The organism is Microbulbifer thermotolerans (assembly GCF_900112305.1).
Classification (GTDB): Bacteria; Pseudomonadota; Gammaproteobacteria; order Pseudomonadales; family Cellvibrionaceae; genus Microbulbifer; species Microbulbifer thermotolerans.
In genome coordinates this window covers 288,357-346,027 of sequence record NZ_FOKT01000002.1, presented here as the reverse complement: position 1 = coordinate 346,027, position 57,671 = coordinate 288,357, and the positions used below count along the sequence as shown (strand labels likewise).

45 protein-coding genes and 5 tRNA genes (2 of these 50 cut by a window edge) are annotated in these 57,671 nt (G+C 54.5%); 34 read left to right on the top strand and 16 right to left on the bottom strand.

Annotated features, from left to right (window positions below; translation table 11 throughout):
- The 3 genes from BM155_RS03985 to BM155_RS03975 all read right to left on the bottom strand — a co-directional run.
- Positions 1 to 572, bottom strand: partial view of a saccharopine dehydrogenase family protein gene (locus BM155_RS03985; RefSeq protein WP_067153558.1) — the 5' portion only. Its footprint begins 532 nt before the window's first position; only the first 572 of its 1,104 coding nucleotides appear in the window; it begins with the start codon at positions 570 to 572; the stop codon falls past the left edge of the window.
- 79 nt (positions 573 to 651) lie between these two features.
- Positions 652 to 1,377 carry a UDP-2,3-diacylglucosamine diphosphatase gene (locus BM155_RS03980; RefSeq protein WP_067153557.1) on the bottom strand — a complete coding sequence of 242 codons (726 nt, stop codon included), beginning with the start codon at positions 1,375 to 1,377 and terminating at the stop codon, positions 652 to 654.
- A 127-nt stretch (positions 1,378 to 1,504) separates the two neighbouring features.
- Positions 1,505 to 2,002 (bottom strand): peptidylprolyl isomerase, encoded by a 498-nt coding sequence (locus BM155_RS03975; RefSeq protein WP_067153555.1) that lies wholly within the window; start codon positions 2,000 to 2,002, stop codon positions 1,505 to 1,507.
- Positions 2,003 to 2,190: 188 nt separating this feature from the next.
- Here BM155_RS03975 and BM155_RS03970 point away from each other — a divergent pair, with 188 nt between their 5' ends.
- The 11 genes from BM155_RS03970 (at position 2,191) to BM155_RS03920 (ending at position 15,540) form a co-directional block, all read left to right on the top strand.
- Complete coding sequence (locus tag BM155_RS03970; protein WP_067153553.1) at positions 2,191 to 3,864, top strand: glutamine--tRNA ligase/YqeY domain fusion protein; 1,674 nt, start codon at positions 2,191 to 2,193, stop codon at positions 3,862 to 3,864.
- Positions 3,865 to 3,964: 100 nt separating this feature from the next.
- The gene (gene cysS / locus BM155_RS03965; RefSeq protein WP_067157742.1) at positions 3,965 to 5,338 is read left to right on the top strand and encodes a cysteine--tRNA ligase; all 1,374 of its coding nucleotides are present in this window, start codon (positions 3,965 to 3,967) and stop codon (positions 5,336 to 5,338) included.
- Positions 5,339 to 5,417: 79 nt separating this feature from the next.
- A complete protein-coding gene (locus BM155_RS03960; RefSeq protein ID WP_067153551.1) occupies positions 5,418 to 5,606 on the top strand; it encodes a DUF3012 domain-containing protein in 189 nt (62 codons plus the stop codon).
- Between the two features lie 14 nt (positions 5,607 to 5,620).
- A complete protein-coding gene (locus BM155_RS03955; RefSeq protein ID WP_067153549.1) occupies positions 5,621 to 7,045 on the top strand; it encodes a Wadjet anti-phage system protein JetA family protein in 1,425 nt (474 codons plus the stop codon).
- The gene (locus BM155_RS03950; RefSeq protein WP_067153547.1) at positions 7,038 to 7,754 is read left to right on the top strand and encodes a DUF4194 domain-containing protein; all 717 of its coding nucleotides are present in this window, start codon (positions 7,038 to 7,040) and stop codon (positions 7,752 to 7,754) included. Before BM155_RS03955 ends, BM155_RS03950 begins: the two co-directional genes overlap by 8 nt.
- A 160-nt stretch (positions 7,755 to 7,914) precedes the next feature.
- Positions 7,915 to 11,541, top strand: coding sequence for an ATP-binding protein (locus BM155_RS03945; protein ID WP_074901180.1), 3,627 nt, complete (start codon positions 7,915 to 7,917; stop codon positions 11,539 to 11,541).
- A 77-nt stretch (positions 11,542 to 11,618) separates the two neighbouring features.
- Positions 11,619 to 12,836, top strand: a complete 1,218-nt coding sequence (locus tag BM155_RS03940) for a Wadjet anti-phage system protein JetD domain-containing protein (protein ID WP_175487750.1) — start codon at positions 11,619 to 11,621, stop codon at positions 12,834 to 12,836.
- 372 nt (positions 12,837 to 13,208) lie between these two features.
- Complete coding sequence (locus BM155_RS03935) at positions 13,209 to 13,646, top strand: hypothetical protein (RefSeq protein WP_067153540.1); 438 nt, start codon at positions 13,209 to 13,211, stop codon at positions 13,644 to 13,646.
- 94 nt (positions 13,647 to 13,740) lie between these two features.
- Complete coding sequence (locus BM155_RS03930; protein WP_067153538.1) at positions 13,741 to 14,220, top strand: GAF domain-containing protein; 480 nt, start codon at positions 13,741 to 13,743, stop codon at positions 14,218 to 14,220.
- Between the two features lie 13 nt (positions 14,221 to 14,233).
- Positions 14,234 to 14,980: a spermine/spermidine synthase domain-containing protein gene (locus BM155_RS03925; RefSeq protein WP_074901178.1), complete on the top strand. Its 747-nt coding sequence runs from the start codon at positions 14,234 to 14,236 to the stop codon at positions 14,978 to 14,980.
- Between the two features lie 104 nt (positions 14,981 to 15,084).
- Positions 15,085 to 15,540 (top strand): hypothetical protein, encoded by a 456-nt coding sequence (locus BM155_RS03920; RefSeq protein WP_067153534.1) that lies wholly within the window; start codon positions 15,085 to 15,087, stop codon positions 15,538 to 15,540.
- 10 nt (positions 15,541 to 15,550) lie between these two features.
- Here BM155_RS03920 and BM155_RS03915 read toward each other — a convergent pair whose 3' ends face one another.
- The 3 genes from BM155_RS03915 to folD all read right to left on the bottom strand — a co-directional run bounded on the left by BM155_RS03915 (position 15,551) and on the right by folD (position 18,354).
- The gene (locus tag BM155_RS03915; protein ID WP_074901176.1) at positions 15,551 to 16,576 is read right to left on the bottom strand and encodes a class I SAM-dependent methyltransferase; all 1,026 of its coding nucleotides are present in this window, start codon (positions 16,574 to 16,576) and stop codon (positions 15,551 to 15,553) included.
- A 67-nt stretch (positions 16,577 to 16,643) separates the two neighbouring features.
- Entirely contained in the window at positions 16,644 to 17,336 is a 693-nt protein-coding gene (gene rsuA, locus BM155_RS03910; protein WP_067153530.1) for a 16S rRNA pseudouridine(516) synthase RsuA, read from the bottom strand.
- A gap of 169 nt (positions 17,337 to 17,505) precedes the next feature.
- Positions 17,506 to 18,354, bottom strand: a complete 849-nt coding sequence (gene folD / locus BM155_RS03905) for a bifunctional methylenetetrahydrofolate dehydrogenase/methenyltetrahydrofolate cyclohydrolase FolD (RefSeq protein WP_074901174.1) — start codon at positions 18,352 to 18,354, stop codon at positions 17,506 to 17,508.
- A 392-nt stretch (positions 18,355 to 18,746) separates the two neighbouring features.
- On the opposite strand from folD, the gene BM155_RS03900 reads away from it, so the two are divergent.
- From BM155_RS03900 to BM155_RS03815, 18 genes are all read left to right on the top strand, one after another.
- Positions 18,747 to 18,823: transfer RNA gene (locus tag BM155_RS03900), tRNA-Pro, on the top strand.
- A gap of 21 nt (positions 18,824 to 18,844) precedes the next feature.
- Positions 18,845 to 18,921: transfer RNA gene (locus BM155_RS03895), tRNA-Arg, on the top strand.
- Between the two features lie 294 nt (positions 18,922 to 19,215).
- Positions 19,216 to 19,291: transfer RNA gene (locus BM155_RS03890), tRNA-His, on the top strand.
- Positions 19,292 to 19,528: 237 nt separating this feature from the next.
- Positions 19,529 to 20,152, top strand: a complete 624-nt coding sequence (gene cysC / locus BM155_RS03885) for an adenylyl-sulfate kinase (RefSeq protein ID WP_074901172.1) — start codon at positions 19,529 to 19,531, stop codon at positions 20,150 to 20,152.
- Positions 20,153 to 20,294: 142 nt separating this feature from the next.
- Positions 20,295 to 22,670: a DUF6351 family protein gene (locus tag BM155_RS03880; protein WP_074901170.1), complete on the top strand. Its 2,376-nt coding sequence runs from the start codon at positions 20,295 to 20,297 to the stop codon at positions 22,668 to 22,670.
- 90 nt (positions 22,671 to 22,760) lie between these two features.
- Positions 22,761 to 22,836, top strand: a tRNA-Val gene (locus tag BM155_RS03875).
- A 27-nt stretch (positions 22,837 to 22,863) separates the two neighbouring features.
- A tRNA-Asp gene (locus BM155_RS03870) sits at positions 22,864 to 22,940 on the top strand.
- 172 nt (positions 22,941 to 23,112) lie between these two features.
- Positions 23,113 to 23,478, top strand: coding sequence for an antitoxin Xre/MbcA/ParS toxin-binding domain-containing protein (locus tag BM155_RS03865; protein ID WP_067153522.1), 366 nt, complete (start codon positions 23,113 to 23,115; stop codon positions 23,476 to 23,478).
- Positions 23,475 to 24,260, top strand: coding sequence for an RES family NAD+ phosphorylase (locus BM155_RS03860; protein ID WP_067153520.1), 786 nt, complete (start codon positions 23,475 to 23,477; stop codon positions 24,258 to 24,260). Before BM155_RS03865 ends, BM155_RS03860 begins: the two co-directional genes overlap by 4 nt.
- On the top strand, positions 24,257 to 25,273 hold the full coding sequence (locus BM155_RS03855; protein WP_083421074.1) for a 1-aminocyclopropane-1-carboxylate deaminase/D-cysteine desulfhydrase: 1,017 nt from the start codon (positions 24,257 to 24,259) through the stop codon (positions 25,271 to 25,273). The genes BM155_RS03860 and BM155_RS03855 overlap by 4 nt, the downstream gene beginning before the upstream one ends.
- A 174-nt stretch (positions 25,274 to 25,447) precedes the next feature.
- A complete protein-coding gene (locus BM155_RS03850) occupies positions 25,448 to 26,317 on the top strand; it encodes an NAD(+) kinase (RefSeq protein WP_074901414.1) in 870 nt (289 codons plus the stop codon).
- A gap of 16 nt (positions 26,318 to 26,333) precedes the next feature.
- A complete protein-coding gene (locus tag BM155_RS03845; RefSeq protein ID WP_083421073.1) occupies positions 26,334 to 27,110 on the top strand; it encodes an ABC transporter permease in 777 nt (258 codons plus the stop codon).
- Entirely contained in the window at positions 27,110 to 27,733 is a 624-nt protein-coding gene (locus BM155_RS03840) for an ABC transporter ATP-binding protein (RefSeq protein WP_074901166.1), read from the top strand. The genes BM155_RS03845 and BM155_RS03840 overlap by 1 nt, the downstream gene beginning before the upstream one ends.
- A gap of 31 nt (positions 27,734 to 27,764) precedes the next feature.
- The gene (locus BM155_RS03835) at positions 27,765 to 29,006 is read left to right on the top strand and encodes a polysaccharide pyruvyl transferase family protein (RefSeq protein ID WP_175487749.1); all 1,242 of its coding nucleotides are present in this window, start codon (positions 27,765 to 27,767) and stop codon (positions 29,004 to 29,006) included.
- A 43-nt stretch (positions 29,007 to 29,049) separates the two neighbouring features.
- Complete coding sequence (locus BM155_RS03830) at positions 29,050 to 30,966, top strand: DUF4422 domain-containing protein (protein WP_074901162.1); 1,917 nt, start codon at positions 29,050 to 29,052, stop codon at positions 30,964 to 30,966.
- 24 nt (positions 30,967 to 30,990) lie between these two features.
- A complete protein-coding gene (gene glf, locus BM155_RS03825; protein ID WP_074901161.1) occupies positions 30,991 to 32,139 on the top strand; it encodes a UDP-galactopyranose mutase in 1,149 nt (382 codons plus the stop codon).
- A complete protein-coding gene (locus BM155_RS03820; RefSeq protein WP_074901159.1) occupies positions 32,136 to 33,023 on the top strand; it encodes a glycosyltransferase in 888 nt (295 codons plus the stop codon). The genes glf and BM155_RS03820 overlap by 4 nt, the downstream gene beginning before the upstream one ends.
- Positions 33,024 to 33,043: 20 nt before the next feature.
- Entirely contained in the window at positions 33,044 to 34,225 is a 1,182-nt protein-coding gene (locus BM155_RS03815; protein WP_067153506.1) for a glycosyltransferase family 4 protein, read from the top strand.
- A gap of 91 nt (positions 34,226 to 34,316) precedes the next feature.
- On the opposite strand, the gene BM155_RS03810 is transcribed toward BM155_RS03815, so the two are convergent.
- The 6 genes from BM155_RS03810 to BM155_RS03785 all read right to left on the bottom strand — a co-directional run bounded on the left by BM155_RS03810 (position 34,317) and on the right by BM155_RS03785 (position 41,640).
- Positions 34,317 to 36,086 carry a BatD family protein gene (locus tag BM155_RS03810; RefSeq protein ID WP_074901158.1) on the bottom strand — a complete coding sequence of 590 codons (1,770 nt, stop codon included), beginning with the start codon at positions 36,084 to 36,086 and terminating at the stop codon, positions 34,317 to 34,319.
- The gene (locus BM155_RS03805) at positions 36,080 to 37,936 is read right to left on the bottom strand and encodes a vWA domain-containing protein (protein WP_074901156.1); all 1,857 of its coding nucleotides are present in this window, start codon (positions 37,934 to 37,936) and stop codon (positions 36,080 to 36,082) included. Before BM155_RS03805 ends, BM155_RS03810 begins: the two co-directional genes overlap by 7 nt.
- On the bottom strand, positions 37,936 to 38,967 hold the full coding sequence (locus tag BM155_RS03800; protein WP_074901155.1) for a vWA domain-containing protein: 1,032 nt from the start codon (positions 38,965 to 38,967) through the stop codon (positions 37,936 to 37,938). The genes BM155_RS03805 and BM155_RS03800 overlap by 1 nt, the downstream gene beginning before the upstream one ends.
- A complete protein-coding gene (locus BM155_RS03795; RefSeq protein ID WP_074901153.1) occupies positions 38,960 to 39,577 on the bottom strand; it encodes a DUF4381 domain-containing protein in 618 nt (205 codons plus the stop codon). Before BM155_RS03795 ends, BM155_RS03800 begins: the two co-directional genes overlap by 8 nt.
- Positions 39,574 to 40,530, bottom strand: a complete 957-nt coding sequence (locus BM155_RS03790; RefSeq protein ID WP_254773104.1) for a DUF58 domain-containing protein — start codon at positions 40,528 to 40,530, stop codon at positions 39,574 to 39,576. The genes BM155_RS03795 and BM155_RS03790 overlap by 4 nt, the downstream gene beginning before the upstream one ends.
- 141 nt (positions 40,531 to 40,671) lie before the next feature.
- Entirely contained in the window at positions 40,672 to 41,640 is a 969-nt protein-coding gene (locus tag BM155_RS03785) for an AAA family ATPase (protein WP_067153495.1), read from the bottom strand.
- A 328-nt stretch (positions 41,641 to 41,968) separates the two neighbouring features.
- Between BM155_RS03785 and BM155_RS03780 the strand changes: the two genes are divergently transcribed.
- Together BM155_RS03780 and BM155_RS03775 are read left to right on the top strand one after the other, a co-directional pair.
- The gene (locus BM155_RS03780) at positions 41,969 to 46,864 is read left to right on the top strand and encodes an NAD-glutamate dehydrogenase (RefSeq protein ID WP_074901150.1); all 4,896 of its coding nucleotides are present in this window, start codon (positions 41,969 to 41,971) and stop codon (positions 46,862 to 46,864) included.
- A 97-nt stretch (positions 46,865 to 46,961) separates the two neighbouring features.
- Positions 46,962 to 47,996: a quinone-dependent dihydroorotate dehydrogenase gene (locus tag BM155_RS03775; RefSeq protein ID WP_074901149.1), complete on the top strand. Its 1,035-nt coding sequence runs from the start codon at positions 46,962 to 46,964 to the stop codon at positions 47,994 to 47,996.
- A gap of 119 nt (positions 47,997 to 48,115) precedes the next feature.
- Here the strand turns inward: BM155_RS03775 and rmf are convergent, their stop codons facing one another.
- Positions 48,116 to 48,367 carry a ribosome modulation factor gene (gene rmf, locus BM155_RS03770; RefSeq protein WP_067153489.1) on the bottom strand — a complete coding sequence of 84 codons (252 nt, stop codon included), beginning with the start codon at positions 48,365 to 48,367 and terminating at the stop codon, positions 48,116 to 48,118.
- A gap of 669 nt (positions 48,368 to 49,036) precedes the next feature.
- Here rmf and rlmKL point away from each other — a divergent pair.
- The gene (gene rlmKL, locus BM155_RS03765) at positions 49,037 to 51,229 is read left to right on the top strand and encodes a bifunctional 23S rRNA (guanine(2069)-N(7))-methyltransferase RlmK/23S rRNA (guanine(2445)-N(2))-methyltransferase RlmL (RefSeq protein ID WP_074901147.1); all 2,193 of its coding nucleotides are present in this window, start codon (positions 49,037 to 49,039) and stop codon (positions 51,227 to 51,229) included.
- Positions 51,230 to 51,327: 98 nt separating this feature from the next.
- Here rlmKL and BM155_RS03760 read toward each other — a convergent pair whose 3' ends face one another.
- Together BM155_RS03760 and BM155_RS03755 are read right to left on the bottom strand one after the other, a co-directional pair.
- The gene (locus tag BM155_RS03760) at positions 51,328 to 53,730 is read right to left on the bottom strand and encodes a bifunctional serine/threonine-protein kinase/formylglycine-generating enzyme family protein (RefSeq protein WP_074901145.1); all 2,403 of its coding nucleotides are present in this window, start codon (positions 53,728 to 53,730) and stop codon (positions 51,328 to 51,330) included.
- Positions 53,731 to 53,747: 17 nt separating this feature from the next.
- Positions 53,748 to 54,671 (bottom strand): PP2C family protein-serine/threonine phosphatase, encoded by a 924-nt coding sequence (locus BM155_RS03755; RefSeq protein WP_074901144.1) that lies wholly within the window; start codon positions 54,669 to 54,671, stop codon positions 53,748 to 53,750.
- A 319-nt stretch (positions 54,672 to 54,990) separates the two neighbouring features.
- Here BM155_RS03755 and BM155_RS03750 point away from each other — a divergent pair, with 319 nt between their 5' ends.
- Both BM155_RS03750 and BM155_RS03745 read left to right on the top strand, forming a co-directional pair.
- Positions 54,991 to 55,848: an FHA domain-containing protein gene (locus tag BM155_RS03750; RefSeq protein WP_074901142.1), complete on the top strand. Its 858-nt coding sequence runs from the start codon at positions 54,991 to 54,993 to the stop codon at positions 55,846 to 55,848.
- The gene (locus tag BM155_RS03745) at positions 55,845 to 56,099 is read left to right on the top strand and encodes a glutaredoxin family protein (RefSeq protein ID WP_074901141.1); all 255 of its coding nucleotides are present in this window, start codon (positions 55,845 to 55,847) and stop codon (positions 56,097 to 56,099) included. The genes BM155_RS03750 and BM155_RS03745 overlap by 4 nt, the downstream gene beginning before the upstream one ends.
- A 228-nt stretch (positions 56,100 to 56,327) precedes the next feature.
- Here BM155_RS03745 and BM155_RS03740 read toward each other — a convergent pair whose 3' ends face one another.
- Positions 56,328 to 57,671, bottom strand: the 3' portion of a protein-coding gene (locus BM155_RS03740; protein WP_074901139.1) for a transglycosylase SLT domain-containing protein. 633 nt of this gene lie beyond the right edge of the window; 1,344 of the gene's 1,977 nt are visible here — the last part of the coding sequence; its start codon lies off the right edge, out of view; it ends in the stop codon at positions 56,328 to 56,330.

Sequence of the window (57,671 nt, the reverse complement as noted above, 5' to 3'; positions counted from 1 at the left end):
CACAGGCCGTCCTGCAACTGTGGGAATGGCTCGCCGATAGGCGCTGCCGGAGCCAATTCGTTGTCATTTGCCGGTGCCACCGCGATGTTCACAGTGTGAATGAGCGGCAGTTCCCGCCGGATTTCCTTTAGGACTGCGGAACTGAGTGCCGGGCAGAGGCCTGCGCCCGAAATCATGGGAATGTCAGCGGCGTTGGCCTCTGCAGACAGGCGGCGAAAGTCGCAAACAAAACGACGGGCATTGGCGATATCGAGATAGGGGGTTCGGGATTCGATACAGGCGCGCGCCACCTGGTAGTCCGGCTCGCTGCAAAAGGGGCCGGCGCAGTGAATCAGCAGGTCCGGACTCAGCGCTTTGAGTTGCGCGGGCAGGTCCGTGGCGTCCCAATCCAGATGCAGACTCTCAGCTGGGCCCGGCAGCTTGGAGGCGCAGAATTCCGCCCGGAGTTTGTCTCGCCCGGCAATGGTCAACTGTAGGTTTGGATCGGCGCTGAGCAGCCTGGCTATGTGTGTGCCGAGGACGCTGTAGCCACCGAGAATCAGTACGCGCTTCCTGTTGTTATTCTTGACCATCCCGGTAATGCGGACCTTCTCTTGCGTCTTCTATTGTCCCTTCTCCACCGAAGAAGGGTAACCTTGTCGGATTGCTCGATCATCCTATGGGCCAGTGCATCAATTCAAGGTGATGTTCGCTCACCTTGACGCACCAGCCGTGCTCACCCCAATCACCCAGTACGATACGTTCGCCCGGTTCGCCTTTGACGGACAGCGGGTGGCGGGCAGGTCTGTGGGTGTGGCCGTGAATCAACAACTGTACTCCATGTTCGCGCATCACTCTCTCGACTTCGTCCTCGGTGACGTCCATGATGTCTTCTGCCTTGCGACTGTTCATGGTTTTGGAGACGGCGCGGATCTGCGCGGCGATGGCGCGGCGTTCTTCAAGGGGCTTGGCCAGCAGGTTCTTTTGCCAGTTCGGATCTCTGGCCTGCTGCCGGAACGCTTGGTATTCGATATCGCGGGTGCACAGGGTGTCACCGTGCATTAACAGTACTTTTTGGCCATTGAATGTGACACAGCTGGGGTCGGGCAGAAGGGTGGCACCGGCCCGCTGGGCAAAATCATGACCCAGCAAGAAATCCCGGTTTCCGTGCATCAGGTAGACTTCCACTCCTGTACTACTGTATTCGCGTAGCGCCTGTGCCACTTGGTTGGCCAATGGGGCGTCGTCGTCATCGCCGATCCAGACTTCGAAAAAATCTCCCAGAATGTACAGCGCTTTTGCACCGGCGGCGCGGTTGCGCAGGAAATCGAAGAAGGCGGCGGTGATTTGCGGACGGGTTTCGTCCAGATGCAGATCGGAAATCAGGTAAGTGGTCACAGCGAGTGCCTCTTGGACGCCGGCATAGCAGTCTGGTGCTTTGGTAGGTGCGGTCCCCGGCTGCGGTGCCTTTGATCTATGGGGTGAATCGCAGCCTATTGGGGCTTCCGCACAGTGAAGGCCGAGGTCAGTCCTCGGCGATGGTTACACCGGTAATCTCAATGGTTTCCAGCGGTACGTCCTGGTGGAAGCCTCTGCTGCCGGTTTCCACGCTTTTGATTTTATTGACGACATCCATGCCCTCTACCACTTTGCCAAATACACAGTATCCCCAGCCCTGCGGGTCTTTGCTGCGGAAGTTCAGGAAGTCGTTGTCCTGCACATTGATAAAGAACTGAGAGCTGGCGGAGTGAGGGTCCATAGTGCGGGCCATGGCAACGGTGCCTGTGTCGTTCTTGAGGCCGTTGTCCGCTTCGTTCTCGATGGGATCGCGGGTCTCCTTCTGTTGCATGTCCGGTGTCATGCCGCCGCCCTGGATCATAAAGTTGTCGATCACCCGGTGAAAAATGGTGCCGGTATAGAATCCATCGCGGCAATACTGCAGGAAGTTGGCCGCCGTCTTGGGCGCCTTGTCGAAATTCAATTCTATTGCGATGTCGCCGTAAGTCGTGTGCAGGGTGATCATAAAGTGTCCTGTTGGATGAATTTGCGGCGGCATAATACCTTGTCGACCGGGGCAGTAAAATGGCAATGCCATCTCTGTGTAAAAAATGAACTGCTTTGATTCGAGTCCATGACTCAAAACCGGTATTCTGTGTCTCAACTAGGCTATAATCCGCCGTTTCAATTCGCACAGCTGTAGTAGAGAATCCTATGACTTCCGAGAGCAAGCCTGCTCACTTTCTGCAGAACATCATTCGCGAAGACCTGGCTGAGGGCCGGGTGTCTCAAGTGGTCACGCGTTTCCCTCCGGAGCCGAACGGCTACCTGCACATTGGCCACGCCAAGTCCATCTGCCTCAACTTCGGTCTCGCACAGGAATTCGGCGGTAGCTGTAACCTGCGGTTCGATGACACGAATCCGGCCAAGGAAGAGGAAGAGTACGTTGAGGCGATCAAGCGCGACGTATCCTGGCTCGGTTATCAGTGGAACGGTGAGGTCAAATACACGTCGGACTATTTCGACCAGTTGTACGAGTGGGCTCTGCATTTGATTCGGGAAGGCAAGGCCTACGTCTGCCATTTGACTCCTGAAGAGGCGCGTCAGTACCGGGGCACTTTGACTGAGCCGGGTACCAACAGTCCCTACCGGGACCGCTCCGTAGAGGAGAACCTGGCGCTGTTCGAGCAGATGAAAAATGGTGAATTTGCCGAGGGCGAGTGCAGCCTGCGCGCCAAAATCGATATGGCTGCGCCCAATATCAATCTGCGCGACCCGGTCATCTACCGTATCAAAAAGATGGCCCACCACCAGACCGGGGACAAGTGGTGCATCTATCCCAGTTACGACTTTGCCCACGGCCAGTCCGATGCCATCGAGGGGATCAGCCACTCCATCTGCACCCTGGAGTTTGAGGACCACAAACCGCTCTACGATTGGTTCCTGGACAATCTGCCAGTGCCGTCGCACCCGCGCCAATACGAATTCGCGCGTCTGAATTTGAATTACACAGTGGTCTCCAAGCGTAAATTGAAACAGCTGGTGGATGAGGGGTACGTGGATGGGTGGGACGACCCGCGCATGCCCACACTGTCCGGTCAGCGCCGGCGTGGCGTGCCGCCCGCGGCGATACGCAACTTCTGCGAGATGATCGGCGTAACCCGCTCCGATTCCGTGGTGGATGTGGGTATGTTGGAATACTGTATCCGCGACGAGCTGGACAAGACGGCACCCCGTGCCATGTGTGTACTGGAGCCGCTCAAGGTGACACTGCGCAACTACCCGGAGGGCAGAGAGGAGGTGCTCAGTGCCCCTGGACACCCGGTGCGCGATGATCTGCCGGCGCGGGAGCTGCCGTTTACCCGTACCCTCTACATTGAAAAAGAGGATTTCCGCGAAGAAGCCAATAAAAAATACAAACGCCTGGTGTTGGGCAAGAAAGTGCGTCTGCGCAATGCCTATGTGATTCAGGCGGAAGAGGTCGTCAAGAACGAGGCCGGAGAAATTGTCGAGGTAATCTGTTCCGTAGATCTGGACACCCTTGGCAAGGACCCGGCGGACGGCGTCAAGCCCAAGGGCGTGATCCACTGGGTTTCCGCAGATAAGCATGTGGAGTGCGAGGTGCGCTTGTACGATCGCCTGTTCAGTGACCCGAATCCGGACGCCGGTGGAAAGAATTTCCTCGATAGTGTGAATCCGGACAGCCTCAAGGTTCTCGAAGGTTGTAAGGCGGAAATCGGTCTTGCCACCGCAGCCGCTGGTATCAGCTACCAGTTCGAGCGCAACGGGTACTTCTGTCGCGACAGTGAATACGGCAGTGCGGAAAAACCGGTGTTTAACCGCACTATTGGTCTACGGGATTCCTGGGCCAAGGAGCAAAACAAGTAAATGTTTGGCTGAAAAGCCGAACGATCGCAGCCGTGCGCCGCGGGCGTACGGCAAAAAACGTTACGTGGCGCGGCCCTTGAGGGCGCGAAAGACCGAATTTATGGCCTTACAGCTCTACAACACTTTTTCCGGAAAGAAAGAAGTTTTCAAACCGCTGGTGGAAGACCGCGTGCGCATGTACGTATGCGGCCCTACCGTCTATAACCGGGTGCACATAGGTAACGCCCGCCCGGCCGTGGTGTTCGATACTCTCTACCGTCTATTGAAGAAGCGGTTCGCCGATGTCGTCTACGCGCGCAATATCACCGATATCGACGATAAGATTATGAAGGCGGCAAGGGATAAGGGGGAGGACATTGGCACTTTGAGCCAGCGCTACGCCCAGGCTTATTTCGAAGATATGGCCGCCCTCAACAACCTGGAGCCGGATGTTGTCCCCTATGCCACTCAGCATTTGCCGGAAATGATCGCCTTGATTGAGCAACTGGTTGAAAAAGGGCACGCATATGCCGCGGAGGGGCATGTGCTCTTTGCGGTGGAAACCATGTCGGATTACGGCAAGCTCTCCAAACGCTCCCTGGACGATATGCTCGCCGGGGCCAGGGTAGAAGTTGCGCCTTACAAAAAATACGCGGGCGATTTTGTACTCTGGAAACCCTCCAGGGAAGATGAACCCGGCTGGGACAGCCCGTGGGGACGCGGCCGTCCCGGTTGGCACCTGGAATGCTCGGCGATGATCAAGAAGCATCTGGGGGACACCATCGATATTCATGGCGGTGGCCGCGATCTCACATTCCCGCACCATGAAAACGAACGGGCCCAGAGCTGCTGCGCAAATGGCGTTGACTTCGTGCGCTACTGGATGCACAACGGTTACGTCAACATAGAAGGCGAGAAGATGTCTAAATCCCTGGGCAACTTCCGTTTGGTTAACGACTTGCTGCAGCAGTACCCGGGAGAAGTCCTGCGCTTTGCACTCCTGTCCGCCCATTACCGTTCGGAATTGAACTTTAGCTCAGACCTGCTCGACCAGGCATGGCGCAGCCTGGACTCCCTCTACGGCGCGCTGCGCGAGGCCGCGGATGTAAAAGCCAGTTGCGAGGATATAGAGGGCACCGCATTTATGGCGGCACTGGAGGACGACCTGAACACCCCGGTTGCCATCGGCGAGCTGCACCAGATGGCCAGAGCGCTGAACAAGGCAAGCGATGTGGAAAAGGCACGTTGGAAGGGCATGCTGCTCGGGGCCGGCCAGCAACTGGGTATTTTGCAGCAGGACCCCGAGGGCTGGTTCAAACAGGCCCGCGGCGGCGCCGAAATTTCCGAGGAGGAGATCGAGCGGTTGATTGCCGAGCGGGCCCAGTGCAAAAAGGAAAAAAACTTTGCCCGTGCCGACGAAATCCGCGCGGAGCTGAAATCCAAGGGGGTGGTACTCGAAGATAGCCGCGAAGGTACCAAGTGGCGTCGCGAATAGTCTTCCCACTCTATGGCAGGATAGAAATCATATTTGGGGTAGCACTGTGGCTATCTTTTGCAGTACATACGGAATCCGAATGAAAAAATTACTCGTCACCGCCATTTTCACCGCCATTTTGCCAATGCTGACCGCCTGTGAGCCCGAGCGCGGTTCAGATCAATGGTGCGAGAAAATGGACGAAACGCCGAAAGGCGAATGGACTCTGAATGACGCCACTGACTACACCAAATACTGTGTGTTCAATCAGAAACCTGAAAAAGAGTAAGCGGAATCGACAACTTGTTCTTTGCCGACTCCTATCAGCACTTCTTCCGCCCGCTGACCGGTAAATACCGCGAGCAGGTGGTAGAGTGCCTGCGCCTCCTATACGAGCGGCTCTACACCGCCAAGGCGGATTACGGCGAGTCCCTCGCGCGCGAACAAATTCTCGAAATTTTTTCTGAGGCACTCACTCGCGCTCCGCAGTTGGACAGCGATGACACCACTCAGGAACCCGAGGGTCGTTTTCGCAATCTGCGCGAGCAGGCTGGCTGGATCCTGAACACGCTGGTGGAATACGGCTGGCTGGAAAAGCAAGTGGACAGTGCCACTTTGCTTGTTTCTTACCCCTTTAGCCGCCGCGGCCGCCTGTTCACCCAGCCGCTGGTGGAGGTGGACAGCACCCGTGTCCGCACCCGCCACCGCAATACCCGAAATACCTTAAATGCGCTGGAGGCCTTTGCGGGCAGGGGAGAGATCTACGACCTGATCGACGCCTGGGAATATTCAGAGCGCATCGTGGCCGATTTCACCGATATGATTGCCGAGCTGGAAGAGCGCAAGCGTGAACTGGTGCGTGAGGTGGAGGCGCAACTGTTGGTGCAGCAGGCCACAGAAGAATTTTTCACCTTTATGGAAAGCCGGTTTCAGCCGGATCTGGCTATCCGCTTGTCCGCCGACAGCGTGGAAAAACATCGAGACGCTATCCACCGAGTGATTGCGCGTATCCGCCGTAAGGATAAGACCCTAAAGGCGGAGTGGGAGAAGCGTCTGCGGCAGTTGCTGCCGGAGCTGGTAGAAGAAGGGCGCTCACTGCTTTGGCTGATGCTCGACACCATTGAGGACCGCATGCGCCGGGCCTGTGAGGTGAAACTGCCGGCGTTGCGCCGGGCATTGCAGGGGTTTACTAAGCGCGCCGATATTATTATTCGTCAGCTGAGTTATCTGCACAGCCGCTCCGAAGGCGGTTTTGCCGAGTTGTGCCAGCGTCTGGGTGACAGCGAAGAGCGGTCCGCGTTGTTGACACAGCTTGGCCGCGATCTGGCGGGTTTCCAATTGCGCCTGTTTGATCCCCGGCAGGTGCGGCTGTGGCGGCGCAGCCGCCGACCGGTGGAAACCCGTGTGGACGAGGAAGTGCCGCTCGCTGAGGAAAGCCGGCGGGAAATTCTCTTACAGCAGCTGCTCGATCAGGCGTTCAATTTCAACGGCAGTCACTTGCGTGAATATCTGCACAAAGCCCTGGGCGCAGGGCGCCGTATCAACAGTCGCGATCTGCCGCTGGCAGATGCCCGCGACTTACTGGCGATGAGCCACGCCCTTGAGGCGGCCGCGGTGAGCCAAAACGGAGAAGCGGCGCTCAGGGTGGAATTTACTGGCGAGAGCGCGAGTAACGACTACTTTGACCGATTCGATGAATATATCTTGGAATTGAAAGAAAGTGATTGAACAGGCCTTGGAAGAAGCGCTGGCCGAATGCCGCTTGACCCGTGGGGAATTTTCCGAACTGCTCGTGCGCCTGCTGGATTACGGTGTTATCTGCCGCGATGAAAGCCAGGTGGAGACGGTTTTGTACGACCGTTTCCAACGCTGCGAACAGCTGATCCGGGAATGGCTGGCCCCGCTGGGACTGCGCCTGCAACACGACAGCCGCTTCCAGTTTATTCGTATTTATCCCCCCGGTGCCGAGGTGCCAGGGATGCCGGATCAGGAAGAGCCCCATCACGGCGGTTTCCGCGCGCGCCTTACGCAGCAGGAGGTGGCGGCCATATTGGTACTGCGCGTCGAATATGACAAGGCGCTCAGGGAAGGCCAGGTGGATGACAACGGTTGTGTTGCGCTCTCACTTGAGGCCCTGGAACTGGGATTGCGCAACCTGCTCAAGATGTCGTTGCCAGACAAGATGGCGGAGCGCAAAGGCCTGTTAAAAAAATTGCGGCAATTGCGCCTGATCCAGTTCACCGGTGAGGAAGCGGAATCGATGGCGGAAATCTGGCTGCGAGTACGCCCGACCATATCCCACTTCGTCAGTGAATCAACATTACAGCAGTTGCTCGGTGGGCAGACGCCGGAACTGGAAGCGGAAGAGACGGAACCGGAACGCATTACTCCGGAAAATGAAGATCACAGCCTTTTTGCTTCCGGCGAGTCGCTATAACAATCGGAAGATTTCCGGCTGCTTACCAAGGCGCCGAATAGCAACAACACACCGATTGACAGCGATGCGTTGTGGGCGAACAAGGATCGTAGTACTGCGATCACTGATTGCAAACGGATTCCCGACGGCACTAATGTGCACCTGAGATGGCATCAATAACATGTTTCTGAAAAAGCTGATCTTGATCAACTGGGGAAATATTCCCCAGTTGGAATATGAATTCGGCCCCATCAATCTGTTTTCCGGTGGCAACGGCTCCGGAAAGACCACGGCCGCCGATGCGATCCAAACATTGATGACCGCTGCCCACGACACCTTGTTCACCTTCAACCCGGGGCAGGATGAAACGACGCAGCGGGGCCGAGGTGGCAAGCAGGTGCGGACACTGGCTTCTTATGTACTCGGCTGTGACGATGGCAGTTACGCCCGATTGGCGCCGACGGACTGCTACATCGCTGGTGTTTTTTACCCCACCAGCGGCGAGGACAGCGAACCTTTTACGGCGGTGATGGCAATCCGCGCGCACTTGGACAGCAGTAGCAAGCCGGCGCAGGCACGTCAGGATGACCTGCGTTTCTTTATCTTCCCCGGAGAGCAACTGGCCATCGGCGATTTTATTCGCGAGTACAAGGACGGAAAACACCTGTTGCCGTTGGACAAATTCCACGCGGTGTTGAGCCGGCAATTTGAAAAAGTCGAGCAGTACGACAAGAAAAAGGCCTACCTGCGTCGCTTATACGGCGCATTGCGCGGGCGCCGCGATGCCGTTCCAGATAGGGAAGCCATGCATGCCGCGCGCACCTTTTCTAACTTTATGGCCTATAAGCCGGTCAAGAGTATCAACGACTTCGTTGCCCAGGAAGTGCTGGAAAAGCGCGATCTGGGCGAGGCCATTCGCTCCGTATCGGAGTTGATGAAAACCATCCACGCGATGGAACAGGAAGCGCGTCAGATTGTTGAGCGGGTGACCTCCCTGGAACAGATCGCCAAATCCGCTGAACTCTACCGCGAGCAGTGGCAGCAATTGCGCCTGCAGGAATATTTGCTGGCGCGCCACCGCCAGCTGCGGGTACAGAGAAGCTACCTCGCCGGCAAACAAAATCAGCAGCAGTTACGCGCCGATCAGCAAAACAATGCTCGCGAGGCACGTTTGGCGGCGGAGCGCGCCGAGCAGTTGAACCGGCAACTAATCGAGTTGCAGGCCCAACGCCTCGGCATCGATGCGCTGCGCACCAAGGACGAACTGGAACTGCGCATCAAAAACGCGCACCGCCAGCTGTCGCAGTTGAGCGGCCCGCTGGCGGCTCAGGAGCAGCGCTGGCAGGGCAACCGCAATGCCGCCAGTGAAATGCTGCAACTGCTCTCCGGCAGCGCGGCAATATTGGATATTCCTGCCCTCGGCAACAAAACGTTGACCCAGTGCATCAAGGAGGTCGCGAAAGAGGAGACACTGCCGGACCTGCACAAGCTATTGGGCAAGGATTGGATTGATCTCTCCGCGCTCGATGCGCTGCGGCAGCAGGCGGCGGCGACAGAGGCGCGGCACAACCGGCTGCACGGTCTGGTTACTGATGCCGACAGCGGTCAGCGCTCTCTGAAAGCGTTGATAGAGCAGCAGGTATCCCACTGGGATCAGAAAGTGCAGCAGCTACAAAAGCAGCTGCGCAACCAGGAACAACGCATTCAACACCTGCAGGCCAACCGGGTGCGCTATCCGCAGTCGGTGGAGCAGGCGCTGGCTGCTATCCGCGAACAGTGTCCCCAGGCCGAGCCGCGGGTATTGTGTGACTATGTGGAAGTGCTGGATGAGCGCTGGCAGATGGCGGTGGAAGGCTATCTCGGCGGCGCCCGCTTCTCCATTATTGTTGAACCCGATTACGAGGCGCAGGCCATCCGTATCGTGCGCAATTTGCCCGGCCGCAACAACCGTGCGCGGGTGATTCAGGGGGACAAGGCGCGCCGGGATGCGGAGCGCGTGCCCCTGCCCAAAGGGTCCATTGTCGAGTTGATGGCGTTCAACCACAAAACCGCCGAATACTATCTGCGCGCCTCATACGGTTCTGTGTTGCAGGTGCGTGACGAACACGAACTGCGCGGTACCCGTCGCGGTCTGACCGCAGACGGCATTGCCAGCGGAAACTACAGCATGTGGCGCTGCGATATCGACGATGCGGAACTGGTCTTCGGCCAAGGGGCCCGCGCGCGCGCGCTGGCGGCGCAGCAGCGGATGCTGGAGCAGATGGTGGTCGAAGCGAAACAGGTCAATGAACAGCACCAGCTGTACCGCCGGGTTGCCGCCGCGGTGCGGGACCTGAGCGATCTGGAATTGGTGTCGACGGTGGACGCCGCGCTGGCCGCCCAGCGGGAATGGCGCAGTGCCGAGCAGGCGCTGGAAAACCTGGACCTTTCAGATTGCGAACAGTTGGAACGACAGCTGGGGGAATTGACCCAACAGTTGCAGGCACAGCAGAAGATCCAGTTGGACCTTCAGCACGAGGCCGGCAAGCTGGAGCGGGACCTGGAAAATACCGGCAAACAGTTAAAGGCACTCGCGGACGAACTGGAAGCACTCGACGAGACACTCGGCGACTGTGAGGCCGCGTTACATCGCATCGCTCAGACCTCCCCGGAATATGATGTTGAGAAGGTGTTGGAGCTGGCGGATAAACAGGTTGAAGGCGCTGGCGATAACTTTGATTTCGGCGCCGATATCGAGCAGTGGCAGGGGCAGTTGGAAACATATTGCCGCCAGTTGGATCGCTCGGTAATGGAATACAATGCCAACTGTGCCGCCGGTGACACGCTGGTTTTCGAGCCGGATCTGAGTGATGGGCACAACGAGGTGCTGTTTAAACTGGTATGCGGTCTCTGCGATCAGGTGGAGGCGCTGCGCAACCGCTTGAAAAACAATCTGCTAGTGGACCGTCACGAGCAGTTGCAAGGACTGAAAAAGTCCTTTAACACCACTTTCGTCACACACCTTTGCCATGCCATTTATCAATCCATCAATGATGGTAAGCGGGTGCTGGACGACCTGAACAAAGAACTGGAACACCACCGGTTTGGGGCCGACCGCGAACGCTTCCGCTTCGCTTACAGCTGGGTGCCCGAATTCAAGGAGTACTGGAATTTCTTTAAAGCCGTCATTGAGTTGCCAAACCTGGGAGAAGAGCAGAGCCTCTTCGACGCGGATCTGGCACCCAAGCATCAGCAGGTTCGGGACAAACTGCTGGATATGCTGCTCAGTGAGGACGAGCAGTTGGCGCGACGCGAGCTTGAGCGCATCAGTGACTACCGCAATTACCGCAACTACGAAATCTACAAAGAGCCCGAAGGCAAGGAGCCTATCGCGCTCAGCCAGTACGGCACCGGCTCAGGAGGGCAGCTGGAAACTCCGGCGTATATCATCCGCTCCGCCGCGGTGACCTCGGCCTTCCGCTTCAACGAGGGTAGCAGCCATCTGCAAATGGTATTGGTGGATGAGGCCTTCTCTAAGATGGATGAATCCCGTTCCAGAGAGGTGATCCGCTATCTGACCGAGACATTGGGACTGCAATTACTCTTCATTATGCCGAGCAGTAAATCCGGTCCTTTCATGGATTTGATTTCGAATCAATTTGTGTTCAGCAAATGCCCCAGTCCCAAGCCCATTGGCCAATTGAACACGCGCGTCTATGTGGACCGCAAAGTCTGTAACCGGGAAAAAATTGCCGAATTGTGGGCCAACCACCGCCGCACAATTCGCCGTCAGGCGTCGTTGGATTTTATGGAACTGGTTGAGACTTGAGTCGCTGTTGCCAACGCCCAGGAAACAAAGACAGCACTTATGCGAATAAATCAGAAGTTCCCGAATGGGAGGAGATGATGGCGAGGCGGATTCCCGATCTGGCTGCGGCAAACCCTGTGATTATGGGACTGCTGGAATATGTCCTCGACAAGCGGGACGATCAGATACTCTCAGGAGAAGAAAAAAGCATCGCTATCACCCTGGGGTCGCCCAAAAGTGCTCCCCGGGCACTGAGAGCTGCACTGACCCCATTTACCGATCCCGCCTACGACGACTGCGAACTCTGGGACGAGCTGGTGTGGCTGTCCCGCGATTACCGCTGCTTCAAAATCAAGGAACCGGCGCGGCGACCGTCCGGCTCCGCGCCCTGGCAGGGGGTACGCCTTTTTTTTGAGGACAGCTGTGAGGCGATGATCCGCGAATGGCTGGACAGGCCGCGGCCGCATCGGGTGGACCCGGAGTGGCAGGCGGCGCTGACCCGTTTTGCTACACGCTTTGAAAACCCTGAGGCCTTTCCTCCGGGGGGACTGGAACTGGATGCCGGCTTCGATGGTTACGAGCAACTGCTGGCCTGTTGGGCCCGGTTGGGCGAAGAGTTGGCCCACAGTGGTGGCATGTCATGGCGCCAGTTGTCCGCGCGTTGTTTTTTCGGGGACTCCAAATATCTGGATGCTGATGGGCATCAAGCGCTGGCGCGCGCACTGTTTCCGGAACTCTGCGAGCGGGTACAGGAGCGCCCGCTGCTGATGCATCTGTACTTGCCGTCGCAGTCGGAGCGGGTGGTGATGGTGGAAAACCAGGACTCCTTTCTGATGTTGGCGGACTGCCAGCCGAAAGCCACCGCTCTGGTGTACATAGAAGGTTATCGCGGTGGCGCCGCTCGGGTCAGGTTGCCGGGAGTGGCTCGTTTCAGCACCCTGAACGATATAGCGGAGCCGGCGCGTCGAGAGTTTATCCGCTGGTGGCAGGGGCAGGCCGAGCAGGAGTTGCCGGCATACTTCTGGGGGGACTTGGATTACGAGGGGATGCAGATCGCTGCCGCTTTGCGGCGCAGCTTTACCTCTCTGGACTGCTGGCGTCCGGGGTATGCGCCTATGTTGGAACGACTCTGCAGCGGGGGAGGTCATCGGCCACTGCAGGCAAAGAAGAACCGCCAGCGCGCCATTGAGAGCACCGGCTGTGACTACGCTGACACTGAATTGATCCCAGCACTCTGGCACACTGGCTGTTATGTGGATCAGGAATCGGTCACACCGGAAGAATTGCACGCGGCAGCGGCGAAGGTGGACTTTTGATGGACTGGATTTTGCGCGCTGGCGCTTAGCGGTATTTAAGGAACCTCTGATTAAGTCACTTTCGTTTAGCAGAGGCGCTTCGGGGGTGGATTTGAAGCTCAGGTGATAGGGCGGACATTTCGAAACCGTCGGATACAGGGATGTATCCGTCGGAGCTACAGGGAAGTACTCGTGCGTTTTCGAAATGTCCGTCCTATTGCCTGAGCGCCCCGAAAGCTACCATAGTGTTCACGCGAATTAATCAGAGGTTCCCTAAATAGAACCTCCTGATCATAGCCTGCTATTGCATTTTATGCACAGGTTCTCGGAAGATGGGACCACTTTGCTGTAAATAAAGATTTTTTGCATAAAAGGGAATTCGCGGAGGTTTTTATGCGTCAGTTTTCTATCCTGGTCGTCTTCGCTCTCGCCTTTGGTGGCGCCGCGGTGATGTATGAAAAGGAGAGCCGCAAGGTCAAGGGCGTGCTGACACAGATCACAGAGCTACAGGCGCAGCTGGGGGATTTGCAGGCGGAAGTCAACCGGCTCAGTGGTGAGCTGGAAGCCGTCAAACTGGCGCAGCGCCGCCATCCAGACTTGAAGACAATTTCTCGACGTATCCACAGGAGTGAACGCGCCGCTTCTAGTGTGTCGGAACCGGCGCGAACAGAGGCTAAAAGTCATTCCGGCAAGCTGATAGCCTCCGATGTAACTACGGCACCGCCAGCGATCCACGGGCGCCGCAACGTTGAGGGTGAGGACTCAGAATGGGATGGTCCGACGACGGATGCGGAGCCGGAATCACAAGAGTTGTTGGACCCATACCAGTAGCAAGCGCCCTCTACCTGTGGGAAGACGAACAGCTTTTTGCGGGTATAAGTTTCCCGCTGTCGAATGTTTAAGTACACCTGGATAAGGGTTCCTTATGTCATTGAACGCTTTTTATACATCGCTCAGCGAACAGCTGGCGGCATTGTTGTCCGGTGAGCGGGATTGGCTGGCGAATACCGCCAACGCCAGTGCGCTGCTGTTTATGGAGCTCGAAGATATCAACTGGGCCGGCTTCTATTTTTTGCATGGTGACGAATTGCGTCTGGGACCTTTTCAGGGCAAGCCTGCCTGTACGCGTATTGCCGTCGGTGCCGGAGTTTGCGGCACCGCTGTAGCCACTGGAGAGGCGCAGCTGGTGGAGGATGTGCACCAGTTTCCCGGTCATATTGCCTGCGATGCGGTTTCCGCATCCGAGATTGTGATCCCACTCTATGCCGATGGGTGCTGTCTCGGTGTGTTGGATATCGACAGTCCCACCCGGGCGCGATTTACCGGTGAAGATTTGGCGGGTATGCAGGAATTTGCCCGGGTTCTTTTGCGCTGCTCGGACACTCCTTCGGTCTCGGGTATTTGAGGCACCAGAGCCCATGGCATTGTTGTGGCAAAAGCGGGCAGGGGATAATCACTACCAAGTGCGCAGTCACGGCGCCAGTGTGCGTTTGTACAGCAATGGTGTCTTTCACTCGCAGTGGAATCCACGCGATCCCCTGAAGGGATCTCTGTGGGAAATGCTGTTACTGCCGGCTTTTTTTCTCCCGCGGCGGCAGATTCGCTCGGTGCTATTGCTCGGTGTGGGCGGCGGTGCCCTGATACGGCTGCTACAGCGCTATATAACACCGGACAGGATTGTCGGTGTGGAGCTCGATGCGGTGCACCTGCAGATCGCACGCAAGTATTTTGGCGTGCGCGACGTGGAGCTGGTGCATGCTGACGCACGGGATTATGTCGCTGCACAGCTGACAGCCGGGGACAGATGTGCTTTTGATCTGATCATTGATGATCTTTTTGGCCACTGTGGCGGTGCCGCAGAGCGCGCTGTGGTGGCGGATCAGCCCTGGTGCAAACAGTTGTTGCAGTTGCTGAGTCCAGAAGGCTTGTTGGTTGCAAATTTCGGCAGTCGCACCGAACTTCTGGCTTCTGGCTGGCGCGCTGCCGCCATCCGCAGGCAGTTGCGTGGAGCCTGGACTGCGGAGCATCCCGCCTATGAAAACTGCATACTGGTCGCCAGTCGCAGTGTGCTGTCTGTTGCGGATCTCACCGCCCAGGCGCCAGTCCCGATTAGTCCAAGTAATCCCCGCAGCCGCCTTCCCTGCCAATTGAGGCGCCTTCCTTGAGAATTTGCCGGTCCCGGGACCTTTGTAGTGCTACCGTCGATTGGCGCCACTTGTCACCCCGGGCCTATACTGAAGAGAGGCATACTGTGTTCCGGGACCGGGTAATGCGTTATAAGACTGTGGAGGATGTGATTCGGGAGGGGCGAGACTTTCATGCCAGGCTGGCGCGCCAGTACGGCGAGTACGAACAGTTGGCCACCGATAAGCGCATCGAGTTGCTGCTAGATCAGCTGCGGCGGCGGGAGGAGTCGATGAAGTTCTCGCTGGAGAATTTTCACGATGATCTGACTCCGGGCGCTCTGCACACTTGGGTTCAGTTCGCGCCCGAGGGGCGGGAGAAGGAACTCCTTCAAAGACTGCGCAATATCGATATCAACAACCTTGATGAGATTGCCCAAGTGGCGATGGATGTCGAGGTGTATTTATCCGATCAATACCGGGACCTGGCCCAAGGCGCGGAGACTCAGTCGGCACGGGAGGCCTTTGAACGGTTGGAGGAGTTGGAGGAGCTGGAGGAACACACCTTGTCCATAAACCTGTTTAATCTGCGGGATTATTAAACCTCCACTTCTAGATGCTCAGTTTGTAAACGCAAAAGCCGTTTTCCTTCGCCAGTAGATGCACTTCGGAAAAATATTCTCCCGCCTTTCTCGGCAGCGGGATAAACGCATTGACCACAAAAAGCGCCGGTGCGCCCGGCTTGAGCAGGCGCGCGGTTTGGGAAAGAAACCGATCGGTCAACTCTCCCTCCACTTGGAACCCCTGGTGAAAGGGCGGATTGCAAATGATCAGATCGGCTGTGCCGCTGGTCAATTCGGCACCTGCATTGGATGGGACCACCACACCTTCGATACCCAGCTCGCGGAAATTTTTACTGCAGGCAAGTAGGGCAGCGGCATTGTTGTCGGTGGCAGTAAAGTGAAAATGTCCCTGCTGGGCAAGTTGCGCACAGAGATAGCCGTAACCGCAGCCGAGATCGACTACACAAGCGCCATCCGAAGGCGTCAGCTCCGCAAAGTGCCGGGCGAGCAGGGCGCTGCCGCGGTCGATTTTATTCCAGCCAAACAGGCCGGGCTTGCTGTGTAGACCGTGCAATTCCTCCAGCGGGCGCAATTGCGTGTAGTTCTGGTCGTCCACCGCCTCACCGCCACTGCGGTGCAGGGGATTGCAGCTGATATATTCGGTGCCGTGTTTCTGCAGCTGCTTCGCGCAGCCAAAACGCTGTGCCGCTTTAGTGGCGTAACTTTTAATACCGCTTTGCTTGCCGCCCAGTAATACCAGTTCGCCCGGATTTCCGCTTTCTACTTCTTCTAACAGGTGTGGTGCCCGGTTAATGACATGGTGTACCACCGCTTTTTCTTTTGAGACCGGGTAAACAATGCGGCGGTAACTGCGTTCCAGTACCTCAAACGCAAAGTCATTAAAAAAGCTGCGCCCGACTTTGCCTTCTGCCAGTTTGGCGACATCCCAGCGATTGCTGAGTAGGTCACCGGCGAAGGTGAAGCCCTGCATCAGCAGCGATTTGCTGTTTTCATCGGCGATCCAGAGGGTGTCCCGTGGAGCGACTTGCAGCTCTTGGCTGAGTAGGGTGGCCATTGTTTTTCCTGGTTGTATCGTGGGCAAATGCAGGCTGCGCCGGTGGAATTACGGCAAGAGCTGCCGATTATTTTACCGAGGCGATTTCTTCCGGGGTGAGGGGGCGGTACTCTCCCTCCTGTAGTGTTTCGTCCAGTACTATGTCGCCGATGCGCTCCCGGTGTAGTTCCAGAACTCTGTTTCCGAGCGCGGCGAACATCCGTTTGACTTGGTGGTAGCGGCCTTCACTGATAGTGACGCGCACCTCGTTGGCAAAGAGGATTTCCAGTGTTGCCGGTTTGGTCCGCTTCTTCTCATTTTCAAGCCAGATGCCTTTGGCAAATTTTTCTACCGCGCTTTCATCGATTCTTTCCGCCAGGTGGGCATAGTAGGTTTTGTCGCAGTGGTGTCGCGGGGAGGTAACTTTGTGTGACCACTGGCCATCGTCTGTGAGTAGCAGTAGTCCAGTGGTGTCGATATCCAGGCGTCCCGCGATATGCAGTTTGTGTTTGTTGGGCTCATCGATCAGGTCAAGTACTGTCGGGTGCTCACTGTCCTTGGTGGCACTGACGCAGCCCCGCGGCTTGTGCAACATTAGGTAGCGCGGCCCCGGTTCCAGCAGTGGTTCTCCGTCCAGGCAAAGCGTGTCCGTTTCTACCACCTTGGAGGAAGGGTCCGTCACAATATCCCCATTGACAGAAATACGCCCCGCCTTGGCAGCGCGTTTTACGTCTGAGCGCGAGAGATCGGTGACCTGGCTGACTGCTTTATCTAAACGCATGGGTGGTCTGGCTCCCCAATCCAGTGACACAAATTCTGATCAGGTGCAGTGATTCAAGATCTTCCATAGGCCTTATCTCCTGGAATGGAGTGCCCCGGAGGAGATAGGCGTTTGGCTGACTGAGGTATTGCAGCCCTCTCCCCCTCAGTGGAAGAGGGCCGGGGCGGGGTTACCCCCCGATCTTGCGCTCACCCGATTCCACGGATTGATAGATCAGGGTATTGATGGTCATAGGGCCGACACCGCCGGGCACCGGCGTATAGGCGGCGACGCGCTCCACCAGCGGTGCCAGTTCGATATCGCCTACACCGCCGGGGTGGTAGCCGGCATCCACAACCACAGCGCCGTCCTTGATCCAATCGGACTTGATAAATTCCGGTTTGCCAACGGCACCGACAACGATATCCGCCCGGCGGATGTGCTCTGCCAAATCCCGGGTGCGGGAGTGGCAGATGGTGACCGTGGCGTTGGCATTTAGCAGCATCGCGGCCATGGGCTTGCCCAATATGGGGCTGCGACCGACAACCACGGCGTGCTTGCCGGCGATCTCAATACCGTAGGCCTCCAACAGCCGCATAATGCCCTTGGGCGTTGCACAACCGTAGGCTTCTTCTCCCATTGCCATACGGCCGAAACCGAGGCAGGTGACGCCGTCGACATCTTTGTCGAGCGCGATGGCGTCAAAGCAGGCGCGCTCGTCGATCTGAGAGGGTACCGGGTGCTGCAGCAGAATGCCGTGCACATTGGGATTGCCGTTGAGTTCCTCTATCTTGGCAAGCAGCTGTTCGGTGGTGGTGCTTGCGGGCATTTCCACTTGCAGAGAGTCCATACCGATGCGGCGGCAAGCGTTGCCTTTCATTTTTACGTAAGTCGCGGAGGCGGGGTCGTCACCCACTAGGATAGTTGCCAGGATCGGTGTCTGGCCGCCACTTTTTTCTTTCAGCGCGGCTACACGGGCCGAGAGTTCTTGTTCCGTTTTCTGTGCCAGGGCTTTGCCGTCCAGAACCAGTGCAGACATAGATGTATCTCAAACAATGTGAATGTTGGGCTCGGGCCGGATGCGCTCCTCTGGAGCACCAGTGGCTGGGGCGGCTTTCAGGTAAGCCTGGTATAGCCTCCCTCTCGCCGCCAGTGTCCATCAACGCTGAGCCAAGCCGTCCGGCCTAATTGGCGAAGCCGCCTATTTTCGCACAGCCGCCGATTAATTTCTCGATTTGGCCACGCCTTCCGATTGCTCACCAGGGCGGAGATCTTCGCCGGACTAAACTTCTTTAAAAAGAATGGCTTGGCGCCGTTGACTCCCCGCTAAGCTGTCAGTATTATGCGCGCTCCTCGCAAGGGAGGTGGCTTAAAGATGGCGCTGCAGCAGTTGCCATAAAGCGCGTCCAGAGCGATGGAGCAAAGAGTTTGCGGGGCATAGCGCAGTCTGGTAGCGCGCCTGCTTTGGGAGCAGGATGTCGGGGGTTCAAATCCCTCTGCCCCGACCAGACGCTTACCGGGTTTACCTTGCGCCCGTAGCTCAGCTGGATAGAGCATCCGCCTTCTAAGCGGATGGTCGCAGGTTCGAGTCCTGCCGGGCGTGCCAACCATGTGCGGTGGCGTTGAGCTTGGCGGTTTCGAAAAGCTTACTGCCGGTATCGAGTCGCAGGACTATTCCGGCCAGTCAGCAAGGCTGGCTGGCGCCAGAGCAACCGCAAAGCAATGCTTTGCAGACGGTCGCTCTGACCCTGCCGGGCGTGCCAACCATGTGCGGTGGCGTTGAGCTTGGCAGTTTAGAGGAACTTGCTGCTGGTATTGACTCTGTCTGGTTTTGGTGGGAATTATTGTTATTTCCACCAGTTGCGTCGCCACAGGGCGCAATCACATAGCACTTTCTATGGTGGCCGTAGCTCAGTTGGTAGAGCACAGGATTGTGGCTCCTGAGGTCGCGGGTTCGATCCCCGTCGGCCACCCCATTCACCGAAAGCCCGGTTTCTACCGGGCTTTTTTGTATCCCTATTCCCGTTAGCACCTAAAAGCGCAGCCCTGCTTTTTTGTCATGGATTCAGACCCGAATGCTATAAAAGGGTGCTTTACGCTGCTTGCGCCAGTCCGTGATAATAAGCGCTCCTGAGTTTTGCTGGCTTTTGGTTATAACAATTGCCCACTCGGGAAGGAAGAAGAGATTACAAAGTTGCAATTGGGAGTAACCGGTGACCGTAACTGTTGAACGCAAGGCGACAAATGTACATTGGCACGAGGGCGATGTGACCCGTGAGGACAGGGCAAGTATCCTCGGCCATAAGGGCGTGACCCTTTGGTTCACCGGTTTGTCTGGTTCCGGCAAGAGCACCATCGCCGTTGCCGTGGAGAAGGCGCTCGCTGCCCGTGGGGTACTGAGCTACCGCCTGGACGGCGATAACATTCGCCTGGGAATCAATTCCAACCTGGGCTTTTCTGCGGAAGACCGCAAGGAGAACATCCGCCGCGTGGGAGAGATATCCAAGCTGTTTGCTGACAGCGGTGTGGTGGTGTTGAGCAGCTTTATCAGCCCCTACCGGGAAGATCGTGAAATGGTGCGCCGTATGCACGAGGAGGGCAACCTGCCTTATCTGGAAGTCTTTGTCGACTGTGCTCTAGAAGAGGCGGAGTCCCGAGATCCCAAGGGGCTTTATAAAAAAGCCCGCGCCGGAGAGATCCGTGGCTTTACCGGCATCGATGACCCCTATGAAGCGCCGCTCTCTCCCGAGCTGCATTTGCGCACTGACCGCATGAGCCTGGAAGAAGAGGTGGAAACGGTCATTTCCAGCCTTCAGGCCCGAGGAATCATCGCTTAATCACATCGTGGTTCTGCCCCGCATTCAATTTGCGGGGCGGTGATCATTTCTTATTGAAGTCCCCTTCGGCGCCAACTGCCGATTGGCCCGCCCGTCCGTACATATACTCAAGCTGTACCATTCAGCAGCAGTGGAGGCAAATATGTCGGTTCGGAGAGCGGGGATTCTCTCTGGGTGCCTTTTAGCACTGGCGTTGTCAGTTGGACTCGGCGCTTGGTATGGGTACCGTGAGCTGCCCCGGTTACCCGGTGTACCCGAGGCGCCTGTAGTCGGAGTGCCAGAGGGGGCACTGGATCATCATCCCGCACCCGCCTATACCGGGCCACATCCGCGGGTAATGGAGCGCCCGCCGGAATACTTCCCTTTTCCGATCACTATTGGAGAGGTCGGTCCTGTGGAAACGCTATTTGCGGGCCCCTCTACCTATCCTTTTTACTGCGGCTCCAATGCCATTACCCGCCGCCAACCGCTGGTGGACAATCAGCGGGGCGAGGGTGTCCCTGTATTTGCCGTGGACGAAAAGGGCAATAAAACCGGAGAAATTATCGGCTACAGCCGTGATTGCAGCCACCCAACGGACGTTGTCTATTTTTACCGCAGCACGCGCGACGGTAAGTTTCACCCGCTGGAAGAGGCCAATGGCGATATCGATCAGGTGACTGTCAACGGCAGAGCCACCGACTTCGTGGTGCGCCTCGAGACCGGTACTATCAATCGGTTCTTCTACGCCATTGCCGCGTTGCGGGGAGAGGGGGAGTCCGCGGACAGGCCCAGTCCCAGCAACTGGAACCGCCGGCTGATCTATCAGATGCGGGGCGGCGTGGGGATAGGCCGTCGTCAGGGCGATATCAGCAAGGGAGATATAGTGACCCGCCGCGCCGATCAGCTGGCGCGGGGCTATGCGGTTGTCTACTCAACCGCCAACCAAACCAGCAACCATTACAACATTTGGCTGGCGGAGGATACGGCGCGCCGGTTGAAGAAACAATTTATAGCGCTCTATGGTGAACCTCTGTACACCGTTGGTCTCGGCGGTTCCGGTGGCGCTATCCAGCAGTATTTATTTGCGCAGAATGCGCCTGGCCTGCTGGATGCAGCCATTCCTCTTTACTCCTATCCTGACATGGTCAGCCAAACCATCTATGTATTCGACTGCGAGCCTTTGGAGTATTTTTTCGATGTGGTGGATGCGACCAATCCCCGTTGGCGCGACGCGGCCAGCCGCACGCTCATTCAGGGGCTTTCCGCCAATAATGAGATAAACAGCCGCTTCCGCTTGTTAACAAGGGCTGCGTCTTTGTTTGACGGCCGCTATCGCAATGCCACGCGGGGAGCTACCGAGTGTACTCAGGGGTGGCGCGGGTTGGTGCCGCTTGTTAACAACCCCAACTTTGTGCACTTCATAAAGAACTTTGCCGAAGAGGTGGCGAACCGCACACACTGGTCCCACTGGGAAGATTTGCGCCGGTTTTACGGGGCCGGTGACGATGGCTATGCCAACAGCGCCTGGGACAACGAGGGTGTTCAGTACGGTTTGCAGGCTTTGGTGAATGGAAAAATTTCTGTGGACACCTTTCTGGCTCTGAATGCCACCATCGGGGGATGGAAGTCGCCGCGGGACCAAAGCAATGAAAAACTTTGGTTCGTCAATGGCGGCCTTTTTCCGGTGGAGTTATCCATTTGGAGTGAGCAGAACATGAACCTGGGAAGCCTGGATAAGCCGGCTGAGCGCACCAGGGCTAGCCGGGAGGCAATAGAGGGAATTTACCGCTCTGGCCACGTATTCCTCGGTGATGTGGAAATACCAATCATTGACCTGCGCCACTACTTGGACACAGATCTGGATATGCACCACAGCGCCGCCTCTTTCGCGGCCCGTGAACGTATCCGCCGTGCTAGGGGACATGCCGACAATCAGGTAATTTGGATCAGCCACAAGAATTACACCCCTCTCAATGAGGCGCTCGACACTATGGACCGCTGGATGATGAACATCATCGACAACCCCGAGGCCGGTGTCGCCGCCAATCGCCCGGAGGACGCCAGCGATCGGTGCTTTGACAAGGAAGGCAATGTGATGGCCGCAGGGACAGGTGTGTGGAATGGGGCCTGGAACCGGCAGGCTGTGGGCGAGTGTATGCAGGTTTATCCGATTTACAGTACACCGCGCCAAGTCGCAGGGGCGCCGATTACCGGGGATGTATTCAAGTGTGCGTTACAGCCGGTGGAGCGGGCTATCGCCAAAGGGATTTACGGTGCGTATACGGAAGAAATCGCTGCTCGAATCGACGATATGCGGCGGATCTTTCCGTCCGGTGTTTGCAATTACAATCAACCGGATATCGCTCGACCGAAAGAAGAGCTGATTCCTGGCGAACGTCCAGTGGAAATTGCCGGACACTTGATAAAACCAGACTACCGCCGTCCCATCGATCAGCTTGCGGAGGAAGATTCAAAAGAAGTGGAGCCGCAGCCTTTGCCCGTGTCTTTTCCACGCGGTGAAAAGGAAAATCCATAGCCGCAAAAATTTTTGGCGTATTTTTGTTGACAGCCCCGCGCAATCCGGTATGATGCGCGTCGCTCGAGGGGCAAGGCCCTGAAGCAATAAGGGTGGTTAGCTCAGTTGGGAGAGCGACGGCCTTACAAGCCGTAGGTCACAGGTTCGACCCCTGTACCACCCACCACTTCCTGATAGGAAGTGCATCTACTGCGGACCGGTAGTTCAGCTGGTTAGAATGCCGGCCTGTCACGCCGGAGGTCGCGGGTTCGAGTCCCGTCCGGTCCGCCATATACGCAAAAGCCCACACAGAAGTGTGGGCTTTTTTTATACCTGTACGACCGAGTGTGTTCTCGGCAGGATCTCAAGCCCGCTTGAGTACCTAAAGCGCTCTTAAGTTGCATATTGACCGTTTTAACCCTATATTCGGTCAAGTGACCAGTCTCAGTTGAGAGAAGGCGCCATGACTTCAATTCCCAATTATCAGCCTCACCCCAGTGGTGACGCGGTACTTCTCGAAGCCCTGTTGAACACCGCTGACCACCTTGGGCTGAAAAAGAAAGAGCTCGGCGAAATCATCCATCTGGACGATCGTACCCTGAGGCGCAGAAGCGGGCTTGACCCGGAAAGTGCCCCCGGCCAACTGGCTCTCCTGCTAGTGCGCGCATACCGAGCGGCCTTTGTGCTGATGGGGGGAGCGGAAGGCGCTCGCTATTGGTTCTCGACACCCAACCGCGCTCTGGGTGGGGTGCCCAAGACACTGGCGTGCCGCATTGATGGGCTAGTCCGAATTGTCTCCTACCTGGATGCCATGCGGGGTAAGGTGTGAGCGGCGATTTATTGCAGCGCATCCACTCCAATTGCCAACGTCTGCTTGGCCGCTTGTATCGGATCGTCGAATCTCAGGAGGAGGTCGCCACCCGTAGCCTGGTCGACAATCTGCAGAAACAGCAAGTGCTGGAAGAACTGCTGGAACAGAGCAAGCCACCGCGTTTGCCCGGCAGTGAAAATCTGCATTATCTCTTGGCAACCCCTTTCCGCTATCCGCCTTTACCTTGGGGTTCCCGCTTCGGCGGTACAGCGGAATCCGGCATATTCTATGGCAGCAAAACAATTCCCACGGTGCTTGCCGAAGCTGCCTACTACCGATTACTGTTTTTCCATGACATGGACCCGGTGCCCCTGCACCCCATTACCAGTTACCATCTTATCTTTTCCGCCAAGTACTGTGCTGATCCCGGTATCCGGCTACAAGACCCGGCCTGGGCAAGTGACTGGTCGAAAGTGACGCACCCGGAGGACTACCAATTTTGCCAAAAGCTGGGCAGTCAGCTACGCCAAGCCGGCATCATGGGTCTTGAGACACCTTCAGCACGTGCTTTGCAAGCGGCGTTGGCACAATTGCCCCCCAGCAACTCAGAAGGCATTAATGTCGCCCTGTTCGAACCCGGGGCGTTGCTCAAGCGTCCGCCGATGCAGGAAGCAGATGTCACAGCAGATACCAGCGAAAAGGAAGTGGTTTTTCTGGTGAAGTTCGGAAACCGAACGGAGACGTGCAGTTTTGCCCTGGAAAGCTTTCAGGTCAATGGACGGCTACCGAGGCCGGCATGATGAGTCCCCGCTACCTGACGCACCTCGATCCGGTATATTTGCAAGAAACTGCGCGGCAGATCCCCTATCAGCGCATCCACTGTGATCTTTTCCCAGCCATAGAGGTGTGGATTCGTCGCGATGATCTGCTAGACCCGGTCATTTCTGGCAACAAGGCCTATAAGCTCCTTTTCAACTTACTCGAAGCGGAAGAGCAGGGGGCCCACACCATAGTTACCTGTGGCGGCGCCTGGTCTAACCATATCCACGCAACGGCAGCCGCGGGGGCACGATTTGGCTTCCGCACAATCGGAATCATCCGTGGTGAACGGCGTCCAGTATTGAGCGCTACACTGCAGGATGCTGAGCGTCTCGGCATGCAGCTTCGGTTCGTCAGACGGGAAACCTATCGCCGACGCAACGAACCGGAATTCCTGAGTGAGCTGGGCCTGGCGCAACCGGGCATTCTGTACATCCCCGAAGGTGGAGCCAATCTTGCTGGTGCCAGGGGGATACAGCTATTGGGGCAAGTAATTGAAGAAACAGCCCCCATAGATTTTGACCAATTGTGGCTTGCTTGTGGCACTGGTTTGACCGCAGCCGGCCTGGCCGCATCACTCACGCACTTTTCTGTCTGCGGTGTGGAAGTGCTGAAAGCCGGCAGCTCAATTCAGCGGGTTATAGAGCGATGGTTGAAACGACTGCCTAAACCCTATGGCGCCATGCATGAGCCAGGGTGCACCTCAAAAAAGCGATATCACACCGAAGCTGATCTTTTTTTGAGCAGCACATACCACTGTGGTGGTTACGCGAAAAATCCTCAATATCTGAGAGACTTCCAGAAAGTCTTCGAATGCCAAACCGGTATACCGCTCGATCCTGTGTACACCGCGAAGCTTATGTACGCGTTACATAGAGAAAGCGAGGGAGGGCGAATTTCTTCCGGAAGCCGAATGCTTGTATTGCATTCGGGAGGGCTGCAAGGACGGCGCGGATTTCGGGAAAAAGTCCTGTCGAAAAGGCTACAGAATTGAGCCATAACTTCTCATTTGAACTCTCCGGGTCAGTTCGACTCATACTCTAAGCTCAGGCATAATTGCCGGTTCCTAATTAGGGGGCTTTCCTGTCGGCATGCAGAGGTGCAGTTACTAGGGCCGGCTAAATAAACGTCAAATGCTGGGCCCGTTATGGGGCACTATGGGGGAGTGGTGTCGGAATTTCATAATATTGGCTTGATTGGTCGTACAGGAAGTGACAGTGCTGTTCTCTCGCTCAAACGTCTGATGGCGTTTCTGGAACGGGAAGGCTATGCAGTGGTTCTGGAGCAAGGAACTGCTGGGGCTGTTTCTGACCACTCTGCCCGTGTTGCCCCAAAAGACAAGCTCGGAGAACTCTGTGATCTGGTCATTGTAGTAGGCGGCGATGGCAGCCTACTCGCCGCTGCGCGCGCTCTGGCCAAATTCAGCGTTCCTCTCCTAGGTATCAACCGTGGACGCCTGGGCTTTCTAACCGATATCACTCCGGATGAGATTGAACAGAAAGTCGGTGAAGTGCTGGCCGGCAAATATATGGCTGAAAGCCGTTTTCTGCTCGATATGTCTGTCACCCGCGATGGGAAGCCGATTGGGAAGGGATCTGCTTTGAATGATGTGGTCATTCACCCAGGTGAATTCATCCGCATGATTGAATTTGATCTCTACATCGATGGTCAATTCGTATACACACAGCGATCGGATGGGTTAATTGTATCCACTCCGACGGGTTCTACAGCATATGCCCTGTCGGGTGGTGGGCCGATTATGCATCCGAAGCTGGATGCGATTGTTTTAGTGCCATTGAACCCGCACACGCTGAGCAGTAGGCCGATTGTGGTAGAGGGTAGTAGTGAGTTCAAGATTGTTGTGAGTGAACACAACACAGCGAATCCGCATGTGACTTGTGATGGGCATGATCAATTGATTACGGGGCCGGGAGATATAGTGCGGATTCATAAAAAGCCACACCGTTTAACATTGATTCACCCTCTAGATCATAATTTTTATGGGATATGTAGGTCTAAGTTAGGGTGGACGATTTAGTAATTAAAGGTGTTTTATGATTCCTGTCTCTAAAAGATACAGAGATTACATATATTATAAATCTGTGAGCGATCTTTTTTCTGAAGCATCAAGAACTTATCTAAGCTTTTTGTGGTGGATTTTGGAACCGTTATTGATGCTTGCAGTATATTATGTGGTTTTCGGGGTCTTATTGAAAAGGGGGGGGGATGGATTTATTCCATTTCTGTTAATTGGGCTGGTAGTAGTGCAATGGTTTAATCATGCGGTTTCTGCCTCTACCAACGCAATAATCAATAAAAAGGGGCTAATTAACCAACTATGTTTCCCAAAGCTAGTGTTACCTAGTGCGGTGGTTATAAGTTGTTCTCTAAAATTTGCAGTGGTTTTCTTACTATTGGTTTTTCTATTGATTGTTATTGGTTATACGCCAACGCTATATTTTTTACAAGTGTTGCCATTGCTTATTATAATGTTTTACTTTATATGGAGTTGCTGTGCATTGATATCTTTGCTGGTTGCTTATATTCCTGATTTTTCTCATATTATCCCGAATGCAGTCAGGCTTACCACTTACTTGTCGGCGGTTTTTTACTCTGTATCGGATGTTCCCGACAACTTTCAAGCTTATTTTTATTTCAATCCAATGGCAATGATAATCGAGGGGATAAGGGGTTGTATACTCTACAACCAAATCATTGATTGGCAGTATTTTCTTGTTTTGTCGTCGGCTGTTTTTGTATTGGTTTTTGTTGTTTTTTATATATACAGAAAATTGGACGCAGTATTGCCAAATGTTGTAGGACAGCACTGATGGATGTTGTTATTCAGCTAAGAAACGTGTCATATGAGTATACAGGGGGGTTCTCTTTATTTGATAAAGAAAAAAAGTACTCTCCTTTCAGAAACGTGAATTTCGATATATATAAAGGCGAATGCTTGGGGATTGAAGGAAGGAATGGGGCAGGGAAAAGTACACTGTTACGAATTATTGCAGGAATACTTAAACCGACATGTGGTGAAATAAGAAATTATGGCTTTTCTACTGCTCTGTTGTCTTTAGGTTTAGCCTTTGACCCCAATGTAAGTGGTAGGAAAAACACAATATTGTATTTGATGTTGACCGGTTTTTCCAAAAAGATAGCAGAAAGCATTGCTGAGGAAGTTAAAGATTTTTCTGATTTGAATGATTTCTTTGAGAAGCCAGTAAAATTTTATTCTTCTGGCATGAGGGCCCGGTTAGGTTTTAGTGTTATGATAAATACAAACGCTGATGTCTTGTTGATCGATGAGGCTTTGGCTGTTGGTGATTCAGGTTTTCGAAAAAAATCTAATGCAAAAATGCTAGAAAAGGTTAAGTCTGGCTCAACAGTGGTTCTTGTCTCACATAATAAAAATGATATTAATTTATTGTGTGATAGAAGTATAAAATTATAAGCCTTTGGTTTGTGTGAATTTGGAGTTGAACTTGAAAATTTTATTTTATCCGTATCATATTGGAGCGGGAAATTCTAAGAATCCGTTGCCGATTGCTGCAGGTTGTCCGCAAAACCCTGCAAGAAACTTGCGCGAGCTAAAATCAGAGCTCCGAACTTGCACTCATAATGTTGGAAATATTATTCATGTAGAGGCTCCATCGAGATCTCTACAGTATGACAAATTTAACTCTTGTTTTACTTTTTTTTCTGAACTTTATGAGCAATATAATGGCGATATTGTTGCGATAGCGAAAGAAGTTTCAAAAAAATATGATGCTGTTGTTATTTCGGAGGCAAATGTTATTCGCTTTCATGGGCGGAATAAAGTGGAAAGTGAGGCTAATACTAAACGCCTTTCAATAATTGCGGATATCCTAAATGAATTGACAGTCCCGTTTTATGTAATGGGTGTTGGAGTACAAACGAAAACTCCGCCAATACTAGAGGATTTTGACAAAAATATTGTTAAGTTTCTAAAAGTATGTGAATCGAAAGCTGCTCTGTTTGCTGTTAGGGGGAGGGCGAGTAGAGACTGGTTAAGGGCTGCGGGTATTAACAATGTGGTAGTTTTAGGGTGTCCAAGTATGTTTGTATACCCTGAAAATATTTTGGCGATAGAGGCCCCTAAGAAAAAGCTGTCGGTTGACTTGAGTATTGTTACTGCGGGTTATTTAAGAGATTTAACGTTTAAATACGACAGATGCCGGTCCCAGGTTATTTTGAATTTGTCAAAACTTGGATCAGTGCATTATGTTTTTCAAGATGACATATACCAAAATGATGAGATTGACGATTCGCTTCCGATTTATAATGAGGCGTCTGGTGCGGTAAACAAGGAGTATGTCGATAGATACTTGTTATCGAAGGGGTTTTGTGCTCCTGAATTTGTATCATATAGACATTTTCGGAACTCTAATGCATGGCGCCAATTCCTATCTAGCCAAGACTTATATTTTGGGGATAGGCTACATTGTGGAATTGCAAGTATGCAGGCATCAGTGCCATCCATATTGATTTATGATGATTTGCGGGTAGAGGAAATTGTTTCTCTTTTTTCAATTCCCAGTATATCGTTAGGCGAATTAAAGCGGGATTTCAACTTTGATGAAATTATTACTGAGAAATTGAGCCGTTCCTCTTTGGAAGGTTTTAAAGAAAATTATGTTGAGCGTTACAGCTATTACGTCAATTCTCTGCGCAAAGTTGGACTAAATATTTTCAAACGGATTTAATAATCTTGGTTTGGGATGACTGACTTATTTTTGAAGGTGTACTATGTCTCTAAAAATCTATATATCACATCACAAGCCAGGAGCAATTTTAGAGGGGGAATGTTTTGTTCCGTTACATGTTGGTAAATCCATAAGCTTTCAGAACATAGGCTGTGTTGGGGATGACTCTGGAGATAATATCTCTTACAAGAATCCATTTTATTGCGAGCTAACTGCTCATTACTGGATGTGGAAGAATGATCATACAAGCGATTATTTAGGCTTGATGCACTACCGGAGACATTTAAACTTTTCATCAAATCAAGAGTTTAAAGAAGACCAGTGGGGAGTAATCCCTGCTAAAGAGAAATTTCAGGAATATCAAAGAAAGTATGGGTTGAACGAAGAAGATATATCAGCTCATCTAGAAAATACTGATGTCATTCTGCCAAAAAAATGGGATGTTCGCAACGCTGGAAGTAAAAACAACTACGATCATTACAAACGGTCTAATGATTTATTTATTGAAGACTATCAGGCTGCTTTAGACATTCTGTTGAAGCAGCACCCAGAATATCGTAGTACAGTTGTGGAGTATAACAATTCTAGCTACGGTTATTATACGAATATTTTTTTGATGCGCCGGGATATATTTGAAGAGTATTCTGAGTGGCTTTTTGGTATTCTTGATGAGCTGGAAGATTGTATTTCTCTTCAAAATTATAATCAACAGCAGCGTCGCGTTTTTGGGCACATCGCAGAGCGTCTATTGAGTATATTTTTTCTTTATAAAGAAAAAGAATCAAACATTACAATAAAAGAGCTCCAGCGAACATTCATTGATGAGCAAGAATTTAATGGATCTATAGAGCCAGTATTTGATAAGAATAATCATCCAATAGTTATATGTTTTGATGACAATTATGCCCACTCTGGCGGGGCTTTAATCCAATCTATACTCGAGCATTCGGACCCTGAAAAAAATTATGACATTTTGGTCCTGGAAGATCGGGTAAGCCAAAAGAACAAAGCTCGGCTTTCCTCCTTGGTGTCGCGTAATAAAAACTTTTCTATAAGGTTTTTTGATGTCAATGCTTTTGGCGTGTTAGATAGCGTTCATACTCGAGCCCATTTTAGCCCCGCAACATATGCGAGATTGTTTATTCCAAAGATATTCCAATCTCAGGATAAAGTGCTTTTTATTGATGCGGATACAGTGGTAAACGATGATGTATCTAAGCTATTTGATATAGATTTAGGCGGCTGCTTAATTGCTGCTGTAAAAGATATCGTTATGGAAGGCTTCGTCAAGTATGGTGCATTATCAGATGAGCATACCGGATGTATGGAAGCAGAGACATATCTTAAAGAATATTTAGGGCTTGCAAAACCAGATGAATATTTTCAGGCAGGTTTGATTGTCTTTAATCTTCATCTAATGCGACAGGAAAATACGTTTTATAGTCTTATGGAGACCCTGAAAGAGAAACCTTATTGGTTTTTAGATCAGGATATAATGAACAAAGTTTTTCATGGCCGCGTAAAATTTTTGCCAATGAAATGGAATGTTTTTCATGGCAACGGTAACACTGATGAATTTTTCCCTGGTTTGAGGTTTTCCACATACAGGCAATTTCTGTTTGCCAGGAAAGAGCCCTCCATGATTCATTACGCTGGAGATCAAAAACCATGGGTAAATAAATCTGTAGATTTTTCTGATCTTTACTGGAATGCTTTAAGAGCAACTCCTTGGTATGAAGAGCAATATGCGAAATATTTATTAAAAGAATTTGGCTTGCTGTCAAATATGCAAGCTTCTCAAAACTCTTCGAGCCTCGGAGCCGAGGAGCGTTTTAGGAAAAGAGTGAGACCTATTGTCAAGCATATTTTTCCGCCAGGAAGTATTCGAAGAAAGCTTGGGGTTAGAGTATATATTCAATTATTAGGTATATACAGAAAATTTAGATACTCTGTTAGCTAAAATATATTATTTTATTAGGTGCATATGAAGATATTATTGGTTGGGGCTGGATTCAGCTGTGCTGTTATTGGGCGTGAGCTTGCAGAAGCCGGTTATTCTCTGACAGTTATTGATAGTAGAGCGCATATAGCAGGCAACTGCCACACTGAGCGAGATCAAGAAACAAGTGTTCTCATTCACGTCTATGGGCCGCATATTTTTCATACAGATGATGAGGAGGTATGGAGCTATATTAATCAATTCTCATCATTTAAGCCATATATTAATCGAGTGAAAACAACAACACATGGTCAGGTTTATTCACTTCCGATAAATCTACACACGATTAACCAATTTTTTGAAAAGGCTATGCGCCCTGATGAGGCCCGCGCTTTTATAGAATCCAAGGCTGACACTTCTATTGAAGAGCCGAAGACATTTGAAGAGCAGGCTTTGCGCTTTGTAGGCAGAGAGCTTTATGAAGCCTTTTTCAAAGGGTACACCCAGAAGCAGTGGGGATGTCATCCCAACGAGTTACCTGCAAGTATTTTAAAACGGTTGCCGGTGCGTTTTAACTATGATGATAATTATTTCTTTCATCGTTATCAGGGAATGCCTGAGCATGGATATACAAAGCTTGTTGAAAACATCCTTGATCATCCTAATATAGAGGTTATTCTGAATAAAAAATTTGAGCGTGGAGACGGAGCTGAGTTCGATCATGTTTTTTATTCCGGACCTCTTGATGGATACTTTAATTATGAATTGGGGCGGCTGGGTTATCGCACTCTGGATTTTGAGCGTTTTACTTTTGATGGAGATTATCAGGGGTGCGCTGTTATGAATTACGGTGAGGAGTCAGTTCCTTTTACACGTATTACAGAACATAAACATTTTGCACCTTGGGAGGAACACGATAAGTCAGTTTGCTATAGAGAATATAGCAGGGCTTGTGGAAAAGATGATATTCCTTATTACCCTATACGCTTGGTAAAAGAAAAAGAATTGCTTGCCAAATACGTTGAGTTAGCGAAAAATCAGCAAAAGGTTACCTTCGTTGGTCGCTTGGGAACCTATCGCTATTTAGATATGGATGTGACTATTCGTGAAGCACTGGACACTGCCCGAGAGTTTCTTTTGTGTATGAAAAACGGAAGGCAGATGCAATCTTTTTACGTGAACCCGCTAGGATGACTGATATTTGCTCAATAGTTGCGGTTGTGGTTACCCACAACCGTATTGATAAGTTAAAGAAAACTCTACAATGTTATCTGAAATCGCCTATACAAAAAGTATTGGTGGTGGATAATGCCTCAACTGATTCAACAGCCCTCTATCTAAAAGAGTTAGAATGTCTGGAATCTGATCGTATTTCTGTTCTAAGTCTGGAGAAAAATGTTGGTGGGGCAGGTGGCTACTATTATGGGTTGGAATATGTAAAGAATAATTGGGTATGTCAATGGGTGGTTTTGTCGGATGATGACAGCTATCCCGATATTAATGCGATAGATCGATTTCAGAGTAGTGAAATGATCAACAGCAATTATAAACAAATAATTGCTGCAAAGGTACTATTTCCTGATGGCCAAGCCTGTCCAATGAATAGGCCCATGGCCAATCCTACCTTAAGTTTATTGCTGAGAAATTTTATTGCAAGAGATAGTCTATTAGCACTGTCGGACCCATCATGTGAGGGGGATAGGCTGAAACCTGTGATGGCTTCTTCTTTTGTGGGAATGTTTATTCCACTAGAAGCTCTAAAAAACTCTGAAGTCATGCCTTGTAAAGAGTATTTTTTGTACTGGGATGATATTTCATTTTGTTTAGATATGAGAGCTGAAGGTATCATGGTAAATTATTGTGAAGAACTGATTTTTTACCATGATTGTCCCAGGCGGTCTGGGAAAATATCCGGCACTCGTTTTTATTATTTTGTTCGAAACGGATTAAAAACCATCAAAAAGTTCCCGGCTCTTATTCGATATCCCGCATTGGCGATAAAGGGCGCTAGCTGGTTTTTGCAATCTATTCGTCAAAGATCTTTTAAGATTTACCTGCGTGCACTTCGCGATGCATAAAGAAATTTTTAGAGGTAGGTATGAGATTGGCCTCCGAGTCTACAGACTTGACTAAGGAGAGAGTTAAAAGAACTTTGGTTTTTTTGATTAATGTAGACTGGTATTTCTTGTTGCACTGGAAGGAGCGTGCAATTGCAGCTAAATTCGATGGCTGGGATGTCTGTATTGTTACTCGGGTTACAGAAAAAAAGTTTCGAGATGAGATCGTTTCTTTAGGGTTTAAACTCTTAGATGTGCCAATAGTGCGCCATTCTTTTAATCCGTTGTTCGAATTAAAATCATTGGTCTCGATAGCACGTGCGCTGTCATCAATAGATGTAGCGCTGATTCACGCTATAACAATAAAACCAATTTGTTATTCTTTATTAATCAGCAAAGTTTTAAAAAAGCCGATCGTTGCCAGTTTTCCTGGTTTAGGAAAACTTCGGTCAGATGTTTTTATATCAAGAAGTGTATGGCTTTTTTTGAAGGTGCTGTTAAAAACAACAAGTGGGAAGAAAAAGAAAAGGGCTCTGGCCACATTCGAGAATGGTGATGATTATGCTTTGACAAAGAAAAAAGGTCTATTGTTTTCTTCCGTTGAAGTGCTTCCAGGTGCAGGTGTTAATCTAAATGAATACCCTTTACTCTGTCAGCCAGAGAAAGGTGAAACTGTCCGAATATTATTCGCTGCACGCCTGTTAAAAAGCAAGGGCATCAAGTTATTAGAAGATGCTGTGGCTAGGCTGGTTAGAGAAGGATATAAGTTAGAGCTGGTTATTGCCGGTATACCGGATGAATCCCATATTGATAGATTGGATAAAGAAGATATACAGGCTTTAAGGAATAGAGAATTTATCAGATGGCTAGGGCGAGTGGAGGATATGATCCCCACTTTTTCACAATGTGATATCGTCTGTTTGCCTACTTCTTATGGTGAAGGTATACCGAGAATACTGATAGAAGGAGCTGCATGTGGAAGGCCATTAGTCGCAACAGATGTTCCGGGTTGTCGGGAAATTGTACGACACCGTCTCAATGGGTTACTTATCCAGCCGGGTGATGTGGACTCATTAGTTATCGCACTGAAGACTTTGGTGACAAATAAAGATTTACGTTACCAGTTCGGTCTTGCTGGAAGGAAGCTTGTCGAAAATCATTTTTCTAGCGAAAAAGTTATTTCGCAGACACTTAGGCTATACAAGAGTTCAATGAGACTTTAATTTAAACCACGCTTTCTTATAGATCTATTTGACAGATCTTTAATAGTATTTTCGCTTTATGTCATTATGCCCCCAGCTGTTCAGCGGGTAATCAGAGGAACAGATCTGGGAGTGGATTATCACTCGTAATTTTGGCTTTTTTAGGCTCCCGCTTGAGCAACCTCCCCACCAAAATCACCACCTGTTGACGGTTCAGCGGCTTCGGTGGTGTGGCGTATAGGGCCGCGTCCAGTAATCCCTGTAGTTTTTCCAGTTCCTCAAATCCCAGTTGTCGGTTTGCTTCCTCCAGCCCACTTGCCGATATTTCTGGCCAGCGGGCACGCAGCCATTTGAGGGTGGCTTGTTGGATGGTGGCTGGGTCCCCAGTCTCGGCCGCTTTTTCCAGGTTACGGGCTTGTTGATTGGCGTTTGGTTGTTTTTTTGTAGCGTTGCTGTTTACAGGTTGGACGCTGCGACGCCGCAGGAAGTACAACAGCCACAGCAGGTGAGAGGCGAGGGCGGCGATGGCGAGGTTGCGCCAAAAATTGCTTTGTATTACTGATGGTGCGGCCGTGGTTGCGGTGGCGCCAGGGATAAGATCGGGAGTGGCGCCGGGCTGCTGAGGCATTGTGGCTGTGGCACTGCCGCTGACTGTGAAACGGAAGGCGGGTAGTTGAGTGGCGCGCTGGCGCCCGGTTTTGGTATCCCACCAGGTGAGTGTAATGGGCGGCAACTGGTAGTCGCCTGGTTTGGTGGCGACGATGGCGGTGGTTTCCGTGCGGCTGCCGGTGATGCCGTTGAGATCGGCCTGATCATCCTGTTGGGGTTGATCTGGGTAGGTTTTAAGGCCCTCGACATTGAGTTTCGGCAGCGGTGGCAACTGGGCTGCGCGCAGGCCCTCGGCACGCAGGGTGACGATGCGTGTGATCGGTTCTCCGACGGTAAATGTCTTTGGATCCTGGCTCCAGCTTTGCACTATGCCGAGACTGGCGGCGGGAAGCCAGTGAGTGCCGCTGTATGTATCAGGCTTGGGTTGGACTTCAATGGTTTTTGGCTGCGACCGCAGGCGCAGCCGTTGACTGTTGCGATTGAACAGGGAAAAGGGATCGCGCCTGCCTGCGATAGCAACATAATTGAGCGCCGGTATGGTTAGTTCTCCGGAACTTTCCGGGAACACGGCATAGGTGAGTTCATACACCGCGTGGGCGACACCATTAATGCGGCGCTCATAGCGCTGCTCGTCCACCTTTTCGATATGGGCGCCGGGAATTTGCAGCGGTTCCGTGGCGATATCGTGGAGGCCGATAGTGGTATACAGGCGCACCTTGACCAGAAGCTGTTCCTGCACGTAGAGCCTTTCCTTATCCAGCTCTACTTCGAGAAATGCCTGACGGTTGTCGGCGCCGGGGCCGCTGCCGGCTTCGGTGACAATAACCGGTATCGCATCGGATACCTCTCCTTTGTAGTGTAAGGACGGCACGAATAAGTTGCCCTCACGTTTCGGTGCCAGAGTCAGCATCCATTCGACAAAACTTTCGGCGTGCCCGTTGATGACCCGATACTGGTTGGATTGTTGGCGGGAGAGGATATCGAAGTCCTGTTCCAGCAGTTCGAAATCCGGCTGGCCGCCCGACTCGTCACCGGTGTAGCGCAAGCGCAGGTTCAATGTTTCATCAATGCCGATTTTATTGCGATCCACAGTAGCGGTGAGATTCCCGGCTGCCTGGGCGAAATTGGCCAGCACCATCAGCAGCATTGCCTGGAGGAAAGTGGTTAACCAGTGTGTGTGCTTGCCAAGTCGTTTATTGGACTTGGTGGGTGTGGCACTTGGATTTGCCGCTGCCAATTGCTCCGTGCTCCGCATTTCGCATTTACTTACCATCTCTGCGTGGCTCCGTTTTCCGGGGGTTGCCATTCGCCGCTGCGGTAGGCGCGGCGGCGCTGCAGGCTTTCGTATTTGAATTTTTCGCGCATCAAGCCGGCGGGGTCGTCGGGAATCTGGCGCAACCATTGATCCAAGGCCTGCTGCGTCTCGGGGTCCAGTGGTTGCTCATCCACGCCAACCGGCTGTTGTTCTCCATCTGTCTGTTCCTGATCCTCGCTTTTTTGTTGCGAGGCACTTTGTTCGCGTTTGTTTTGCTCTTGTTGGCTGTTATTTTTGGATTGTTGTTCGGATGATTGCCGGTTGTCGGGCGATTGCTGAGATTGCGGGTTTCCGCTCTGTTGTTGATTCTGTCCCTGCTGCTGATCCTGCTGTTGATTCTGGCCCTGTTGCTGATTGTCGCCCGGCTGTTGTTGTTCCTGTTCTCCGGATTGTTGCTGGTCCTGCTGTGATTGTTGCTGTTGCTGCTGTTGTTGCTGCAGTGCTTTGAGTTTCTCGGCAATTTCTCGATTGTGCTGAGCGTCGGCGAATTGTGGCTGCTGTTTCAGTGCCTCGTTGTAGGCGGCAATGGCTTCGTCGTAGCGGCCTTGGTGAGTCAGACTGTTGCCGAGGTTGTAAAGGCTTTCAGGGGCGTCGCCGCGGGCAAAGTTTTGCGCCGCAGCAGGGAAGTCTCCGGCGCGGTAGTTGGCGGTACCACGCCACTCGGGGTTACGGAAGGTTTTTGCGGCCTGCTCGGCTTCGCCTTGTTGCAACAACTGTTGGGCTTGTTGATCTTTGCGCAGCCAGAGATCCTGCCATTCAAAGGCTTGGGACTGCTGGGGAAGCGAGGTCAACAGGACGAAGGGAAGTGCGCAGGCGAGGGTGCCGCGGCGGAAGAGCAGGGCGATAAATGGCAGTAATAGCAATACCAGCCAGGGCCCCTCTTCGCGCCATTGATCGAATTCACGTTCCGTGAGCCTGGCCTGTGTCGGCGTCTCTTTTTCTGGAAGCAGTTGGGCGATATCGGTGTCGTCCACACTGATTGTGGCGTAGTGGCCGCCGCTGCGGCGAGCGAGTTTTGCCAGGGCGCGGGCGTCGAAATTGGAAATAATGATGGCGCCGTTGTTATCCGTGATAAAACCGCCGCCGTCTCCACGGGGAATGGGGCTGCCCTCGCCACTGCCCACAGCGAGGATACTCAGTACTACTCCCGCATCCGCCACCTGTTTCGCAACCGTGTCTAAAGCTGCATCGTCAATACCGTCAGTTACCACTAGTAGTTGCCCTCGGCCGGTGGCGCCATCTTTGAGCAGGCGAATGCCGGTTTCCACCGCCATTTCGATATTGCTGCCAGATACCGGCACTATGGCTGGCGACAGGGCCGGGACCAGATTGGCGATGGTGGCGGTGTCTTCCGTTAAGGGCGTGACTACGTGGGCCTCTCCGGCATAGGCGACTAGGGCGGTGAGACCGTCTTTGCGCTGACGGAGAATATCGAGAATTTTTAACCGCGCACGGGTCAGGCGGTTGGGGGATAAGTCGGTAGCCATCATCGAAGGCGACAGGTCCAGCAGTATTACCAGTGCGTCCTGGTTGCTGTAGACGGGGGTCGGCAGTTTGCGCCAGCTGGGGCCGGCGAGTGCGACAATCGCACCACAGAGGAGAGCGAAGATGAGCGTGAAGAGCCAAGGCCGCTGTTCTCCACCGCGCAGCAGCAGATGGGGCAGGAGTTCCGGGTCGATAACTTTTTGCAGCTGCCCACTGTTGAGAATGGTGCGCGCCAGGCCCCAGCAGAGCATTACGGCTGGAACTAAGAGCCACAATAGCTGTGGGCGCAGGAAGTGAAACTGATTGAGGTCTTCTATAAACATCAGCTTGTGCGCCTCCGGCTGTCGCCTGCTGTACTTCCCCAGTTAAGACCATTGGCGAGCAGTGGTACTGCAGCCCAGAGGAGGGCAATCGCCAGAGCGGCGCCTAGAGGCAGGATGTAGAGGGATTTTAGCGGACGGTAACTTTCGGCCTCTTGCTCCACGGGTTCCAGGCGGTCCAGTTCAGCGTAAATTTGCACGAGTTCCTGGGGATTGTGAGCGCGGAAATAACGGCCTCCGGTTTTGTCTGCGATAGCCTGCAGCGTTTCACTGTCCAGATCGCGGGAGGGGTTGATACGCCGGCTTCCAAAACGCCCACCGAGCAGGCCAGGCTGTACCATCTCCTCTGCGCCGACGCCGATTGTGTAGACGGTTACTCCTGCCTGTTGGGCCAGTTCGGCGGCCTTCAGCGGCGCAACCTCTCCGGCGGTATTGGCGCCATCGGTCAAAAGGATCAACACTCGGTGTTCCGCCGGGCGTTGGGTCAGGCGCTTTACTGAAAGTCCGATGGCGTCGCCAATGGCGGTACCCTGGCCGGCAAAGCCGATTTGCGCCTCCCACAACAGGGTACCGACGGTTTCGCGGTCATAGGTCAGCGGTGCCTGCAAGTAGGCACGCGTGCCGAAGAGCACAAGGCCGAGGCGGTCGCCCTGCCGCCGCTGGACAAAGTCGCCGACAACTTGTTTGACCGCATCGATGCGCATGGCGGGGCGGCCGCCCAGCAGCATGTCCGGGGTCTCCATGCTGCCGGAAATATCCACCGCCAACAGCAGATCGCGGGCGCTGCTGGTCTGGGTAATGGGTTCCCCGTACCACTGGGGACGGGCAGCGGCGCCCACCAGCAGCAGCCAGATGAGGGAAAGTAATAACAAGTTCAGTAGATTGCTCTGTTCTCCGCCGCCACGCTGTGACAGTTCCGCATAAAAGGGAACCTTCACTGCACTGCTCAGTGGCTTGGCGCGTGGCAGCAACCAACGTGCCAAAAGGGGTAGGGGCAGCAGGAGGAATGCCCACGGCGAGGCGAATTCAAACATTCTCCGCCTCCATTGCGGTTAAGTTCCCGCCGTTGGCGTTGCGCTGCCCGTGCCGCTGGACCCAATTCACGGCGTAGTCCAGGAAAGCCTGGTTGCCGGAAATATTGTTACCGCTCTCCCGGTAAAGGTCTTCCAGCAAAATTTTTTGTACTTCCTCCGGGCAGTCAATCGCGACCCTGGTTTGAAGAAATTCAAGCCACTTGCGGCCGGTCAAATTGCCACAAACGCCGCGACCGTAATGAGTGACCGCCACGCGCTTGAGAATTTCGTTGATATCCTGGGTGGCCCGTGCCTGTTTAATGTCTATACCTCGCAGCAATTTTATGGCTTCGGCCCGGTAGCGATTTTTTCGGCGCTGTCGGCGCTTGTACCGCAACCACAGGAACGCCGCACCGGCACAAGTCAATAGCAACAGGGCGAGGAGCCACCAGCCGGGCGCCGGTGGCCACCACCCGACCGGAGCGGGTTCATGGATATCGCGTAACTGAGCCAGCAGCTCCTGAGCCTCTGGCGACAATTGCGGCTGAAGCGGCTGCTGTTGCGCGAGTGCGCCTCTGCTCGCTATCCCACAGCCAAAAGTGAGCAGAAGAATAGCTGCGGTGAACCTCATCGTTTTGTTCTCCGCGCGGCAAGGGCTGAATCGCGGCTTCCATATTTGGCGACTAATGCCGGTATCAGCGGCTGCGTGTTATCGAAGTCCAGTAATGGCAGTCGGTGTTTGTGGCAAAGCTGTTCCACTCTTGCTCGGACCTGGGTTTGGTGTTCGGCAAAGTGTTCGCGCAGTGGACGGCTGCCGGCGTTTATGAAGGTGCGCTGGCGGCCGTCGGAGATGGTAAGGGATTGATCCGGCAGATGCCGCTCCAAGGGATCACTGACGCGGATCACTTGCAGATCCGCGTGGCGGGTGAGCAGATACAAGGGTTGCGCACAACTGTCATCCAGGTCGTGACAATCGCTGATTAAAAACAGGGCGCTGCCGGGGCGGGCGATACGGCGCGCCTCTTCGAGCATGTTTTTCAGCGGCTGTGAGTTGCCGGTAACAGGACTGGTGAGCTCGCCGGCCCGGGCGACGATATTGTGAATCATGGCCAGCACCGCGTGATGGCTGCGGCGCGGACGCACTGTGTCTATGTTGGTATCGGTGAACAGCAGCGCGCCAGCGCGATCACTGTGCTGTAATGCGGCCCACCCCAGTGCCGCGGCTATGCCGCTGGCGACTACGGACTTGAAAGCCACTTGGCTGCCAAAGAACATCGGTGCGCGCAAATCGAGCAGGATCACCACCGGACGTTCCCGCTCTTCTTGGTACAGTTTGGTATGTGCCTTTCCGGTGCGCGCGGTGACACGCCAGTCGATGGTACGTACGTCGTCACCCGGTTGGTAGTCGCGCACCTCTTCAAAATTCATTCCGCGACCGCGATAGCGGGTAAGCAAATTGCCGGCCTGATCACTTCTGGCCAGGCGCGGCTTGAACAGCTGCAATTGACGGGCAATGTGGCGCAGGCGCACCAGGGGTTCCACCTTAGGGTAGGCGCCGCGGATTTCCAATTCTGTGTGGTTCACTGCTTGAAGCAAGGTTCTATTGCCTCTCTCCGCTCCCGTTAGTGCGTAGTGCGCAATCTGATGATCTGCGCCAGAGGACGCCAAAGGCATTCAGCTCTGCTCTGTCGGATTTCGCCCCGCAATAGCGTGGCAGGGATCGTTTCAGATTGCCGGTACTTGCTGCAGAAGTCGCTCAATGACCTGATCAGCCGTTACCCCGGCGGCTTCAGCTTCAAAACTGAGCAATAGTCGATGGCGTAAAATGTCTGGCGCCACGTCCATGACATCGTCCGGAGTGACAAAGTCGCGGCCCGCGAGCCAGGCTCTGGCGCGGGCACAGCGGTCGAGCGCAATAGTTGCCCGTGGACTGGCGCCAAAATCTAGCCAGGAGGCAAGCTCGCTGTCATACTTTGCCGGCTCTCGTGTAGCAATGACAAGTTGGACAGTATAGGTCTCCACCGCTTCTACCATTTGCATCCCTAAGATCTCTTGGCGGGCGCGGAAAATGGTCTCCTGGGTGATGATTTCGGAAGGGTGATTTTCGCCATGGCTTGCCTCGGATCTGGCCAGGCGCAAAATTTTCGCTTCCGCCTCGGCACCGGGGTAGGCAAGATTCACCTGCATCAGGAACCTGTCCAGTTGTGCTTCAGGAAGCGGATAGGTTCCTTCCTGCTCAATGGGGTTCTGTGTCGCCATGACCAGGAATAGTTTGGGCAGGGGGTAGGTCTTGCGCCCCACGCTGATCTGCCGTTCTGCCATGGCCTCCAGCAGCGCTGATTGCACTTTGGCGGGGGCGCGGTTGATCTCGTCGGCCAGTATCAGGTTGTGGAACACAGGCCCGGGTTGAAAGTGAAATTCTCCGGTTTCCGGTCGGTAGATATCGGTACCGGTTATATCCGCCGGCAACAGATCCGGCGTAAATTGGACGCGATGGAAATCACCCTCAATAGCCTCGCTCAATGTCTTGATCGCCTTGGTTTTGGCGAGTCCCGGAGCGCCCTCCACCAAAAGGTGGCCGTCCGCCAGCAGGGCAATCAGTATCCGATTCACCAGCGTCTCCTGGCCGATAATCTGTTGTCCGAGCCAGTCGCCGAGGGCGATGAGGCGCTCCCTGATGTTCTGGTTTTCCATAGTGTCAATTTCACTTCTGTTGTGAGTGGTGCCGCAGTCGTCCGGCCGGGCGGCAATCTATCATCTTCTATATATAGTCGCCGCCGATCCAGCGGCGCGTGTTGATTTTAGCGGCGCTCGTCGGCGAGGCAACCGATGAGCGGCCTATAGACCTGTCTGGTGGCTCAAAGTTCAACCGGGCACGCCGAGTAAACAAATGAGGTTCCGGCAAAGTTTAACGCCTCCACTGTTGATGCCGGGCAAGAGTGGAGACAGAACAACAGTATTTTCGGGCCTGGCGATGACAGGCCATTCCTATAAGAAGTAAATCGGGAGGTTCCCTGTGAATATGGCGACGGTAATTACCGAAAGCCGCGAGGAATTGGTAGAACAGGTCAGCGCCTTGATACGGGAGAAGCTGGCGGATCAGGCGGAGCCAGTGGTGGCCTTCGCACAGCAGTTTTTACACCAGTACCCGCTGGAAGATCTGGCCGGGCGCCGGCTGGTCGATGTGTATGGTTGCATATACACCTGGTGGAACTTTATTCAGCAGCGGCCGGGAGACAAGCCGAAGGTGCGGGTGTTCAATCCGCGTCTGGAGGACGACGGCTGGCAGTGCTCGCACACGGTGGTGGGTGTGTTGCAGCGGGATATGCCATTTCTGGTGGACTCAGTACGTATTGAGATCAACCGCCGAGACACGGTTATCCATTCGATCAAGAGCACGGTGATGCGCCTGCAGCGGGATCCATCCGGCAAACTGGAGAAGTTGCTTCCGCCGTGCCGCGCGGGGCTGAAAGAAGTATCGGAAGAGAATGCCGTCGACGAGGCGCTCGTCTACGTGGAGATCAATCTGGATACTTCCCGGGCCTACGCTGCCGATCTGTCCGCGGCATTGACGGATGTGCTCGGTGACGTGGAACTGGTGGTGGACGACTATGTCCCTATGCTCGATACCTGCAGCGCTATGGAAGACCAGTTGCGTGCCGGTCTCGGCGGTGGCAACGAGGGCGGGGAAGATGCCAATCTGCAGGAAGCCTGCGCGTTTTTGCAGTGGATGCGAGATGGCAATTTCACCTTCCTTGGCTATCGCGAATACGAGTTCTGCCAACAGGGGGAGAAAAAAGTACTCTGCGAGGTGGAGAAGCGCCGTCTGGGTATATTTAAAAAGCTGCAGGAGCCAGCAGAGCCGACACCGGAAACGGCATTCAACGAGGGAAAGCAAAAGTTTTACCAGGGGCCAAACTTCCTCACTTTCGCCAAGTCGTCTGTTAAATCGCGAGTGCACCGCGCGGCCTATTCCGACTATGTGACCATTAAGCGTTACAACGCCAAGGGCGAGGTGATTGGTGAGTCGGCGTTTATGGGGCTGTACACTTCCCCCGTTTATACCGAAAGTCCCGCCAAAATTCCGATTGTCCGCCGCAAAATGGCGTCGGTGATGGAATCCAGTGGCCTGGCCCCCCAAAGCCACGACGGCAAGGCGCTGCGCCGCATCCTGGATACCTTCCCACGGGACGAGCTGTTTCAAAGCAGCACCCGGGAGCTGTTTGAAACGGTGATGGGTGTGCTATCGATGAACGAGCGCGCCCATATCCGGCTGTTTATGCGCCGTGATCCTTTCGGCAAGTTCGTGACTGCAACCGTGTATGTGCCGCGGGAGCAGTTCAACAGCAGCGTGCGCGAGCAGATTTGCGCGCACATCGCCGACGCCGTCAAGGCCAAGGAATCCGATTTCACAACCTATTTTTCCGAATCCATCCTCGCCCGGGTGCACTTTGTTTTCCGTGTTTCCCCAAGTGAACCGGTGGAGTTCGATGTGGCGCGACTGGAGGCGCAAATAGTGGATATTACCCGTTCCTGGGAAGACGTATTCCAAAAATCCCTGATCGAAAGTCACGGTGAGGAGAAGGGCAACCGTCTTTATGGTATTTACGGTCGGGCTTTCCCCGCCGGCTACCGGGAGGACTTCGAGCCGCGTATCGCCGTGCAGGATGTGGCCGCGATTCAGGATCTGAGCGAAACCAACCGGGTGGCAATGAGCTTCTATCAGCCTGTTGGAGCGCCTGCCGGAAGTCTGCGCTTTAAAGTATTTAACTGGGGTAGCGGATTGACACTGTCCGACGTGATTCCGGTATTGGAAAACCTGGGCCTGAAAGTAATGGGGGAATTCCCTTATACGATTCGCCCCGCCGGCCGTACTGATGTGTGGATGCACGAATTTTATCTGGAGTTTGGCCTGCCTACCCGCATCGACGCCCAAGCCTCCCGCAATCTGTTTCAGGATGCCTTTGCCGCAATCTGGAGTAACGTGGCCGAGAGCGACGCCTTCAACCGCCTGGTTCTGGCGGCGCGCCTCAACTGGCGCGAGGTGTCGATGCTGCGCGCCTATGCCCGCTATCTGAAGCAAACCAAATTCAGCGCCAGCCAGGGTTATATTGCCGCTACTCTGGCCAACCATGTGGAAATTACCCGTAACCTGGTCGCTTTGTTCCGTGCCATGTTCGACCCGCGTATTAGTGCCGGAAAAGGCGACCAGACCCGGGTTGAGCGGCTGATCAAGAAGATCCACGAAGGGTTGGACGGCGTTGACAATCTGAACGAAGATCAAGTGATCCGTCGCTACCTGGACCTGATCTTGGCCACTTTGCGAACCAACTTTTTCCAGAGCGGAAGTGATGGAGAGCCTAAGGACTATATCTCCATTAAATTCAGTCCTCGGGATATACCCGGAATCCCCGAGCCGCGACCGGAGTTTGAGATTTTTGTCTATTCGCCGCGGGTCGAGGGCGTGCATCTGCGGGGCGGCAAGGTGGCGCGGGGTGGACTGCGCTGGTCCGACCGCCACGAGGATTTCCGCACTGAGATACTGGGCCTTGTAAAGGCGCAGAATGTAAAGAACGCGGTGATTGTACCCAGCGGCGCCAAGGGCGGCTTTGTGGTGCGTCGCCCGCCGGCCGACGGCAGTCGCGAGGCCATGATGGCGGAGGGTATCGCCTGCTACAAGACCTTTATCCGCGGCTTGTTGGACATCACGGACAACTTGAAGGGTGGCGAAGTGTTGCCGCCGGAACAGGTGGTACGCCGGGATGACGACGACCCCTATCTGGTGGTTGCCGCAGATAAGGGTACTGCCACTTTCTCCGATATCGCCAATGGTATTGCCGCCGAGTACGACTTCTGGCTTGGCGATGCCTTCGCGTCCGGTGGAAGCCAGGGCTACGATCACAAAAAAATGGGCATTACTGCCCGGGGTGCCTGGGTATCCGTGCAGCGCCACTTCCGCGAGATGGGCATCAATGTTCAGGAGCAGGATTTCTCGGTAATCGGTATTGGCGATATGGCCGGGGACGTGTTCGGCAACGGCATGCTGCTGTCCGAACATATCTGCCTCAAGGCGGCCTTTAACCATATGCACATCTTTATCGACCCGAACCCGGATGCTGTCACCAGCTTTGCCGAACGCAAGCGTTTGTTCGAGCTGCCGCGCTCCACCTGGATGGATTACAACCGCGAGCTGATCTCAAAGGGAGGCGGTATCTTTGACCGCCGCGCGAAATCCATCCGGATTACGCCGGAGATGAAAGAGGCGTTTGCCATAGAGGCGGATCAGCTGAACCCCAATGAGCTGATCAGCGCTCTGTTGCGCGCACCGGTGGATTTGATCTGGAATGGCGGCATCGGTACCTACGTGAAGGCCAGCAGCGAGACTCATGCAGAAGTGGGGGATAAGTCCAATGACCACCTGCGGGTCGATGGCCGGGAGCTGCGGGCCAAGGTGTTCGGTGAGGGGGGCAACCTCGGTATGACCCAGCGGGGGCGTATCGAATTCGCACTCAACGGTGGGCGCTGCAATACGGACTTTATCGACAACGCAGCTGGCGTCGACTGCTCCGACCACGAGGTGAATATCAAAATCCTCCTCAATAAAGTGGTCACCAATGGCGATCTGACAGACAAGCAGCGGAATCAGCTGCTCGAGGAAATGACCGACTCGGTTTCCGAGCTGGTACTGCACAACAACTACGATCAGACCTGTGCGCTTTCCGTAGCAGAGTATCAGGTGGCGGCGCGTTTGGACGAATACCGCCGCACAATTAATGATCTGGAGAGTGAAGGCCGTCTCAACCGGGCACTGGAATTTATCCCCGACAACGAACAGATCACTGAGCGCCACAACAAGGGACAGCACCTGACACGTCCGGAACTGTCGGTACTCATTTCTTACGTGAAGGTGAAGTTGAAGGAAGAGTTACTGCACGCCGAGGTTATCGACAACCCGCAAGTACAGGAAGCGGTGGAATCCGCCTTCCCGGCAGAATTGGTGGCTCGTTATCGGGAAATGGTTTATGACCACCCCCTGCGTCGCCAGATCGTAGCCACCCAGGTGGCCAATGAGATGGTCAACAGCCTGGGCATCACCTTCTATCACCGTATTGCCAGTGCCACAGGTGCCGACGTCAACGCAGTGGCCGCTGCCTATATCAGTGCCCGCGATGTTTATCTGATGCCGGAGTTTCAACGGCAGGTGGCGGCGCTGGACTACAAGGTTCCTGCGGAACTGCAGATTGAGCTGCTCAGCTCAATGATTGGCCGTGTGCGCCGCGCTACCCGCTGGTTTATCCGCAGCCGGCGCAACGATCTGGAGCCTGCGCAGAATCGCGAACTGTTCCAGGAACCGGTGCAGCGGGTCATTCGCGCGCTGCCGGAAGTGCTCTCCGGCGCACCCCGCCGCGATTGGGAAGCCCGCTATCAAGAGCTGCTGGAGGCCAATGTGCCAGAGCAGATTGCACTGCTGGCGGCATCGCCCACGCACTTGTATTCGGCATTGGGAATTGCAGTGTCGGCGCGCGCCGCTGAGCGCCCGGTGGAGGAAGTGGCCAGCATCTACTTCCGGCTCGCGGATGCTTTGGATTTACATTGGTTCGGCACCCAGATTACCGGTATGCCGGTGGAAAGCTATTGGCAGGCGCAGGCCCGTGAAACGAGTATGGATGACCTGGACAGCCAGCTTTCCACGCTCGCGGTAAATTTGTTGCGCCTGGCCGGAGAAGCGGGGTTGGATGTGGATGGTGCAATGTCCCGCTGGAGCGTTATCATGGCGCCCGCGATTCAACGCTGGAACAGCCTTGTGTCCGAACTCAAGGCGGCACCGGCTGCGGACTTCGCCATGTTTACCGTGGCGCTGCGTGAGCTGATGTATCTGGCCAATGCCACTGCGGACCAGGAGACGCTGGCGGAGTAAACTGAGGCTTGCCAGCGCTCTTCTCCGGCCTTTTAAGGATGGGGAAGAGCGCTGGGCGCAGCGCTTGACAAGTGAAACGACGGAATAAAGGGAAATAATGTACTCATACCTGCGCAAAGCTCTATTCGCGCTCGATCCTGAACTTGCCCATACACTTTCCCTGGATGCGATCGGCGCCGCCGAGCGCTTGCGATTGGTGTCCCTGTTTAACAAGCCGGTAGCGGATGATCCGGTGGAGCTGATGGGACTGACGTTGCCCAATCCGGTCGGTCTCGCCGCGGGTCTGGATAAAAACGCGCAGGCGTTCAACGGACTGGGTGCACTGGGTTTTGGTTTTATCGAAGTGGGCACTGTGACACCGCGCCCACAACCCGGTAATCCGCAACCACGCCTGTTTCGTATCGAAGAGGCAGAGGCCATTGTCAACCGCATGGGGTTCAATAACCTGGGCGTGGAATATCTGGTGCAGAGGGTCATGCGGCGCCGCTATGGCGGCGTACTCGGTATCAATGTCGGAAAAAATTTTGATACTCCGGTAGAGCGGGCCGCGGATGACTACTGCGTGTGCATGGATAAGGTCTACGCACATGCCGATTACATCACCGCCAATGTCTCTTCGCCGAACACCAAAGGACTGCGCAACCTGCAGTTTGGCGACAGCCTTAACCGGCTGCTGGGTGCCATCAAAGAAAAGCAGCAACGGCTGGCGCAACAACACGACCGCTACGTGCCGCTTGCGGTCAAGATCGCGCCCGATATCGAGAACGATGACATCGAGCAAATTGCCGCGGCACTACGGGAATTTGAAATAGACGGAGTCATCGCCACCAACACCACTATCGACAAATCCTCCGTTGCGCACCTGCCGCACGGCCGCGAAGAGGGCGGTCTGAGTGGAAAGCCACTGCGGGACAAGTCGACCGAAGTCATCGCTCGCCTGGCGAAAGCACTGCGCGGAGAACTCCCAATTATAGGTGTGGGAGGAATATTCGACGGCGAGAGTGCCGCGGAAAAGATCCGCGCGGGTGCCACTGCAGTGCAGATTTATACCGGTTTTATTTACCGCGGCCCGGCTGTAATCCGGGAGGCTGTCGAAGCCATTGCGCTGCTGCGCAGGCAGAGCGCAGATTGAAATCGCTTTTTGCCGATTGGAAGATCAAGGTTAGCGGCGGTGAATTTTTCACGCCGCTATCTGCATAAAGCGCGCCGGCACACAGACTCGGCCTGATGTTTCCTCCGGGAAAACCGCAGTTATGTGCTGCTCCAGCCATTCGGGTGGTGCACTTCACTGCTCACCGTTGAATAGATTTCCAGCTTTTGCGCCATGGTTGAACCCCCAAAACCGTTCCAGTAATCCTCCCGGCCCTCGCGCCAGCCGTTGACCCAGGCCTGATGCAGGTTGCCGTTTTCGTAGGGACAGTTTGCCAAGGCTTTGTTTTGCGTGGCGGCCAGGTAGCCTCTGTAGAAGGCCCGTTCGGATGGATCGCGTTTTTGGCGTTTCATTGTTGCAGTACCTCTATACTCGGGTGCGCAGTAGACAGGCTGTGCACAGTCGAAGCGTCACAGGGCGCCTTTTTAAAGTTTTTGTACATCTGCACTTGTAAGCGTAGTCAACCTTTTGGTCCGGTCGGTACAGCGCCTTCTGTTTCTACTTGCGGTGCTGCAAGCCTATTGTCGCTGGTGGAAAATCAAAAAAAGCGCTTATAGGGGCACACTGTTTCATTCACTGAGCCGCGTTTTCGCTCTTGGAGCCGCTGGCTCCTAGAGCGAGCGGCAATATGTGCCGTTTTCAGTAGAACAAAAAGTGATCGGCCTGTGAACAAACGCTTTTGTCTTAGCGTTATGTCTTATAGAAGAAAACTGTATAGGGATTCTCTGATTGCTTCGCTGGCCGCAGGTAAAGAGACTTCAAGGTCAGATGAGAGATCCGGATGGTGGAATAGACATTTCGAAACCGTCGGACCGGTAGGGACGTACCCGTGCGTTTGCGAAAAAACTATCCCGTTGCCTGAGCGCCCGAAACCAATGACAGTGCCCTGATACATCGATCAGAGATTCCATCGTACTGGCACGGCTGATAATGTTTGACTTTGTAATGAGCGCTTGGAAACTTGCATTGCAAAACTACTGCACCAGCGGTTTCCGCGTTCCGATGCGAGTGAGTAACAAATTTTGACTGAATATTTAGCAGGAACACAGACATTCACCGCCACTTGCCCCAAAGGTCTAGAGGGGCTGCTCGTTGCGGAACTGCGGGATCTCGGCGCAGTGGAAATACGTGAGCAGCCAGCGGCTGTGCATTTCACCGGTCCTTTGGCACTGGCTTACCGCTGTTGTCTTTGGAGCCGCCTTGCCAACCGCGTACTACTGTGTCTCGCACAGGTGCGTATCGACAATGCCGAAGACCTCTATCATGCGGTGGTCGAACTACCGTGGGAGCAGCATATCAGTCCATCGGGTACGCTGTGGCTGCAGTTCTCGGGGACGAACCGCGAGATTCGCAACAGCCAGTTCGGTGCCCAGAAAGCCAAGGACGCGATCGTCGACCGCCTGCGCAAGCAAAGTGGCGCGAGACCACAGGTGAGTCGTCACAACCCGGATCTGACTGTGGCGCTACGCCTGCACCGGGACAAACTGGATATCGCTGTAGACCTGAGTGGAGACAGTCTGCACAAGCGCGGCTACCGCACGCATATCGGTGCCGCGCCGCTGAAGGAAAATCTGGCCGCGGCGCTGCTGTTGCGCGCGGGCTGGCCGCAAATAGCGGCTGCTGGTGGCGCCTTGTTGGATCCTATGTGTGGCTCCGGCACCATACTCGTAGAGGGGGCGATGATGGCCGCGGACATAGCGCCCGGCCTGCAGCGCGACAGCTTTGGCTTCGAGCGCTGGCTGAATCACCAGAGCGACATTTGGAATTGCCTGCGCGAAGAAGCCCTGGAACGTCGGCGGAGAGGGTTGGAGCGGGAATTGCCGGAAATCCGTGGCTACGACGCAGACGCGAAAGTGCTGTTTGCCGCTGAGGCCAATATTGCCCGTGCCGGCCTCGAGCGACACGTGCGGGTCAGCTGCCGACCGGTATCCGCTTTTAAGGTGCCTACCCACCGGCAGGTCAAACGCGGTTTGGTGCTGACCAACCCTCCCTACGGTGAGCGGCTCGGTGAGCAGGAGGCCCTGCGCGAGACCTACGCGGAACTTGGGCGCCAATTGAAAAGAGAGTTCCCCGGCTGGCAGGTTGGAATCTTCACCGGCAATCCCGAACTCGGTTTTGACACGGGATTGCGCTCCCACAAACAGTACCAGTTATACAACGGCAGTATTCCCAGCCGCTTGTTAATGTTCAATGTTCGCGAGCATGCCGCTGACGCAAAGGTGGAAGAAGGCAAGCCGGCGCTTTCCCCCGAAGCTGAAATGGTGGCTAACCGCCTGCGCAAAAACTTGCGCACTATTGGCAAGTGGGCGCAGAGGAACGGAATCGACTGCTATCGTCTCTACGACGCGGATCTGCCTGAGTACGCGGCGGCAATCGATATTTATCAGTCTCTTGACGGCGGTCGGCACGCCCATGTGCAGGAATACCGCGCGCCGTCTACTGTCGATGAGCACAAGGCGCGCACCCGACTGCGAGACCTTGTGCGGGCGGTACAGCAGGTTTTGGAAATTCCTCAAGGTGCTATCAGTATCAAGGAACGCCGCAGGCACAGCCACAAGAGCGGTGGCCAATATCGGAAGCAAACAGAGGCTGCGAAGTCTTTTTGGGTCAATGAATACGGGGCCGAACTGGAGGTGAATCTTTACGCCTACCTGGACACCGGGCTCTTCCTGGACCATCGGCCGGTGCGCCAGTATTTGCGCGAACGGGCTCATGGTAAGCGCTTTCTGAACCTCTTTTGTTACACCGCCAGTGCCACTGTGCAGGCGGCACTGGGCGGTTGCCGGCAAAGTACCAGCGTCGATATGTCGAAGACCTACCAGGCCTGGGCGGCTCGCAACTTCCGGCGCAATCACCTGGACGGTCGACAGCACCAACTGGTAGAGGCAGACTGTCTGCGCTGGCTCGATTCCGCTCAGCAGAATCGGCGCGGCGGCTACGACTTAATCTTTCTCGATCCGCCGAGCTTTTCCAATTCCGCGAAGATGCGCGGCGTGCTGGATATCCAGCGGGATCACGCCAAGCTGATTCGCCAGTGTATGAACCTGTTGGGGCCGGAGGGAACCCTGGTGTTTTCCAACAATTTACGCACTTTCAAAATGGATAAGGAGCTAGCGGCGGAGTTTAATGTGGAAACGTTGCCGCTTTTGGACAGGGATTTCCAGCGCAATCCGAAAATTCACAATGTGTGGGAAATAAAGCATCCTGAGCGTTAGCTGATGAGTGGGTGCGATCATGGATCGCACCGCGTCACACTATTTCCGTACGTTTGCAGTTTATGGATACGGCGCTCACGCGCCGCTCAGGCTCCTCACTATTCGAGCTCCATCACCACGCGAAAGCCCACTTCGCGGGACATGGCGTCTTCGCGTAAGCCTTCGCGGTAGTCGGAACTGATATTTTTGAGCGGCGAGCGCATGGAACCGCCGCGAACTGTGCGCAGCTCACAGTTGGATATTAGGACTGGGCGGGCGTCGCTGCGGTGTTTGCTGTAGCCGCTGGCAAAGCAGTCCTGTACCCATTCGGCTACATTTCCGGCAGTGTCAAATAGGCCAAAACGGTTGGCCTGGTAGTGTCCCGTTGGCGCACTGGAGAAAGAAAACAGCCCGTTGAACTCACTGGCACAGCCGCGGCGGCAGTTGGCTTTTCCCCGTGGATCGTCGCCACCCCACCAGAAGGGGGCCTGTACACCACCTCTGGCAGCGTACTCCCACTCCGCCTCACTTGCCAGGCGGTAGCGTTTTCCTGTCTCCTTCGACAACCACTTCGCGTATTGCTGTGCATCGTGCCAGCTGACATTGATCACCGGCCGGCTGCCGCGTCCCCAACCCTCGTCACCGGGCAGTGCGGCGCCAGTGGCGTCGGCGAAACGGTCGTAGTCGTCGAAGGTGATTTCGTGTGTGGAGATGGCAAAGGCTTTGGCGATGGTTACCTTGTGCGCGGGGCTGGAGACGGCGCGTTTGTCGTTGCCCATACGGAATTGGCCGCCTTTGACCACGACCATTTCAGGACCCTGTTCACCAGATGACAGGGGGGAACGGAATGTTTTGCCATGGTACCAGGCTCGCTTCAGCTGCACCGGAATTGTCAGATCGCCGTCTTTGATGGTAATCCAGCGACGAACCGTTGTGTAACCCGGCTTGCTGACTTCCAGATCGTACCTGCCCGGTGCCAATTCGATGCCGGGCTGGTAACGGGGAGCGATGTTCATGATGCGCACTCTCGCGTCCCTGGGATTCGGGTGCACGGTGAGCTGGTAGACTTCCATCTCCGGGGAAGCGGCTTGGGCGGGAGAGGGGGCCTCACTCTCGAATGCGGGGGTGGACTCGGTCGCGGCAGATATCTGAGCTGTACCTGCGACCTGCTTGTCGGCTTCCCCTTCCTCTGTCCGGGCAGCCGCTTCGCCTGTAGCGGATGTAACTTGCGCGGTATTTGGCACTGTTGGGTGTTCAACAGCTACCGGTGTCATCCGCTCCTGCGGCGTTTCCTTCGGTTTCGGTGTGCCGCTTCTTCCGGTTGTGCCCGGTTGCGGAGATCGTGCGGGAAGGGCGCTGGCCCCGTTCAATAAAGGGTAATTCTGCAGCTGTTGCTGTTCATTACCCCCTGTGCTGAAAAGCAGCCAAGCGGATACCGCGGTGACGCTGATCAGGCTACCGAACAGCCACTGGCGGTGCTTGCGCACAGGCGCTTGGCGGATTACCTGATGGATGCGCATCAGGGTTTCCTGCTCAGCCCGCACTGGTTTTTTGTTTAGTGGCTTGTCGCGCCAGCGGGCCCAGGCTCTAGTCAGCTGGTCACTGATGGTGCCGTAGATAGTTAGAAGAAGGGCGCGCAGCAGGCTGGAGACGCGCACCGGTGTATTGTTGAGTTGCGTGGTTTGGGCAGCGGGTTTGCCGGCCAGGGCTGCGAGCAGCTGGTCTATAGCGTCCACCACTTCCAGGCCCCGCTGGAAGCGGTGTTCGGGATCCTTGGCGAGAAAGTGGTCGATCAGACTCTGGTAAAGAGAGTGCCGTGCCGGCAGCCGGGGTATTGGGTCCGTCAAGTGTTTGATTGCGATAGCGACGGCTTCTTCTGCCTGGTAGGGTACGGCGCTGGTTAACATTTCATAGAAAACCACGCCGAGGCTGTAGAGGTCGGCGCGTCCGTCAATGGCAGCGCCGCGGGCTTGCTCCGGGCTCATGTAATGGGGAGTGCCAACCACCATACCGGAGCTGGTCATACGAGTTGTCCGAGCCACGGCCCGCGCCACGCCGAAATCCGTCAACACTGCGGAGCCGTCTTCGCGAAAGAGGATATTTTCCGGTTTTAAGTCCCGGTGCACGTAGCCTTTACTGTGGGCGTGGTCCAGTGCCATGGCGATTTCACGGACCACATTCAGGGCCTCCAGCGGTTCTAAAGCGCCTTTTGACAGACGGTCGGATACCGATCCGCCTGGCATATAGTCCATGGCGATGTAATTGAGACTGCGGTAGCGGCCGATATCGTGGATGCTGACGATGTTGGGGTGGGACAGCTGCCCGACGATATTTGCCTCTCGCTGGAAACGCTCGCTGAACACCGGGTCTGCGTTGAGCACCGGCGACATCACCTTCAACGCCACTTGGCGGCCCACACTGCGCTGGATCGCGAGATATACTGTGGACATCCCGCCCTGGTTGATTTTTTTCAGGATACGGTAGCCAGGAATTTCCAGAGAGCTGTTGCTGACGACTTCCATCGACCTCTTTCCGTAATTCAAGATGCGCCGATGAGTCTGGCGGCAACGACTGCGACTAGGCCAAGTGTGCCCAGAAGCAACAGTAGTTTGCCGTGCTGTTTCAGTATTTGCGCGGAAGCCCTCAGCGCACTGCCTGTGCGGGAAGTCCACTTTTTATGAGCTGTTGGCACCGCAGTCGGCGCATCGATGACCTGCACGGTGATATTGTCTTTTCCCCCGGCATCCAGAGCCGCTCCGACGAGAAGCTCGGCAGCGCGGCGGTTGTTCCTGTTCTCCGCTAGGATTTGTGCGATCTGATCCGGTTCTACCTCGGAGCTGAGTCCATCGCTACACAGCAGCAGACGCTGTCCGGGAGACCAGGGCGATGACACACGGTCGATTTCGAGCTTGGGATTGGTGCTGCCGCCGATGCAGCGGGTAATCACGTGGCGGTTTGGATGGTTGGCGGCCTCGGTGGAATTGATTGCCCCTGAATCCACAAGCATTTGCACGTAGGAGTGGTCACTGGTGAGCTGCTTCAGTTGACCGTGGCCAGCGCCGGGAGTCCAGAGATAGGCGCGGCTGTCACCGACCCAGTACACATGGAAGTAGCTGTTGTCTTCGGCCACCACTACCGCAGTGGAACCCATATTGCCGGTGCTCTGTTCGTCGCCGAGCAGTAGGGCGTGCGCTCTTTGCAGTGCCCGCTCGTAGTGGCGGTCCGTCGCGGCGGAGCGCTGAATTTCCTCCACCACCGTCTGGCTGGCAATTTCACCGGCCTGGTGCCCCCCGAGTCCGTCCGCTACCACCCAGATACCGAGTTCCTCATCGGCCCAGAAGGCGTCTTCGTTCTGTTCGCGCTTGTAGCCGGGGTGGGTTGCGCCGGCACTGCGCGGGCTGGCGCTGGCGCGCTGGGCTGTTCCTTTGTGCCGCGATACTTCACGTACTTTGGCTTCACTCACGTGCGTGCAACTACCTGTCGTTATTTTTGAGTTTACCCGGCGTCCCGAGGCGACTGTGCCGCGGTCGGCGGGACATCCCTGCGATGCGGTCGATTCCGGTTCCCTGTTCATTGGCCGGAGCGCCGGCTACCGCCCATTATGTCTCTCAATTATCGAACGCGATGCCATTGTAAGCTGCAAACCACATCATACGCTAACGAAAATCCCCGTGATAAACTTGCCGCCATCAGAGCGAGAGATAATAAACAGGCGGTTTTGCCAGGCCGCCGCAATCAAAATCCGTTGGCCCCAGGCCAAAACGGTTAAAGGAAAATGCTCCATGTTCAAACTTTGTGACCTGAAGGATGCCAGCGTGAGTGTGTGGCTGGTAGCACCCAAAGTGACCATTGGGCGCGCCGGTAACTGTGATTTGGCCATCGCCGATGAATCTGTGGCCAAGCTGCACGCTGAAGTAACCGTGGAAGGGGATGTGCTGACATTGCATCACCTCGCAGAAAGTGGCCAGACACTGCTCAATGGCACCCCAGTACAGGGTAGTTGCCCATTGAAGCGCGACGACGAATTGCAAATCGGAGGGCGGACTCTAAGGGTTGTGGACCCCAAGGTGACCAGGCTCAAGAAGGTTGCACCGGCCAGTAGTGTCGCCTGGGCTTTGCGTGCCAATCATCCGGCGATCGCAGGAAAGGTGTTCCCCATCCGCGAGAGCAGTGTGGTGGGGCGTTCGGACGACTGCGATATCACATTTTCTTTGTCTCACCTGTCACGTCGTCACGCACGCCTGGATGTGCGAGAAGGTTTGCTTTTCGTGACAGATCTGGGGTCGGCCAACGGCACTTATCTGAACAATAAGCGCATCACTGAATCCCGGGTGCGCCGTGGCGATGAACTGCGTTTTGATACCCTCAGCTTCAGTGTGGTTGGTCCAGCGGATGACCGGAATAAGACCAGTGTGCGCCCGGCGCTGGCCTCGTCTCCCGTTAAAAGTGAGGTGGGGAGTGCGAAAGTGGTTAAGCCCGCGCAGACCGCTGCCGGAGAGCCGACCCGGGAGCGCCGCAAGTACGAAAATGGCGGCGAACTGGCGGATAGTGGTGGAAGTCTGTGGCTCTGGATGGGGGGGCTGCTGGTTGCTGCGGCGGCTCTGGGCTTTTTTTGGGCGCGCCACCAGGGACTTTTATGACAGCAGTACCCCGCGAGCTGATTCTCTATACCACTTTGGGTTGCAGCCTGTGTGAAAAGGCAAAGGTGGAAATCTGGCCGCTACTGGAGCGGTTTCAGCTGCGCCTGCGGGAAGTGGATATTGCCGATGACCCATTGCTGATGGAGCGCCTTTCCACCCGTATTCCGGCTGTGGGGCTGGGGGATCCCAACCAAGTCTGTTGCTGGCCTTTTGACAGTGCGCAACTGCGAGAGTGGCTGCGCCATCAATAGGCTATTTAAGGAACCTCTGATTAATTCGCGAGAACACTATGATAGCTTCTGGGGCGCTCAGGTAATAGGACGGATATTTCGAAAACGCACGAGTACTTCCCTGTAGCTCCGAAGGATACATCCCTGTACCCTTCGGTTTCGAAATGTCCGTCCTATCACCTGAGCTTCACATCCACCCGCGAAGAGCCTCTGCCACCAGAAAGTGATTTAATCAGAGGGTTCCTTAAATTAAAGCTTGCTGGTTGCTTCGTTCTTCCGCAGCAGTGTCAACTTGGTACCGCTGCGGTAGGCGTAGATGACTGAATAAGCCAGCACGTTTTGCACGTAATGGCGGGTCTCTCTGTACGGAATCGTCTCTATCCAAACATCGAAAGGCAAGCGGTTCTTAGTTTCTTTAAGCCAGTTGGCCACTCGCGTGGGGCCGGCATTGTAGGCCGCCGCGGCCAGTATGCGGTTGTTGTCAAAGCGGTCCAGCAGCGTATTCAAATAAAAACTGCCCAGTGCGATATTGGTATTGGGGCTGAGAAGATCCCAACTGCGCCGGTATTTCACGCCGGCGCGGCGGGCAGTTGCGCGTGCTGTCGATGGCAGCAGTTGCATCAGTCCCAAAGCGCCAGCCTGAGACTTTGCATCGTGGCTGAAGTGGCTTTCCTGCCGGGCCACGGCGTAGATAAAGTAGGGGTCAAGGGCTGTTTTGCCCCCGATTCTTTTGCTGACATCATCGACTATATCGGCAAACGCCAAGGGAAAGCGCAGCTCCAGATCGTCCAGATAGTCAGCGGCCAGAACTGATTGAATCGACTTGTGGTACCAGCCCCAGGAGCTGGCGAGTTTGCTGGCCGTGAGCAATTCTCCATGGGACATATCTCTGGTCGCGTAGTCCCATTCTCTGCGCGCGTGATAGAGCTCGCCGATGGCTTGTAACTCCCGTGCCCGTCGCATGGCCGGCCGCGCGGCCATCTCTTCGACTTGTTGAGGATTGATGGGAACCGGGCGGTCGATAAAACTGTAATTTAACCCCAGTGTATCGGCTGCCAAAAATCCGTAATAGCTGCGGTTTTGCGCGGCTTTCCTGTACAGTTGCACTGCTGCGCTGGCCCGCTCCCGGCCGTATAGTTCTTCCAAGGCACGCGCTTTCCAATAGAGCCAGCGCTCATGCTGTTGCTGCTCTTCCGGCATGCGGTCGATCCAGAAGGCGAGCTGCTCCCAGTCCAGCTCCCGCAACGACTGGCGCGCCAGCCACTCGATGGAGCTGGCATCGGTGAACTGCCGCTCTTTTACCAATTGCAACAGACCATTGAAGTTATCCTGGCGTGCGAATTGTCGAGCCAGGTATCGGAGCATCCTTTCCTGTGTTTCATCGCTGAACAGGTAGCTTGCTTGATAGCGTTGCCAAGCCTGATCGGCGCTGGTGGCGTCATTTTGAGCCAGTCGTTGAAGACCGTGTACAACGATGGCGCGGTACTCCCTTGAATAATCGCCGGGCGAGAAACTGGCGAAGCGCGGATAGTCGAGAAGTTGCTCTGGATTTTTGTGTACCGAACGCATCAGCGCCGCCAGCTTCGCGTAGGT

Bases quoted from the DNA above. Each gene is read 5' to 3' on its own strand.
- BM155_RS03975 (WP_067153555.1), bottom strand. From the start codon at position 2,002: ATGATCACCCTGCACACGACTTACGGCGACATCGCAATAGAATTGAAT.
- BM155_RS03970 (WP_067153553.1), top strand. From the start codon at position 2,191: ATGACTTCCGAGAGCAAGCCTGCTCACTTTCTGCAGAACATCATTCGC.
- cysS (WP_067157742.1), top strand. From the start codon at position 3,965: ATGGCCTTACAGCTCTACAACACTTTTTCCGGAAAGAAAGAAGTTTTC.
- BM155_RS03960 (WP_067153551.1), top strand. From the start codon at position 5,418: ATGAAAAAATTACTCGTCACCGCCATTTTCACCGCCATTTTGCCAATG.
- BM155_RS03945 (WP_074901180.1), top strand. From the start codon at position 7,915: ATGTTTCTGAAAAAGCTGATCTTGATCAACTGGGGAAATATTCCCCAG.
- BM155_RS03940 (WP_175487750.1), top strand. From the start codon at position 11,619: ATGGCGAGGCGGATTCCCGATCTGGCTGCGGCAAACCCTGTGATTATG.
- BM155_RS03935 (WP_067153540.1), top strand. From the start codon at position 13,209: ATGCGTCAGTTTTCTATCCTGGTCGTCTTCGCTCTCGCCTTTGGTGGC.
- BM155_RS03930 (WP_067153538.1), top strand. From the start codon at position 13,741: ATGTCATTGAACGCTTTTTATACATCGCTCAGCGAACAGCTGGCGGCA.
- BM155_RS03925 (WP_074901178.1), top strand. From the start codon at position 14,234: ATGGCATTGTTGTGGCAAAAGCGGGCAGGGGATAATCACTACCAAGTG.
- BM155_RS03920 (WP_067153534.1), top strand. From the start codon at position 15,085: ATGCGTTATAAGACTGTGGAGGATGTGATTCGGGAGGGGCGAGACTTT.
- BM155_RS03915 (WP_074901176.1), bottom strand. From the start codon at position 16,576: ATGGCCACCCTACTCAGCCAAGAGCTGCAAGTCGCTCCACGGGACACC.
- rsuA (WP_067153530.1), bottom strand. From the start codon at position 17,336: ATGCGTTTAGATAAAGCAGTCAGCCAGGTCACCGATCTCTCGCGCTCA.
- folD (WP_074901174.1), bottom strand. From the start codon at position 18,354: ATGTCTGCACTGGTTCTGGACGGCAAAGCCCTGGCACAGAAAACGGAA.
- BM155_RS03880 (WP_074901170.1), top strand. From the start codon at position 20,295: ATGTCGGTTCGGAGAGCGGGGATTCTCTCTGGGTGCCTTTTAGCACTG.
- BM155_RS03865 (WP_067153522.1), top strand. From the start codon at position 23,113: ATGACTTCAATTCCCAATTATCAGCCTCACCCCAGTGGTGACGCGGTA.
- BM155_RS03855 (WP_083421074.1), top strand. From the start codon at position 24,257: ATGATGAGTCCCCGCTACCTGACGCACCTCGATCCGGTATATTTGCAA.
- BM155_RS03845 (WP_083421073.1), top strand. From the start codon at position 26,334: ATGATTCCTGTCTCTAAAAGATACAGAGATTACATATATTATAAATCT.
- BM155_RS03840 (WP_074901166.1), top strand. From the start codon at position 27,110: ATGGATGTTGTTATTCAGCTAAGAAACGTGTCATATGAGTATACAGGG.
- BM155_RS03830 (WP_074901162.1), top strand. From the start codon at position 29,050: ATGTCTCTAAAAATCTATATATCACATCACAAGCCAGGAGCAATTTTA.
- glf (WP_074901161.1), top strand. From the start codon at position 30,991: ATGAAGATATTATTGGTTGGGGCTGGATTCAGCTGTGCTGTTATTGGG.
- BM155_RS03820 (WP_074901159.1), top strand. From the start codon at position 32,136: ATGACTGATATTTGCTCAATAGTTGCGGTTGTGGTTACCCACAACCGT.
- BM155_RS03815 (WP_067153506.1), top strand. From the start codon at position 33,044: ATGAGATTGGCCTCCGAGTCTACAGACTTGACTAAGGAGAGAGTTAAA.
- BM155_RS03810 (WP_074901158.1), bottom strand. From the start codon at position 36,086: ATGGTAAGTAAATGCGAAATGCGGAGCACGGAGCAATTGGCAGCGGCA.
- BM155_RS03805 (WP_074901156.1), bottom strand. From the start codon at position 37,936: ATGTTTATAGAAGACCTCAATCAGTTTCACTTCCTGCGCCCACAGCTA.
- BM155_RS03800 (WP_074901155.1), bottom strand. From the start codon at position 38,967: ATGTTTGAATTCGCCTCGCCGTGGGCATTCCTCCTGCTGCCCCTACCC.
- BM155_RS03795 (WP_074901153.1), bottom strand. From the start codon at position 39,577: ATGAGGTTCACCGCAGCTATTCTTCTGCTCACTTTTGGCTGTGGGATA.
- BM155_RS03785 (WP_067153495.1), bottom strand. From the start codon at position 41,640: ATGGAAAACCAGAACATCAGGGAGCGCCTCATCGCCCTCGGCGACTGG.
- BM155_RS03780 (WP_074901150.1), top strand. From the start codon at position 41,969: ATGGCGACGGTAATTACCGAAAGCCGCGAGGAATTGGTAGAACAGGTC.
- BM155_RS03775 (WP_074901149.1), top strand. From the start codon at position 46,962: ATGTACTCATACCTGCGCAAAGCTCTATTCGCGCTCGATCCTGAACTT.
- rmf (WP_067153489.1), bottom strand. From the start codon at position 48,367: ATGAAACGCCAAAAACGCGATCCATCCGAACGGGCCTTCTACAGAGGC.
- BM155_RS03760 (WP_074901145.1), bottom strand. From the start codon at position 53,730: ATGGAAGTCGTCAGCAACAGCTCTCTGGAAATTCCTGGCTACCGTATC.
- BM155_RS03750 (WP_074901142.1), top strand. From the start codon at position 54,991: ATGTTCAAACTTTGTGACCTGAAGGATGCCAGCGTGAGTGTGTGGCTG.
- BM155_RS03745 (WP_074901141.1), top strand. From the start codon at position 55,845: ATGACAGCAGTACCCCGCGAGCTGATTCTCTATACCACTTTGGGTTGC.